Below are 57,671 nucleotides of genomic sequence, written 5' to 3'. Positions count from 1 at the left end.
CTTAAAAAACTCGTACTAGATTAAACCCAAAGAAAACATCTCCTTTACCCCAATCACCAGTTGTATTTCCTAAAAATCCAGCCTCGTGCATTCCTTGCGAATTGGTAAAATGCATCTGAAAAACGTGGCCACCAGTATCAATATCAACACCAACCGAAAGCGGGTTGTTATATATTGATGTTGAAACTCTGTTTAAATGTGCCGCATAATCCATATTTAAAGAAACACGTTTCGACAATTTATATCGACCACCAAAACCTAATGCAAACTGACTGTTATCTTGAAAATCATCTACAACAAAATTTTCATGAAAATAAGTTGGAGCAAATTCTAACGATAACTTCTCCGAAAATTTTCTTGAAACTAGTAACTGATTTACATAAACCATTCTGTTATTAAACTTCATTTTAGGATAAATGGATTCTTTTAGCAAATTATTAAATCCTAAACTATTGAAACCAACAATTGTAAACGGGAAACCATCTTGAACCTGTGATTTTAATAAATATTTTGCCGAAAAATCATACGCTTGTTCGCTTCTTCCAGCTGCTAAATTAAATTTATCTGAAATCCCATAAACAAACTTAATTTGTGTAACGGCATTATCTAACCCAAAAAAGCCATCTATTCCGTCTTTTACCGAAGCAAAACGATGGGCAATAACTAAATACAATTCTCCTTTTGAAGTTAGCTTTGTAGATTCGAGATTCACGATTTTCATTGCTTTAAATGCTGATATCACTTTCTGATTCGTTTCTGTTGAGTCTATTTGTGAAAGTAAATCGTCTTGCGCAAAAATTATCTGTGAAAAAGTAAGTAGTGTTAATAAAAGGAGGTATTTCATAAATATATTTCTTAATTTACAATAATTTTTTTCCAAGATTTGTCACTTGTATTTAATAATTCTAGTAAATAAACTCCTGGAGGTAAATCTTTAATACTAACCTCAACAACATTTAAATTATTTACCATAATTGTTTTTACAAAAGCACCAACTTGCGAATACACATTTATTTTGTCCAATCCTGTTTTAGTTTTTACCATAAAATTTCCATTTGAAGGATTTGGATAAATTTGGGTTGCATTTAGAGAAAATTCTTCGAGGCCTAAAGCAGTTCTAGTTAATATTCGTGAACCACGCTCACTAAAAGCGCCATGATAAGCTAAAGTTTCAGAAAGACCTTCATTGTAAATTATATTTATGTTTGAAGTATTATTCACAAAAGTAAAATCTCCCGAAGAAACTAAAGGTCTAGTGGCAACAACAGTCCTAGTGCCTCCTGAAGCATTGTCGCTAACAATTGTCCAACTTTGCCCTGCATCAGGTGATGGTTGTGATTGCATACCTGAGGGAGTAAAGTCCCTATCTGCTGTGTCGTTCCATATAAACATATCACTAACGGTTGACATTGTACTTCCGCCAAAACCAATTCCTAACCATGAAGTGTCTGAACCTGTTATTGTCATCGTAGCTATCGTAGGACTTGTATCTATTCGTAAAGTTCTTGTCCCAGTTAAAGTAACAACTCCTGTTGTAAACTGTGCTATCGAAATTGAAGTAAATCCAATTGTCATTCCTAAAATTAATAGTAATTTTTTTTTCATTTTAGTTTATTTTTAAAATATTAATAATCTCTTCATTGTTAGTAAATACAGCAAACTCAAAGGCAGTTTTCCCTTCCTTGTTTTTGTTTTGTATGACAGCTTTATATTTTAATAATAATTTAATTGCATCAATATTCTGAAATTGCGCTGCGTACATTAATGCGGTAGTTCCTTTATTATCTGTTAAATTTGGGTTTGCTCCTTTTTGTAATAATAATTCCGCAATTACATTATTGCCTTTCACTACACAAGCCATAAGTGGCGTTCCCATATCACTCGAAGTGTTAATAGTTTTACTGTTTTCTATTAAGAATTTTGCAACCGCCACATTTCCTTTATAACAAGCTAATATTAGTGGTGTAAAACCATTTTCATTTTTAGTATTTATTATATCTAAATCTTTATTTATTAATATTTTTAGACCCTCGACAGTTCCTGAACGTGCTATATTAAAAACATCATTTTGCGAGAACGAATTTGCCGAAAAAGCAATCAAAATCACAAATAATAAAATAAATTTCAAATAAAGCTTCATTTTACAAATAGTTTATATCAAATTTAACAATATTAATCCGGAATTTAATTTATTTTTATATAAATTTTAAGACAAAAATCAAATTAGTTAACTTAAATTTTAATTATTATGAATAAGCTTCTTTTTATAATAGCCGCGTTTGCAACATTGTCATCTTGTTCTAACGATAGCACGTCGGACATTACAATGCCTGTTCCTCCAGCAAATAATTCGACAACTATTAAATATAGTACTGATATTGCCCCAATCATAAGCGCAAATTGTTTAGGTTGCCACTCCTCTCCTCCAGTAAATGGTGCACCAATGCAACTTACTACTTATAATGATGTAAAAAACGCAATCCTTACAAGAGGTTTAATAGACAGAATCTCTAGAGCTCAAGGAACACCTGGAATGATGCCAAACGGCGGAACAAGATTACCACAAGAAACTATCGACAGAATAATCAAATGGCAAACTGATGGATTTGTAAACTAATGAAAAAAATATTTTCCATATTCGTTCTTATCTTAATGAGCCACTTCGCAATTGCTCAAGATAAAATTTTAACAAAAACTGGTCAAATTACTTTTGAAGCTTCAGTCCCTTCGTTTGAAGAAGTAAAAGCAACTAACAAACTCTCCGCTTGTTTATTAAACACAAAAACAGGAGACATTGCGAGTGTGGCTATGATGAAAAGTTTTAAGTTTAAATCGGCTTTAATGCAAGAGCATTTTAACGAAAATTATATTGAAAGCGACAAATATCCAAAAGCCATTTTCAAAGGGAAAATTGAAAATTTTGATGTATCGAAACTAACAACTCAAAAGCAAGAATTTGTTATAAATGGCACAATTGAATTACACGGAAAATCTAAAAACATTTCGGTTGTGGCAAAGATTTCTAAAAAAGAAAACACAACCAATATCGTTTCCAATTTTACGTTGAATACCGATGATTTTGACATCGACTTACCTTTTATTATAAGTAATAAAGTATCCAAAAGAGTACAAGTAAGTTTAGATTATAATTTACTTTAGAATCATACTTCAGCTTGTTCAAACAAATTCAGTTTATCTATATGAATGACCGTTTTTGTTTTGTCAGTACTATGCTCGAACATTTGTAGAAACTTGACTCCATATACAATTTCTTTAAAAATATAGGAAGTTCTAATAGCAACTGTATTGCTAAACATTTCGTCGAAAGCTTTTACGAAAACTAAAATCTCACCTTTTTCATTAGTAAAATCTTCTTTGCTATATCCATACAATGGGCTTTCTTCTGTAATATGGTGCACTAATGTCCAGCTTAATGTTAAAGAATTTATTGTACTGTATTCTAAATCTAAAGGAAAAAATCGATTTACATTTACACCATTTTCTTCAATTCTCATTGCTAATGTTAGTTTTGCTTCAGCATCGGTCAAATTTGTATTTTTATAGGAAGCAACACGAATCATCAATGCTTTTCCACCTTGAAAAGGCGCAATTATAGCATTTTCTGAAAATTTTAAATGTGCTTTTGGTCTACTAAACCTTCCGTAGAACAAACCTGTAGCCAACGCAAATCCCAAAAGTCCTACTAGCGCTTCACTAGATGCAACGGCACTTGTTAAAAATCCTTCAGGGCTTATATGTCCATATCCTACTGTTGTAAATGTTTGTGCACTAAAAAAATAAACTTGCCCGAATTTTTCAATTTCAGAACTAGCAACAATCCCATTTAGATGTTCAACTCCAATAAAATAATAGATGGCCGCAAAAATAAAGTTGACCAAAATAAAAACTGAAAAAATTATTATTTGAAATTTCCATGCTGGCAAACGCAAAAGTGTGTGAAACCAACTTATTTGATCAAAAAAAGGCAATCCTCTTTTTTCTATATTCGCCGATCCGTCTTTAGCTAAAAACCGTCCACCGTAATTGGCAGCATTGGTTCCAAAACCAGTTTGATTGTCTGTTTTAAGATTTTTATTTGTTTTTTTAAATACTTTCATAAAGTAAATTTAAACCATTTTAATTCATAAAAAAAGTCCCAATCAAGGGACTTTTATATTATTTACTCAAATACATTTTTCGTCGAGAATACAATTCGTAAAACTGGTCGTCTTTTAAATCATCTATAAACAAAATGCTTTCTCCAGTACTTTTCATTTCTGGTCCAAGTGCTTTATTTACATTACTAAATTTACTAAAAGAGAAAACAGGTTGCTTAATCGCATAACCTTTTAATTGCGGATTGAAAGTAAAATCGGTTACTTTATTTTCTCCCAACATAACTTTGGTTGCATAATTTACATAAGGTTCCCCATATGCTTTTGCGATAAACGGAACCGTTCTAGATGCTCTCGGATTGGCTTCGATGATGTAAACTGTATCGTCTTTTATCGCAAATTGAATATTTATTAACCCAACAGTTCTAAGGGCTAAAGCAATTTTCTTCGTATGATCTTTTATTTGTTGCATGACAAATTCTCCCAAATTAAATGGTGGCAAAGTCGCATTAGAATCTCCAGAATGAATTCCGCAAGGTTCAATATGTTCCATGATTCCTATTATGTACACATTTTCTCCGTCGCAAATGGCATCAGCTTCAGCTTCGATAGCACCATCAAGATAATGGTCTAAAAGCAATTTATTTCCTGGAATATTTTTTAATAAATCGATAACGTGTTCTTCGAGCTCTTGTTTGTTGATGACAATTTTCATTCCTTGTCCTCCCAAAACATACGAAGGACGAACGAGTAATGGAAAATCTAAAACATCGGCTAAAGCACTTGCTTCATCTGCATTTTCGGCAATTCCGAATTGTGGAAATGGAATTTTAAGTTCTGTTAATAATTCTGAAAAACGTCCTCTGTCTTCAGCTAAATCTAAAGCATCAAACGAAGTTCCAAGAATTTTTATTCCGTATTTAGATAATTTTTCAGCAAGTTTCAAAGCTGTTTGTCCACCTAATTGTACAATAACACCTTCTGGTTTTTCATGACGGATAATATCATAAATATGCTCCCAAAAAACAGGTTCGAAATACAATTTATCGGCTGTATCAAAATCGGTCGAAACCGTTTCTGGATTACAGTTTATCATGATGGTTTCGTAACCACATTCTTTTGCTGCTAAAACTCCATGCACGCAAGAGTAATCGAACTCAATTCCTTGCCCAATTCTATTGGGTCCGGAACCTAAAACTACTACTTTCTTTTTGTTGGTTACAATACTTTCATTATGAACATATTTTTCGCCAGTTGCCGTTTCTATTTCAGCTTCAAAAGTCGAGTAATAATAAGGTGTTTGTGCTTTAAATTCAGCAGCACAAGTATCTACTAATTTGTAAACTCTATTGATATTTTGCTCTTCACGCAATTTATAAACCTGACTTTCTAAACAACCCATCATATGAGCAATTTGTCTGTCGGCAAATCCTTTTTGCTTAGATTCTAGCAATAAATCTCTAGGCAAAGTATCTATTTTGTATTTAGAAATTTCTTTTTCTAAACTGTATAATTCTTCATATTGTTTCAAGAACCACATATCTATTTTTGTGATTTCGTGAATGCGTGACAAAGGAATTCCCATTGCAATGGCATCATAAATCACAAAAACTCTGTCCCAACTTGCATGGGTTAGTTTATCAATAATTTGCTCGTAATTTTTGTATCCTTTTCCGTCTGCTCCTAAACCATTTCTTTTTATTTCTAATGATTGAGTTGCTTTATGTAATGCTTCTTGAAACGAACGACCAATTCCCATAACTTCTCCTACAGATTTCATTTGAAGTCCTAAAGTTCTGTCGGCTCCTTCAAATTTGTCGAAATTCCAACGAGGGATTTTTACAATAACATAATCTAAAGTGGGTTCGAATAAAGCTGAAGTAGATTTTGTAATTTGATTTTGAAGTTCATCTAAATGATAACCTAAAGCCAATTTTGATGCAATTTTCGCAATTGGATAACCCGTCGCTTTAGATGCTAATGCTGATGAACGAGAAACTCTAGGATTTATTTCGATAGCTACAATATCTTCTTTATCATCGGGCGAAACTGCAAATTGCACGTTACAACCTCCCGCAAAATTCCCGATGCTTCTCATCATTAAGATTGCCATATCACGCATTTTTTGAAATGTCGTGTCCGATAATGTCATCGCTGGCGCCACCGTGATAGAATCTCCTGTATGAATTCCCATTGGATCCATATTTTCGATAGTACAAATGATGACTACGTTGTCATTTTTGTCGCGAAGTAATTCTAATTCGTATTCTTTCCAACCCATTAATGCTTTATCGATAAGCACTTCGTGAATTGGTGACATTTCTAATCCGTAGGTTAGTTTTTCGTCGAAATCTTCTTTTTTATAAACAATTGCTGCTCCTGTTCCTCCTAATGTAAATGATGGACGAATTACTAACGGGAAACCAAATTCTTGTGCAATTTCTTTTCCTTTTAAGAATGAAGTTGCTGTTTTTGCTGGTGCTTGCGGAATGCCTATTTTATTTAAAAGATTTTTAAATTTTTCTCGGTCTTCGGTAATTTCGATAGCATTTACATCGACACCAATTAGTCTTACATTAAAATCTTTCCAAATTCCTTTTTCGTCAGCTTCTAAACAAAGGTTTAATGCTGTTTGTCCTCCCATTGTTGGCAAAACAGCATCAATTTGTGGATGTTCTTTCAGGATTTGAATAATCGATTTGGTCGTAAGTGGTAATAAATATACATGATCCGCCATGGTTGGATCGGTCATGATGGTTGCTGGATTGGAATTGATAAGGATTACTTCGATTCCTTCTTCACGAATAGAACGTGCTGATTGTGATCCTGCATAATCGAATTCGCAAGCTTGCCCGATTACGATTGGTCCTGAACCTATAATTAAAACCGATTTTATTGAATTGTCTTTTGGCATTGTGTAGTTGTAGTTAGTTGTGTGTTTTAGCCCCGATAGAAACGTAAATCCTTTTTATTTTTTCTTTAAAAATAAAAAGATTGAAGTGAATAGCGGGAAATAGCTTCAAAAATTTATTAATATTTATGAACAGATTTAAAAAAAAGCCGCTACTAATAAAAGTAACGGCTTTATATTGATTGTTAAATCATTATTTTTTGTGTCTTGGTTCACAAGAAACAGTCAATTTATGTCTTCCTTTAGCACGACGACGAGCTAAAACTTTTCTTCCATTTGCAGAAGCCATTCTGTCCATGAATCCGTGTTTGTTTCTTCTTTTTCTTTTCGATGGTTGGAACGTTCTTTTGCTCATTTTGTGTATCTTTAAATTCTTGTATAAATATCTTGTTGTAGGTTTCTTTCAAACCGAGTGCAAATATACAATGATTTTTTTTTCTTGCAAGTGGTTTTATAAAAATATTTTAATTCTTTTACTATATTTGCCATTCATTATAAAAACACTACTATGTTTCATAGAAATATTAAGCTTGTAATAGCGGCTCTGATTATATTTACTGGTATTTGGCAATTTACCGAAGGAAATATTGGAAACGGAATTTTCCTTATTTTATTGACTGCAATTCCTATTTTCTTATATTTTAAAAACGAATTTATTCTTTTGGCTTTCTTAAAATTGAGAAAACAAGATTTTGAAGGAGCAAAAAGTTGGTTGGATAAGATAAAAAACCCAGAAACGGCTTTAGTTCAAAAACAACAAGGTTATTTTAATTACCTACATGGTTTGATGCTTTCGCAGACAAATTTGATTCAAGCTGAAAAATATTTTAAGAAAGCAATTAGTTTGGGTTTGAGTATGGATCAGGATTTGGCTCTTGCAAAACTAAATTTAGCAGGAATTGCTTTGAGCAGAAGACGTAAAATTGAGGCTACTAATTTGCTTACTGAAGTTAAAAAATTAGACAAGCAAAATATGCTGAAAGACCAAATAAAAATGATGAAAGATCAGATGAAAAAAATCTAATTTTTATTAAACATACCTTAAACCACGCTACTTAGCGTGGTTTTTTTATGTTATTTATTAGTTATAACCTTCGGTAGGAATTTCGATTTTGTATGTCTTTTTTGTAGGATTGTCTAATTTTTTATCGCGTAGCCAAGGATTGTGGTATTTCAAAATTTTATAATTAATCCCTTGTGTTTTTGCAAACAAAGCCAAGTTAGAAATACTACTATCTATATCTATTTTTCGAGTAGGGAGACTACTGTATAATTCTTCTTTTTGAATATTAAAACCGTACGAAATTGGGTTTTTCATGATTTCTTTCAAAGCTAAAATTCTGAAAACATAACGTGAAGTTTCTTCAACCAGCAAAACATCATAATAGTCAGAAACCATCTGCGATTCTAATTGTTTCGAAACACCCGCCATTCCGCCATTATAAGATGCCGCAGCAAGTGTCCAAGAACCAAATTTTTCTTTGGCTATAAGCAAATATTTACAGGCTGCTTCGGTCGATTTTTCGAGATGATAACGCTCGTCGACAGTTTCCGAAACTTCCATACCTTTTTCTCGAGCTGTTTCTGGCATAAACTGCCATATTCCGCTGGCTCCAGCTTTTGAAACCGATGCCGTAATTAAGGAACTTTCGATAACCGCTAAATATTTAAAATCATCTGGAACACCATATTTTGCCAAAATTGGTTCGATAATAGGAAAAAATTTATTGGCTCTTTTCATTATCAATATGGTCGATGAATGCAGATTCTCATTTATCAAAATTTCTCTATCCAAACGTTCTTTAACATCATAAATATGCAATGGTGTTTTTTCGCCAGCAAAATCTATTTCTTTTGGAAAATTACTTATCCCAATATTTGAATTTCTATTGTATGTTGTCGCAAAAATTAAAAATCCGCTTGCAAGAATAATTGCAAAAACAATTACTATATTTTTTATTATTTTCATGTTTTGTATGTAAGACGTAAAAGTATTGATTAATGTTTTTATTTCAGAATTATATCCGGCAAATTCTCGTTAAACCACTTGTATCTGTTAATAATCATAATGTGCGTTCCCGCTTTTACATTAATAAAATTTTTAATGTTTTGAGCCGGAAAAACACTATCGTTATCTCCGTGAATGTGAATCACATTATCATCTTCAATTGTTCTTTCCCAACACACAACTTGCTCAATAGCCCAATCTAAATAGACTTTATCGTTCATAGTGAGATATTTTTTATACAATTTCACCCTTTCCTTTATCATTGTTCCAAAAGCGTATTTTGTAAGCGCTTCTACATTTGAAAGTAAACTTGTCGGAATTAGTTTGTATGCTTTAGTAGTTTTAGCAATTTTCATTCGGCTTGGCAATTCCTTATTAGATTTTACACTCGAAATAATAATTAATTTCCTAAGATCTAAGAATTGAGCCATTTCCTGAACCAAAATACCACCAAAAGAAACGCCAACTAAAACTACTTTGTCATGTTTTACAAATTTCGACATACGCTCGGCATAATTCTTTAGCAATTCTGTCTTTTCAGGCATTATCCAATCAAGCAGATGAATTTCGAAAACATCTTCAGGTAATTTTATTTTTTCAAATATGGAAGAACTCGCTGCCAAACCAGGCATAAAGTATATGTGAATTTTAGTCATTTTAACATTTATTTAGCAAAAACGGTTTATTTTTCCTATTTTTGTATAAAAATAATTCATTTTGATTGACTTGTAAGTATAGTCAATATTATTTTTTGAAAAAATATGGAAATTAAAGACAATACGTTTTCTCGACAGTTTGAAACCACATTAAATGGACATTTAATTTCAGTTGAATATTCTTTTCAAGAAAAAAAGATATTTCTCACTCGTTTGAATGTTCCTGAAAATTTTACCGACGAGGATTTTATTTCCGATTTATTAAAAAACATCATGGCAATTGCTATAGAACGAAAACTAAAAGTTGTTCCTATTTTGCCAAAAATTGTATTGTTTTTTAAGAAAAACCCCGTTTATAAAGAATTACTTCCTCCAGGAATTAGATTATAAATTATAACAGAAGCCGTCTCGTTAAAAATAACGAGATGGTTTTTTTTTTGCAAAAAATTATATCTTTACGATATGACTTCAGAAGAAACAAACCAAAAAATAATTCATTTTTTCGAAAATATCGAAAAATATTATGGTTGCAAAACCGAAATCACCGAAGGTTTGTACTCAAATTCAGAAGTAAATAATCCTGATTTTATAACATGGACTTTATCCGAGTTTGAACTCATTCGTTCTGCTTACCGGAATAATGGTGAGCGATTTATGTTTGAAGGCGAAAAAATGTACTTCGAGATTTCTGCTAAAAACATTATTAGTTTAGAAGAACCTGGTAGAAATAAGTTTGAGTTTTTAGAACAATACAGCGAAACGGTTTTTAGAATTACTAAAATTAGATTTCATTATAAGTATTGATTTTTTTAGCCACCGATTTTATTATCTTTGAAAGATAAATAAATACGTTTTTAATTATTTACAAATGATTATAGCCGTTTGTATGATAAACCTTTGTTTATGAGTTACAAGCAATACTACCTGAAAAACGCATAAATCTGAAATTAAAGAAAAATGAAAAAATATTTATTGAGTTTATTAGCAATTTTATCAATCCTTTTGATATTCTCTTGCAATGGAAGCAAGAATGAAAATAATAATTCCGAAGTACAAAATCCAGAAGCACTACAAGATGATATAAAACTAAAAAGCTTAACTAAACGTGGTGTAAATTTAATTGATGAACTTTATGCTGAATTAGTAGAAATAAATCCTGAATTGAAAAAACTAGAAACAGAACTAGAAACGTTTCAAGAAACTCCATCAGAAACTGAAAATATTTTTTTTAATTATAACGGAAAATCAAATCAGTATTATGGAAATGCAACAGGGTTTGCAAATCAAATTACTGATAGTATAAGTAAAAAAAGAATTATAGCTTTAATAAAAAAAAGTAATGAAAAATATGATTCTCAATCTAAAGAAATTGATGAACTTGTGAAGGAAATCTCTAATTCACAAAATTCAATACAAGACAATCATAATATTCTAAAAATAGTTTTAACAATTCCGTTAATAGAAAAATATCAAAAAGAAAATCTACCAAAAAAGGAAAAGTTTTTGAAAACAATCGTTAAACAGAAAGCAATAAATAAAAAAATAACAGAGAAAACACCAAAATATTAATAAGTACTGCCACTAACAGCGTTTTAGCACAATAGCTGCGTTTTCAATAAACCACATGTCTCTTTTCCGCTGAAAAATCTTATCTTAGCAAAAAAAATGTTCACGCAGCCGCTACTGCGCCAAGTCCCTGGACGTTAACCCCTTAAACCTCAACACTCAAAAATTCCATTCGTACGCTTCCGTCTTCGTCAATTTTTGTTAGATTTATTTCGTGTAGTGTGTTGATTAATTCAGGATTCCAAGGTGTTTTCACTTTTACATAATTTTCGGTAAATCCGTGAATGTAACCTTCTTTATTTTCACTTTCAAAAAGAACCGTTCTGTTTGTTCCCAATTGATTTTCATAAAAAGCACGACGTTTTTTTACCGAAAGTCCACGCAACATTTTACTACGTTTGTTTCTTACATTCATTGGCACAACGCCTTCCATGATTGCTGCTTCGGTATTATCTCTTTCAGAATAGGTAAAAACGTGCAAATAAGAAATATCCATCTCATTCAAGAAATTATATGTTTCTAGGAAATGCTCGTCGGTTTCACCAGGAAAACCAACAATTACATCGACACCAATACAAGCGTGAGGCATGACTTGGCGAATGTTTTCAACTCTATCAGTATAAACTTCTCGCTGGTAACGACGTTTCATTTTACCTAAAATTTCATTACTTCCTGATTGCAACGGAATATGAAAATGTGGTACAAAAGTTCGACTTTTTGAAACAAAATCGATAGTTTCGTTTTTCAATAAATTCGGTTCGATAGAGGATATTCTCAATCTTTCGATTCCTTCTACTTCATCTAATGCTTTTACTAAGTCTAGAAAAGTATGTTCGTGTTTTTTGTTTCCGAATTCTCCTTTTCCGTAATCTCCAATATTTACGCCCGTTAACACAATTTCTTTGATTCCTTGTTTAGAAATATCGGAAGCATTTTTCAATACATTTTCTAAAGCATCACTTCGTGAAATTCCGCGTGCCAATGGAATGGTACAATATGTACATTTGTAATCGCAACCATCTTGCACTTTCAGAAACGCACGAGTTCTGTCGCCAATCGAGTAACTTCCTACATAGAAATCGGCTTCTTCAATCTCGCAAGAATACACTTCGCCCATATCATTTTTGGACAAATCATTAATATAATCGGTGATTTTAAATTTTTCGGTAGCACCAAGAACTAAATCTACACCATCAACAGCGGCAAGTTCTTCAGGTTTTAGTTGAGCGTAACATCCAACAGCCGCAACGAATGCTTTATCGTTGAGTTTCATTGCTTTTTTTACAATTTGCTTGAATTGTTTGTCTGCATTTTCAGTTACTGAACAAGTATTGATGACATACATATCGGCAACTTCTTCAAAATCGACACGATCGAAACCTTCGTCTTGAAAATTTCTCGCAATGGTTGAAGTTTCTGAGAAATTTAATTTACAACCTAAAGTGTAGAATGCTACTTTTTTTCTATTTTCCATAAGATAGCTCAATTAATGAAATCGTTGTCAAAAAATTGAGAGTGCAAATTTACGTAGAATATTTTGATTTGAAAAAACAAAAAATAAACACAAATTTCAGGAATTTTCACGAATCAATTTGTGAAATTTGTATTTTATTACTCTTTTCTCCATTTTTTGGTTTCCTCAAAAACGTGTTCTAAAATCGCAGCGTCCTGTTCTGTGAAATCTACATGACGGCGTGACATGACTACTTTAGCAACTTCAAAAGCTTTTTTAGTAATATAAGTGGTAAATCCAGAGGCTCCGCCCCAAGAAAAACTTGGCACAAAATTGCGAGGAAAACCAGAACCGAAAATATTCGCGCTCACTCCTACTACAGTTCCTGTATTGAACATGGTGTTTATTCCGCATTTGCTATGATCGCCCATCATGAGTCCACAAAACTGTAATCCCGTTTTAGTAAATCCTTCGGTTTCATAACTCCACAGTTTTACTTCTTCGTAATTGTTTTTTAGGTTCGAATTGTTACTATCCGCCCCAATATTGCACCATTCGCCCAATACTGAATTTCCTAAAAATCCGTCATGACCTTTGTTAGAATAACCAAACAATACAGAATTATTTACTTCGCCACCAATACGAGAATGCGGTCCAACTGTGGTTGCTCCGTATACTTTAGTCGCTAATTTTACCTGTGCTTCTTCGCACAACGCAAATGGCCCACGAATTACGGAACCTTCCATAATTTCGGCATTTTTTCCAATGTAAATAGGTCCTGTAGCCGCATTTAAAGTTACAAATTCTAGCTTTGCTCCTTCTTCGATAAATATATTTTCGGGTGAAATTACATTAACACTTTTAGGAATTCGTTGCGATGTTCTTCCTTCGGTAATTAACTCAAAATCTTCACGAATCGCTGTGTCATTTTTTTGAAAAATATCCCACGTATGCTCGATAGTAAGACAATCATCGTTATACTCTATGATTTCGTAAGTATCAAAATCAACTTCTTCTTGACTGTCTTGTGTAAAAAAAGCGATGACTTCTTCACCTTTGAAAATTGCTTGATTAATTTCTAAATTACTCACCATTTCTGACAAAATATCATTTGGCAAAAAAGATGCGTTTATCATTATATTTTCTTCCAACTCGACCATTGGAAATTTTTCAGAAAGATATTCTTCTGTTAAAGTTGTGGTGGTCGAACCCAAATATTTTTCCCATTTTTCACGAATAGTTAAAATTCCGACACGAATATCGGCAACTGGTCGTGTAAAAGTGAATGGCAATAAAGCGTTGCGAACGGTTCCGTCAAAAAGTATATAATTCATTTTGTTGTTTATTCGGTTATTTGTTTATTCGGTTATTTGATAAAATATATCGAACAAACCTAAACTCAAAGTTACAAAGTTTTTTGAGAGATAAAAATAAAAAAACCTTCCGAATTGGAAGGTTTTCTTTGTATAATGGTAAACAAGTTATTATTTAACGTGTTTAGCGTATTTAGTTTTAAATTTATCGATACGTCCTGCAGTATCAATAAGTTTAGATTTACCTGTATAAAAAGGGTGAGAAGTTCTAGAAATCTCCATTTTAAATACTGGATATTCAACACCTTCGTGTGTGATTGTTTCTTTAGTTTCTACTGTAGATTTAGTGATAAAAACGTCCTCGTTAGACATGTCTTTAAATGCAACTAATCTGTAATTTTCTGGGTGAACTCCTTTTTTCATGGTACTCTTTTTATTAAATGGTTGTATTTATTTTGCTGCTTTTTTTCAAAAGGTATAAATAGAATACAACTTTTTGTTGATAATTTTTTATTTATTCAGGGTGCAAATGTACAACTAATTTTTATAAATCAAATAATTGTGTAACTTTTTTTCATTTTAAAGTAACTAATTGTATGTGTTGTATAATTCTTATATTTGTAAATTAATTTAAAAAAAACATCAAATGAATCCCATTATCAAGAAAAATGGTTTTATTCTAGGAATTATTTTAGGGATTATTAATATTTTAATAACTTGTTATTTATATTTCTCTACTAATCTACACACATTCACAGATTTAAGAATTGGAATGTTCAAAATAATCATTGGCGTTATCTTAGGAATAATTACAATTGTAATGGTTAAAATGAAAACAGGCGGCTTAATTACCTTTCGAGAAGCTTTTTCTGCTTATTTTACTACCATTCTTACTTCAAGTATAATGTCTTTTATTTTCTTTTTCCTTTTTTTCAGTTCCTTTGCAACCGATTTAAAAAAAGAGAGTATCAAAAAAGATATGATCGAATTTCAAGTTAAAACAATGAAGCAAAATGGCTCTACTGATTTAGAAATTGAAAATGTTAAAAAATCTTACGAGACCTTTAATCCATTTTCATTTATAGAAGGATTTAGTTCATCTATAAAATATTTACTAAGAGATTCAATAATTGGATTACTTGTGGCATTAATTTTTAGAAATAAAATATCTCATTTAGAATAATGAACCTATCTATCATAATCCCTTTACTGAACGAACAAGAATCGTTGCCAGAATTAACTTCTTGGATTGAAAAAGTCATGCTTGAAAATAATTTCTCTTATGAAGTTATTTTTATCGATGATGGCAGCACCGATGATTCTTGGGAAACTATAAACCAATTATCTAGTAAAAATTCTGCTATAAAAGGCATTCGTTTTTTAAGAAACTACGGGAAATCTCAAGCTTTACATGCAGGTTTTGCAAAAGCGCAAGGCGATGTTATTATCACTATGGATGCCGACTTGCAAGACAGTCCTGACGAAATTCCTGGATTGTATAATATGATTGTAAATGATAATTACGATTTGGCTTCAGGTTGGAAAAAGAAGCGTTACGACAATGCGGTTACCAAAAATTTGCCTTCAAAATTATTTAATGCTGCAGCAAGAAAAACTTCCGGAGTACAACTAAATGATTTCAATTGCGGATTGAAAGCCTATAAAAATATTGTTATAAAAAACATAGAAGTTTCGGGCGAAATGCACCGTTACATTCCTGTTTTAGCAAAAAATGCAGGTTTTGGTAAAATTGGCGAAAAAGTTGTGATTCACCAAGCTAGAAAATATGGCGAATCTAAATTTGGAATGAGTCGTTTTGTAAATGGTTTTCTGGATTTGATTACGATTTGGTTTTTGTCTAAATTTGGAAAAAGACCAATGCATCTTTTTGGTGCTTTGGGAACGATTATGTTTCTAATAGGATTTTTGTCAACAGGTTATATTGGAGTTATGAAACTCATAAAACTATTTTATTTAGAACAAGAAGCCATATTAGTAACTAACAATCCTTGGTTTTATATAGCATTAACAACAATGGTTATTGGAACTCAATTATTTCTAGCAGGTTTTCTTGGGGAAATTATTTTGAGAACAAAAAATAACGAAGAAAGATATAAGATTTCGAAAGAGATAAATTTATAAAAATTAGGTTTAAAATATACGGCTACTAGCCCCGATTGCAGTGAAAATCCTTTTGTCTCGTTTTTTGGAACGAGATAAAAGATTGAAACGAAAAGCGGGAATAGCTCCTAAAAAATAGAAAAATGCACATACCTCAAAACATATTAGACGCAGTAAATATTTGGCTTACGCCAACATTTGACAATAAAACGCAAGAGACAATTAAAGAAATGATGACTTCTTCTCCTAAAGAATTAGAAGATAGTTTTTATAAAAATCTCGAATTTGGGACAGGCGGAATGCGTGGCGTTATGGGTGTTGGAACCAATAGAATAAACGAATATACGTTAGGAAAAAATACGCAAGGTTTGTCGGATTATTTACACAAATCGTTCCCGAACCAAGAAATAAAAGTAGCTATTGCTTACGATTGTCGCCATAATAGCGACACGTTGGCGAAGGTTGTTGCCAATGTTTTTTCGGCAAATGGGATTAAAGTTTTCTTATTTTCGGACATGCGACCTACGCCTGAATTGTCTTTTGCTGTAAAACATTTGGGTTGCAAAGCCGGAATTGTGCTCACAGCTTCTCATAATCCGCCAGAATATAACGGTTACAAAGTGTATTGGGAAGACGGCGGACAGCTTGTTCCGCCACAGGATAACGAAATTATTCAGGTGATTGATGCTTTGAATTATGATCAAATAAAATTTGAAGCCAACGAAAATTTAATCGAATACATTGATTTGAAAGTTGATCAAGCTTTTATCAATTCGACTATAGAAAACGCCAGCTTTAACACATCGGCAACAGCCAAAGAAAACTTAAAAATTGTTTTTACATCGTTACACGGAACTTCGATAAAATTGATTCCAGATGTTTTAGAAAAAGCAGGATACAAAAATGTACAAATTGTTCCCGAACAAGCTATTCCAGACGGAAATTTCCCGACTGTAAAATCGCCAAATCCTGAAGAACCAGAAGCTCTAACAATGGCAATGGCACTCGCAGAAAAAACAAATGCCGATATTGTGGTAGGAACCGATCCAGATTCAGACAGATTAGGCGTTGCCGTGAGGAATACCAAAGGTGAAATGATTTTGCTTAACGGAAACCAAACCATGGTTGTAATGACTAATTTCCTGTTAGAACAATGGAAAAAACAAAATAAAATTACTGGAAATGAATTTATAGGTTCGACGATAGTTTCTACGCCAATGATGCTAGAATTAGCTTCTGCTTACGGTGTTGAATGTAAAGTTGGACTGACTGGTTTTAAATGGATTGCCAAGTTTATTAAAGATTTTCCTAATCAGAAATTTATTGGTGGTGGTGAAGAAAGTTTTGGATTTATGGTTGGTGATGCCGTTCGTGACAAAGATGCTGTGGCAGCTACACTTTTAGTTTGCGAAATTGCAGCTCAAGCCAAAGAAAAAGGAAGTTCGTTATATGAAGAATTGCTTCAAATGTATGTCGATTTTGGTTTTTATAAAGAACATTTAATTTCTATTACCAAAAAAGGAATAGAAGGTTCGAACGAAATTAAACAAATGATGGTTGATTTACGTGAGAATCCTTTGAAGGAAATAAACGGCGAACGTGTTGTATTTATTGAAGATTATCAAAATTCGACCGCAAAAAATTTATTTACCGATGAAATAGAAATATTAAACATTCCAAAATCGAATGTATTAATTTACTACCTTGAAGACGGAAGCAAAATTTGTGCAAGACCAAGCGGAACCGAACCTAAAATTAAATTTTATTTTAGCGTAAATTGCGCCATACAAAACGCTTCAGAAGTTACCGAAGCGGAAAATCATTTGGATAACAAAATAAAAAATATCATTGTTTCAATGAACCTTAATTAATGGAAAACATAAAAAAAATAATTCCTTTTGTAAAACCTTACAAAAAACATGTTGTTTGGAATATCTTCTATAATATTCTTTACGCTTTGTTTAGTACACTTTCATTTATTGCCTTAATGCCCATGATGCAGGTGCTTTTTGAAACTACAAAAGCAGTAAATAAAAAACCTGTTTGGACTGATATTTGGAATATAACTTCTTACGGAAAAGAATATTTATACTATAGCATTACTCTTTTAGACAAAAAAGACGCTTTAATTTTAGTAATTATTCTAATTATTTTTACTTTTTTCTTTAAGAATATTTTTAATTATTTAGCTTCTTATCACATGATGCATTTGCAAAATAATGTATTGAAAGATATGAGAATTCAGCTTTTTGAAAAAATTATTTCACTGCCTATTGGCTTTTATTCAGAACAACGCAAAGGAGATGTAATGTCTAGAATGTTAGGCGATGTAGGCCAATTTCAAAATACTTTTTTTGTAGTTTTAGAGCTTATCGTTAGAGAACCACTAACTATATTATTCACGATTATTGCAATGTTTAACATTAGTGTGAAGTTGACATTGTTTGTTTTTGTCTTCATCCCAATTTCAGGATTTATTATATCAAGATTAGGAAAAAACTTAAAAAGCAAATCTAATAAAGCACAAGCGGAATCAGGTTTTTTCATATCCATTCTTGAAGAAACTTTAGGAGGAATGAAAGTGGTAAAAAGCTATAATGCCGAGAATATATTTGCCAAAAAATTTAAAGATTCGATAATGAGGATGATAAAATTATCTTACAGTATTGGAAATAAAAATAATTTAGCATCACCATTAAGCGAATTTTTAGGAATCGTAACTATTGCCATTTTATTATGGTATGGTGGTAAAATGGTTTTAGTAGATCACACTTTAGAAGGCGCAGTTTTCATAGTTTATATGGCATTAGCCTACAACATATTAACTCCTGCAAAAGCGATTTCGAAAGCTTCTTATTCTGTTAAAGCTGGTATGGCGGCGGCAGAAAGAGTTTTGGTGATTTTAGAACACGAAAACCCAATCACATCGAAAGAAAATGCCATTGATAAAAACACTTTTGAAGACAAAATTGAAATCAAAAATATCAACTTCCGTTATGAGGAAGAAAATGTTTTAAAGAACTTTACAATTACAGTTCCAAAAGGAAAAACAATTGCTTTGGTCGGACAATCTGGTTCAGGAAAAAGTACGATTGCCAATTTGTTAACGCGTTTTTACGATGTAAATGAAGGCACAATTACTATTGATGGTATTGATATAAAAGACATGAAACTCGAATCAGTTCGCGGTTTGATGGGATTGGTTACACAGGATTCAATCCTTTTTAACGATACTATAAAAAACAATATTCTATTAGGTAAGGAAAATGCTGCTGATGAAGAAGTTTTAGAAGCATTAAAAATTGCAAATGCTTATGAATTTGTAATGAATTTGCCAAACGGAATGGAAACCAATATTGGCGATGCCGGAAACAAACTTTCTGGCGGACAAAAACAACGTTTGTCAATTGCTCGTGCGGTATTAAAAAATCCTCCAATTATGATTCTCGACGAAGCTACTTCAGCTTTGGATACAGAAAGTGAAAAGTTTGTACAAATTGCACTAGAAAACATGATGCAAAACAGAACGTCGATTGTGATTGCACACAGATTATCTACTATTCAAAAAGCGGATAATATTATTGTTATGAAAAAAGGAGAAATTGTAGAACAAGGAACACATACAGAGCTTTTAGCACTAAACGGAACTTATTCTAACTTGGTAACCATGCAAAGTTTTGAATAGATATTTAGATTGTTAGACTTCTTAGATTTTAAAAAATATGATTCGAAAACTATGAACATATATACAATTGAAAAAGTTTACCACGAATTACACAAATTAACACGGATTTTATTAGTAAATAAAATCCGTGTTAATTTGTGTAATTCGTGGTTAAAAAATATGAGTTTCAAGTAAAATATTTTATAACAAAAATGTACATAAACCACAACAATATTAATCTTCCAGAAAATCCAGATACTATTGTTTGGAAATACTTAGACTTGTCTAAATTTTTGGATTTATTATTGTCGAAAAAAATGTTTATGTCTCGTTCGGATAAATTCGAAGACCAATACGAAGGCACATTTAGCGAACCTACTTTTGAAGAAATTAAAAAAATTGCAGCCAGTAATCCTGAGTTTTTAGATTATTACAAATCACATCGTGAGAAAGTTGCTATAAGCAGTTGGCACACGAACGAATATGAGAGTTTTGCTATGTGGCAAATTTTTACCAAAAACCAAGAAGGTTTGGCCATACAATCGACAATTGGGAGATTAAAAGAAGCTTTACAGCCCGAAAAACATACAAAACAATATATAGGAGAAGTAAATTATATTGATTACAAAAAAGAATACATTCCGTTTGATGATAATTTTTTTCCTTTCTTATTCAAACGAAAAAGTTTTCAGTACGAACGTGAAGTTAGAATTATTACCGATGTTACGGAACAAAATATTTCGATAAACGACGGACTGAAAATTAATGTAGATATTAATGCATTAATCGAAAAAATATACATTCATCCTAAATCTGAAAACTGGTACAAAAAATTAGTAATCGAATTAGTAACTCAATTGGGTTTCGATTTTGAAATTGAAAAATCAGATTTAGAAAGTGATATTTTGATTTAGTCTATTGGTGAATATTCTTCAACTTTCCAATCCTTGTTTTGCAAGTTTACAAAATGATAATGCACTTTGTCTGTCTTATCGAAGCCACCATTTTTGTTTATATCTTCGATAGTTCTAAAATACAAACGGCTGTTAGATTCAATCAAATTCCAATCTATAAGTTCCTGAAAATCGGCAGCAATTTTAGTAAATCTGCTTCCGCTAATATCACTTAAATAAATAGTTTTTATATCGTTCGAATTTATTTTTCCATCTTTATTGGTATCCATATCAGCTAATGTGTAAACCAACACTTGTTGTTTTGCTTTGTCTGAAACTGTTTTTAAGTAAGTTACTGTTTCTATAAGAACTGGTTTTTCTGTTAATAAATGTAGCGAATCGGAACCTATTTTCTGAAATTTAAAATTGCTTATGTAACCAGTTATTTCGTATTCATTATAATTAGAAACCTTAAAACTTTCTTCTTTATCATAAGATGATGATGCTGAACCTGAATTAACTTTAGATATTCCATCGGTCATACTATATTCTCCCATCGGATGAATTAAAAAAGGAGTTCCTTCCATATGAATGGGTAAATCGGCAATTTTTATTTGTGTCGAATCCTTTTTTACGGGTGCAACAACAGCTTTTGCATCTTCATAAATCACCTTTGGTTTTTTAGATTCTTCTTTGCAACTTACTAATAGGATTAGTATTGGGAAAATATATATTGAGAGCTTTTTCATGTTTAAAAATTTATATCAAATATAAGGATTTTTTAAATTACAACTTTACATTCAGTTTCAAACTAAACACACGAGTTGTCAAATAATTAGGCACACCGTATTGCGATTTTGTATATACATCACGAACCCAAGTATTTGTGATGGTATTTTGGTTATTAAACATATTGAAAATCTCTAATCCGAGTGATAAATCTTTAAACTTTTTTAACCAATGTCCATCTTCTTTGGCTCTAGCCCTGTCTGTAAATACATACGAAAAACCCAAATCGGCACGACGATAATCACGCAAACGCAACTGGTAATCGTACGGATCAGCATACGATGGCGAACCACCTGGCAAACCTGTATTATAGACTAAATTCAAATACATTTTGAATGTTGGAATGTTAGGCACATAATCCTGAAAAAGGATTCCAAACTTCAATCGTTGGTCTGTTGGTCTTGCAATATAACCACGATTGTCAATGTTTTCTTCGGTTTTTAAATATCCAAAACTCAACCAAGATTCAGTTCCGGGAACAAACTCGCCATTTAATCGCAAATCTAATCCTTGTGCATAAGCTTTGGCATTATTATCGGCTTCATATCTTATTCGCACATTATCTAACGTGTATGAATTTACATTGGTTAGTGATTTATAATATGCTTCGGTAACTAGTTTAAAAGGTCTATTCCACATCTTAAAACTATAATCGTTTCCTAACACAATATGTACCGATTGTTGGGCTTTTACATTAGGAACAACCTGACCATCAGCATTTCGTAATTCTCTATAAAATGGTGGTTGGTGATACAATCCGCCCGAAATTCTGAATAACATATCCTTATCCCAATCAGGTTTTATAGCAAATTGTGCTCTCGGACTAAAGGTTATTTGACTTTTACCAGAAATATTTTCGTCGCTTACTTGCCACTGGTGAGCACGAACACCAATATTGGTAAAAACATCGTGAGCTCCCCATTTTACACGTCGGTTCCATTGTCCGTAACCCGAAAATCTAGAGATATTTACATAATTTGTGGCTCTTGCATTATGATAAGGCACGAGCGGTCCGTAATAAGGACTATATGGTTGCTCATTTCTTGGCATTACGATAGGTGGATTTATAGAAAATCCAGCCGAATCTATCACTTCCCACTCTATTAATCGATCACGAATACTTTCACGAGTATATTTAATTCCCCATTCTATTTGATCTTCATTTTTTTTATGAAAACCTTTTACTTCGGTATTTACGATTAGAGCATCTAAATCGTTTCGAGCATGAGTAAGTTGTGAACCGATAGCTTGTGAAAAATTGACATCTCCAAAAGTATCCGAACCTAAATTAGAATCTACTTCTCCCAAACGGTATTCGGCCAAAATATCGAAATATTCTTGTTCGGTAGTGTGGTAAGCTGATGTTATTAATTTTAAATTAAAATTTTCATTTACTGTATAAGTAGTTTTGAAAGCACCAAAAAGTGTATTATACCTATCTTTTTCTTGACCTTCATACTCTACTAAAAGCGCAATAGGATCACTAATTGTTCCAAAGTTTGTTTGACGTGATAACGGAATATAATCGTATTTATTTTGAGCGACATTTCCTAAAAAGCTAAATTGCCATTTTGTATTGGGTGTAAATGTGATGTAGGATTGCACATCTAAAAAACGTGGTTTAAAATTGGTTTCTGTTTCTTGGCTTTTAACCAAAAGTGCATTGTCACGGTATCTAACACCTGTTATCGTTGTCCATTTTTGGTTTTTTGAAGCCGTTTCTACAGCCATACTTCCGCCAAGGAAACTAGCTTCGAGCGAGGCGCCAAATTTTTTAGGTGTTCGATACGTAATATCTAAAACCGACGATAATTTATCGCCATATTTTGCTTGAAAACCTCCAGCAGAAAAATCGATATTCTGAACCAAATCAGTATTGGTAAAACTCAAACCTTCTTGTTGTCCTGAACGAATTAAAAACGGACGATATACTTCGACTTCGTTTACATAAACTAGATTTTCGTCGTAATTTCCGCCACGAACGGCGTATTGTGTACTCAATTCATTGTTAGAATAAACACCAGGTAATGTTTTCAGAATATTTTCGACACCAGCATTTGCGCCAGGAATTAATCGAACGGCTCTGGGTGAAATTGTGGTAATACCTTCTACCCTTTTTCGACTATTATTTGTAATAATAACCTCCCCCATTTGTTCGACATTATTATTTAAAATAATATTAAACTCGTAGTCTTCATTGGGTTTTAATTCTAATGAAACTACAGCTGCTTTTAGCGATATGTGCGAAAACTTTAAATTAGATTTTACGTTGCACGGAATGGTCAAACTGTAAAAACCATTGGCATTTGTAGTGGTTTTATTTTCTTGAAAAGTAACATTGACACCTTCGATAGGTTGGTTATATTCGTCAAGAACAATACCTTTTACTCTTGCTGTTTGCGCAAAAGAAAATAGGGTAAATATGAATAAGAGTAGTGTGAATTTAGTCCTCAAAATTATTTATTTTGTTTTATTAAAATTGGATTCAAAAGTAGTAGAATTTCCCAAATTATCTTTCACAATAATTTTAAATTTATTATTTCCATTTATATATAGATTATCCGATAAACTATGTGTGAGTCTATTTAATTTATTTTCGTATTCCATAAGAATCCATTTTCCGTTTAGATAGGCATTGTATGATGCAATTCCTGACAAATCATCAGAAATTGAAATTTTTAATGTTTGCTGTTTGTCTAAATTTGAGCCATCAGTAAAATTTGGTTTGTAAATAAGTGGTGCAATTGTATCTTTAGCTAAAAAGAATTTTCCTAGCTTTTTTGTTTTAATAGTAAATAAACTATCGTTTTTTGATGTCATATTGTATTCTGTTCTCGTGCCATTTAAATTAGCAATAAACATTTTTTCTCTTTCAATAACAGGAATTTTTGTAGCATCGAAAGTGATTGTCATATACTCATTTACCGCAACAAAATTATCGTGAAGGAAAAGTTCATTATTTTTTACATCAAATTTTAAATAAAAATCTTCATAAAAAGTGTTTTCTGGAATAAACACTGAAACTCCATCTTTTGCATAACTATTCTCATTACGTGCTTTAAGGAAATAAGGCGTTTCTATAGCTTTACTGGCAAATATCGATGGCAAATATTCATAAGAAATAGGGATATTTATAATGGTTTCATTTCCATGAAAATCTTGTAAAACGATTTTGTAGTTCATAGTAAAATTTGAAGAAACGTCTACGATTCCATTATTTTTAGTACTCTTCACAATATTATTTGAATACAGATAACCTACAAAAAGTTTCTGAAAACGCTGATTTTGAGATTTATATCTCGGGTAATCTATAAAATCATTAATATGTTTTGTTTCATCAAACGAAAAAGAATCGAACTCATAACTATAGTAAGGCATTCCGTTTAGACAAGCATTTAGTTTGTAAATTCCATTTTTTCCATAATTATTTTCTGAAATATCGTAGGCATTTATCCCAAATCCTATTTTGCCTCTTGCAATAATTTTACTAGCTAAATGAGTGCCGTCTTTTTGTAAAGAAAGACTAATGACTATTGGATTCGGAGAACCATTCACCTGAGATGCATCAGATAACGGATAAACCAAAAGCTCTGAAATTTGTGGTGCTTTTGTATCAATAAAACTGGAATCATAGCCAAAAAACAAAGGATTTATTATATATTCGGTTTTTGTATCTCTAATTTCAAAATGTAAATGTGGTCCCCCAGAACTTCCTGTATTTCCCGAATATCCTATTAAATCTCCTTTCTTGACAGAAATTTCATTTGGTTTGAGGAAAATTTCTATTTCATAGCTTTCTTTCGAATAATGTTCGGCATTCAAGATATTTTGAATTCTAGGCGCAGTTTTTTGTAAATGACCATAAACCGTAGTATATCCGTTGGGATGGTCTATATATATTGATTTTCCGTAACCTCCAGTAGAAATTTTAATACGAGAAATAAAACCATCAGCAGTAGCATAAATTGGGAAACCTTCTTTTTTTTGGGTTCTAAAATCGATTCCAGAATGAAAATGATTGGGTCTTAATTCTCCAAAAGAACCAGCAATGGCTATAGGGATATCTAAAGGTGATCTGAAATAATCTTTTGGATATTTATCTTGAGCAAAAACAACATTAAAAACAAATAAAAAAACAATAAGAATTCTCATAAAAAAACATTTGTGCTAATATAACAAAATAGTTTTATAAAAATTGTGCTTAAACATATTGATAACACTAACATTATAAAGGATTTATAAATTAAAACTAAGAAATATTATTTTTTTTATAAAAGTTATTGCGATAATTGATTAGGAATAGTAACTTTGTGAAGTTATGTAATGAATTTTTATTGCAATGAGTGAGATTGGAGAAATTGTTGATTCTCTTGAAATTAGGTTTCAAAAGTTTTTAAAAAGAATGGAAGATTTGCAAGAGGTAAATCGAATTTTGTCAATGAAACTGGAAGAATCTGAGCGATTTATTTCAAATCAAAACCAAGAAATTAAAGCTATAAAAGCTAATTTTGACTCGATAAAAATTACAAATTCATTACTTGGTAGTGACGAATACAAAAGAGATACAAAGCTTAAAATAAATTCATTAATTAGAGAAATAGATTATTGTATTGCGCAACTTTCTGATTAGAAAGCATAATGAGTGAAAAACTAAAAATAAAAATATCGATTGCAGACAGAGTTTACCCACTAACGGTAGATATAAGTCAGGAAGAAGGGCTAAGAAGTGCTTCTAAAAAGATTGATGCTATGATAAAGCAGTTCGAACAAAATTATGAAGTACGGGACAAACAAGACGTTTTGGCCATGTGTGCCTTACAATTTGCTTCTCAAGTAGAACAAAAACAAATTGACAAGTCGACAATAGAGGAAACTACTATGCTAAAACTTGGAAAATTAAATGAATTATTAGGCGAATATCTAGATAAATAATACGTTCTTAACATACACTAAAATACTACCTACATTAGTACCTATTTGATAAACTCAACACTAACAAATTAAAATGAGCAAATCATCGTAACTATAGCAAGCCAATTTAGTTTGGAAGCTTGAACAACGAGTTAGCTCAAAACTTGTCATTCCGAGTTTATGCAATACCTTCTGATGTAGGTTTTTTTATATATAAACTTAAACAAATATGGACATTTTAACAATAATAATTTCAGCAATTGCTGGAATAGGCGGTGGATTCGGAATCTCAAAATTTATAGAAAAAAAGAACGTTTCTAACTTAGTAAAAAACGCTAAAAAAGAAGCTTCTTCTATTTTAAAAGACGCAAATCTTGAAGGAGAAAACATAAAAAAAGATAAAATTCTTCAAGCTAAAGAAAAATTTATCGAACTAAAATCTGAACACGAGCAAGTTATCTTAACTCGTGATCGTAAAGTTGCCGAAGTAGAAAAAAGAGTTCGTGATAAAGAATCTCAAATTTCTGGAGAATTGTCGAAAGCAAAGAAAATAAACGACGATTTTGAAGCAAAAACTAACGAATACAATTCAAAAATCGAAATACTTGAAAAAAAGCAAGTTGAAGTAGAAAAAATGCACAAAAGTCAGTTGCAACAACTGGAAGTAATTTCTGGTTTATCTACTGAAGAAGCAAAAAATCAATTAATTGAAGGTTTAAAAGGCGAAGCAAAAACGCAAGCTATGGCTCACATTCAAGAAACTATTGAAGAAGCCAAACTTACAGCGCAACAAGAAGCCAAAAAAATAATCATCAACACCATACAACGTGTAGGAACTGAAGAAGCAGTAGAAAATTGCGTTTCAGTCTTTAACATCGAATCTGATGATGTAAAAGGTAGAATTATTGGTCGTGAAGGTCGTAACATTCGCGCTATTGAAGCAGCGACTGGTGTCGAAATCATTGTAGATGACACGCCTGAAGCCATTATCCTTTCTTGTTTTGACCCAGTTCGTAGAGAAATTGCCCGTTTGGCATTACATAAATTAGTAACTGACGGTCGTATTCACCCAGCTCGTATCGAAGAAGTTGTGGCAAAAACCACAAAACAAATTGATGATGAGATTATCGAAGTAGGAAAACGTACAGTAATCGATTTAGGAATTCACGGTTTGCATCCAGAATTGATAAAAGTAGTAGGACGTATGAAATATCGTTCTTCTTACGGGCAAAATTTATTACAACACTCACGCGAAGTTTCTAAACTTTGTGGAATCATGGCAGCTGAATTAGGATTGAATGTAAAACTGGCTAAAAGAGCTGGATTACTTCATGACATTGGGAAAGTTCCAGACACAGAAAGCGATTTACCACACGCCCTTTTAGGAATGCAATGGGCCGAGAAGTACGGAGAAAAAGAAGAAGTTTGCAACGCTATTGGAGCACATCACGATGAGATAGAAATGAAATCTTTACTATCTCCAATCGTTCAGGTTTGTGATGCTATTTCTGGCGCAAGACCAGGCGCCCGTCGTCAAGTTTTAGATTCATACATACAACGTCTAAAAGACTTAGAAGAAGTTGCTTATGGGTTTACTGGTGTAAAAAGTGCTTATGCTATCCAAGCGGGTCGTGAACTACGTGTTATTGTAGAAAGCGAAAAAGTAAGCGACGATAATGCCGCTAATTTATCATTTGAAATCTCACAAAAAATTCAAACAGAAATGACTTATCCAGGTCAGGTAAAAGTTACCGTTATTAGAGAAACTAGAGCGGTAAATATTGCTAAGTAAATATTTTTTTAGATAAAATTAAAAAATGCCATTCAAATTTTGAGTGGCATTTTTTAATAATTTAGGTTTCATTTTTTTTGAAGCGTTAGCTAAGGAGTGTTTTTGAAATACAACATATCTATTTTATAACGTTTTTTTTACTTCTTTGGCTTTGGCGGATTGTTTCCTCTACTCCCTCCTGAAGGATTTCCTGTTTTGCTTGGCCATTGTGGATTCGGTTTTTGTGCTGGTTTTGGATTACTCATTTTGTTTGATTTATTATTTTTCACCTACTCTTTTTGCTTTTCAGCTACCGCATTTTATTTTTTAATCTTGTTCTATTGTAATACCTAATTTTTGTAATTCTGTTACTATCCAATGTATTGCTTTATCATCAGAAACAACCCCGCTAAAAACTTCTTCAATGTAAATATCTCCTTTATTAGTTGCTTTAGATGGACACCCATAGCCATATGTGAAATCTGACCATCCTTCAATTTCTGCAACGGAAAACATTACTCTTCTTAACATTGCTGGATGTGCTAGACAAAATGCTAATTCAATTCTATTTAATGGTTGGTTTGCCTTTTTAATGACAACATCTATTTCAAACCAACCTCTTTCTTTATTGTTTCCGTCACGATTTGAAGCGAATTTTGAACTTGTTTCATTGCAAATTACCTCTGCTCTATATCCAGCATATTCAATAGCGTCAATTAATGCGCAAACCATAGCTCCTCTTTGGATTATTGTTTCTGGGCTTATGGCAGCTGAAAATGAAATTGAACATACTATTGTAATTATTTTACCTTTTTGATTGTTCTCATCGTACTCTTTTGCAACGAAACATTCTGGATCATTTGAAAGATAATTTCCAATATCAATATAATTCCCTGCTACTGCATAGATAGGTTTATGCCTTACTATTTTGCTAGTAATTAACTCATTTACTTTAGCTTGAAATTTATCTATTTCAACTAATCCTTTTTGCCAACCCATTAATGCTAATCTTTTGGATTCATTCCAATCTAGACCACCACTCCAGTAATTAGGAGAGTCCCTTGACCCTCTATTATTTGCTTTGCTTTCTCTAAAAGAAAACTCCCAGAATTCGTGCAAGTCTTCGAATATTAAATGTTTGTTCATTTTACAAATTATTTTTTATTTGTTGTACTGTTGCCAAGTCTAATCCTTTCCACAACACATTTTTCTCTACTTCTTTTCTATCTATTCCAACTTCTAATAAAGTTGCTCCATAAAATGAAGCTCTTGGGCTAATAACAAAACGTATTCCTAATTTCTTTGCTGATTTTCTTACTTTCTGAACATAGTTTACCCAGTCATCGTTATTAGCTAATTCTCTTTCTAAATCTTCATCGATGTTCCAATCAAAAAACACAAAACGGTCTAAAGATGCTGCATCTAACTGGTTTCTTCCAATATATTCTCTATCCGCACCTGAACCATAAGTATTTGCCGCAGCAATGCAATAAAAATCTTTATGACGCTCTATTTTTTTATCTGGAAAATCCATAAAATCATTAGCTAAAGCTGCATTAAAAGCTAAAATAGCTTGCGGATAACTCGCATCTATTTCATCAAACAAAAACAATCCACCACTTTCATACGCTTTTCTAAATTCTGTAGAAACAATATTTCCTTGTGCATTAATAAATCCTGTTAGTTTGAATTCGCTTGCAATAGCTCCTGTGAAATAAAAAGGAATATCTAAAGCTTTGGCAATATTTTTTGCCGCCGTTGTTTTCCCTGAACCCGCTGAACCTACTAAATATACATTGACTTTGGCTTGCACGTATTTCAATAAATTTTCAAATTGAATATGTTGTGTACCTAAATCAATAGATTTGTTTCCTTTTTTTACAACAATATCAATCGTCTTTTTATTCTTCTTTGCATCAATTTCTTCTTTAAGTTTCTTTAATTCTGCTTTAAGATTTCCTTCGGCACTTCCAATACGTCTATTTAAAGCAATTAATTTATCATTAACTAATTGGTTGCTGTTTTTGAAATTGTTTTCTTGTTGAACAAAATCGATTTTTAGTCTTTCTTTAATATCTGCATAGATTTTTTTTTCGACGTCTTTTTCGATAACAACAATGTTATTTTTAATCAATTCGATAATGTAATCTTCTAAAGAAGTTTTGCCAAAAGTAGTATTGTTTTGACGATTGTTTTTGGTTGATTTAGCTTGTATCATTTTTGTTTTTAGATTTTGATACAGTAAATCTCAATAGAAAGTTAGAGCAAAAATAATGTAGGATAATATTACCTTATTGTTAGTAACAAAAGGCTTTAAAAAAGTAACAAGAGCGGTTTATTTTTTTATTTGTTTTACCAAATATTGGTAATTCTCTGAAACTTGAAGGTTTTTGGATTCTAATTTACCTTGTTCGGTAAAAACTTCAACTTCAATTGATTCCGTTTTTTTATGGTAGGCTTTAATGTGATTTGAGTTTACACGAAATGATTTGTGAATGGTAATGAAATTTGATTTCAAAAGTCCTTTTTCTTCCATTTTAGAAAACGAGAAATCAATTAGGGTTTCCGATTTTCTATTGGTAAAGTGAATTTGCTTGTTATTTGAGTCCGAACCATTTGCTTTATCCGCAGAAAAATAAACAATACTATCTATTGCGATTTTATTTCTTTTTGAGGACTTGAAATCTAAATAAATAAAATTTTCTTTCTTAAAAAAAGCTACTTCTTTTAAAAACCGTTTGGTTGTTTTTATAAACTCTTCTTCAGTAAAAGGTTTCGTAATGTGATCAACACACAAATCATAATCTCTTTTTAACTTTTCAATGTCTTTTATATATTCTGCCGAGTTGCTACTTACAAACAAAACTGGTAACTTGAGTTTAAAAGCCACTTCCATACCCGTCATATAGGAATCTCCAAGATTAAGGTCAAGAAATAAAATTTCTGGCTGTGTATTTACTACATCTTTCAGGAAAACCTCCGCTTTTGTACAAGCAGAAACGATAGTTGCTAAACCAGTAGATTCTAAAATATTCTGATTTATGAGTAATTGTTCCTTGTTATCGTCTAGTAAACCGACTTTTGGTATTAACATTAAGAGGAGTTCTAAATTAAAAAATTTAATGTTCAGATAATTATATAAAAAAAGTCCAAAACACAGTTTTGAACTTTTTTTTTGTAGCGAAAACGGGAGTTGAACCCGTGACCTCAGGGTTATGAATCCTGCGCTCTAACCGACTGAGCTATCTCGCCATTTTGTTTCGGTTTACATCTCTCAATGCGGGTGCAAATATAACACTATATTTAAAGAGTGCAAATATTTTTTAAGAAAAATATTATTATTAAAATAATTTTTTTTTCAAACCATAATTATATATATTACACCAAAATTACAAACAATGGAAAGCAAAATACGATACGAATTAGAATTCCCCATAAACTCATCTCCACAGTTATTATATCAATATATTTCAACTCCTTCAGGGCTACAAGAATGGTTTGCAGATAATGTAAACTCTCGTGGCGAATTTTACACTTTTATTTGGAATGATTCCGAAGAAAAAGCAAGATTATATTCTAAAAAAACAGGCGAAAAAATCAAGTTCAAATGGATGGACGACGATAATAAAGACACTGAATATTATTTTGAATTAAGAATTCTTGTCGACGAAATCACTAAAGATGTTTCTCTTATGGTAGTCGATTATGCTGAGGCAGATGATGTTGAAGAATCGAAACTATTATGGGAAAATCAGGTTTCAGATTTAAAACATGTTATAGGATCTGTATAGTTTCTAAAAAATATTAAACTTATATTTGCCCTGAATTTTTCAGGGCTTTTTTTATGCAAAATAATCGTGCTTTTTTATATGGTGATGCAGTTTTTGAAACTGTCAAAATTTTAGACAACAAAATTCTATTTTTAGAAGACCATTATTTCCGGTTAATGTCTTCGATGCGAATTCTAAGAATGGAAATTCCTATGAATTTTACTATGGAATTCTTTGAAAACGAATTACTATCGAAAGCGAAAACAGAAAATATCGAAGCATCAGCAAGAGCTAGAATTACTGTTTACAGAAAAGATGGCGGTTATTATTTACCCGAAAATAATAATGTAGCTTATGAGATTGCGGTTTCAAAAATTGAAAAACCGTTATATACAATTCAAAAATCTAATTATGAAGTCGATTTATACAAAGATTTTTATATCTCGAAACAGCTCATTTCTACACTAAAAACGACCAATAAATTAATAAACATTACAGGAAGTATTTATGCAAACGAAAATGGCTTAGACAATTGTATTTTAATTAATGAAGCTAAAAATGTGATTGAAGCATTAAACGGAAATATTTTTATGCTAAAAGATGGTGTTTTATCTACGCCACCCATATCTGAAGGTTGCTTGAACGGAATCATGCGAAAACAAATTTTGGCTTTAGCAAAAACACTCGAAAATATTGAAGTAATAGAAGCTGTAATTTCCCCTTTCGATTTGCAAAAAGCAGATGAATTGTTTATAACCAATGTTATTACAGGAATTCAGCCAATAACAAAATATCGAAAAAAAGAATTTCAATCGAATATTGTCAACCAACTTCTTATAAAATTAAATACAAAAATTAGATTGGATTAATTAAACATAGGGTTTTCGGGTGCATTAGACCATATTAAGTAGTCACCACCTTGTTCCATTATTTTTTCACGCCAAAAATCGGTCGATGATTTCCCTATAATCTTGTTATGAAGTTCGTTTTCAGAAATAATCCAAGAATTAGATTCTAATTCCTCTTGTAATTGTTCTGCATCCCAACCAGAATACCCCAGAAAAAAACGAATATTATTTCTGGTAATTTTTCCTTGGTTTATTAAATCCCGAGTCGAATCGAAACAACCTCCCCAATAAATGCCTTCGGCAATTTCGATGCTATTTGGTATTAATTGTGGTATGTTGTGTATAAAATATAAGTTGTCTTGCTCGATAGGTCCTCCGTTATACACTTTGAATGTCGCCGATATTTCAGGAATTAAATCTCTGATGGTGTAACCTAGAGGTTTGTTTAAAATAAATCCGACCGAACCCTCTTCATTATGATCTGCCAATAAAACTACAGATCTATTGAAAGATAAATCCCCTGTTATAGCAGGCTCTGCTACTAACAAATTTCCTTTTTTTGGTTTTACAGCTATCATAATGTTAGATTTTTATTTAAATTTAACAAAAAATATGTTTATAAACCAAATATAATCGTTAAAAAACATAAAAAAAGCCACGCAATGCGTGGCTTTAATATTCGGTAATAAAATATTATTTATTTACTGATCCTTCTAATTCAGCACCTGCTTTAAATTTCACTACGTTTTTAGCAGCAATTTTAATAGTTTTCCCTGTTTGTGGGTTTCTTCCGTCTCTTGCAGCTCTGTTAGATACTGACCAAGATCCAAATCCAACTAGAGAAACTCTTCCACCTTTTTGCAAAGTTCCTTCAACATTACCTAAGAATGATTCTAAAGCTAATTTAGCAGCAGCTTTTGTAATTCCAGCAGAAGCTGACATTGCATCGATTAAATCTGATTTGTTCATAATAATTGTATTAATTGATTGGTTAATAATTTATAACTTATACATACAAATTTAATAGGATTTCCTATTCTCACAACAGTTAAGCTGTTTTTTTGTTTATTTTGTTAATAACTTTGCTTTTTTGTTGACAAATAGCTCTTTACAAACCTAAAATACCATTGCTAACTCCGAAAACGTAACTCCATTTAGTAATTCATGAGCCAACATTTTCTTTTTTCCGGGGAATTGAAGCGATAAAACATGTATAAAACCGCCAAGAACTGCGATTTTCATTTCTTTTTTGGTCGTAATCACACTTCCTATTGCATAATCGTGCAACAGGACTTCTTGTTTTGTATCGTATATTTTGATGCTAAATTCGTGTTCTCCGTCTTTAAAATTACACCAAGCCGAAGGATACGGACTCAAACCACGAATTAGATTATAAACTTCTGTTACGTTTTTCGTGAAATCTATTTTGCAATTATCACGATCTAGTTTATAGGCAGTTTTTATATCTGAAGTATCCTCCTGAATTGTAGTTTTTACATTTCCTTCAGCAATTTTATCTAAAGTTTCTAGAACTGCATCGCAACCCAAAACCATCAATTTATCATGCAATTCGCCAACGTTTTCAGATTCGGAAATTTCTAATTCCTTACTCAAAATCATAGCGCCAGTATCTATCTTATCATCTATAAAAAAAGTGGTAACTCCTGTTTTTGTTTCACCATTTATAATAGCCCAATTTATAGGCGCTGCACCACGGTAATTTGGCAAAAGTGAAGCATGTAAATTAAATGTTCCTAATTCTGGCATCGCCCAAACTACTTTTGGCAACATTCTAAAAGCAACAACTATATGAAGATTTGCGTTTAATGATTTTAATTCTTCTAAAAAAGCTTCGTCTTTTAAATTCGTTGGTTGCAATAAAGTCAGCTTGTTTTCTAAAGCATATTCTTTAACTGCCGAATATTTTATCTTCTGCCCTCTTCCTGCTGGTTTGTCGGCAGCAGTGATTACACCTACTATTTCGTGTTGATTTTGTTTTACAATGGCGTCGAGAATTCCTACTGCAAATTCTGGTGTTCCCATAAAAACGATTCGTAATGCTTTCATCTGTATTTTTCTGTTTTTTTTTATTGGAAGATGGAACGCCTACCATAATTCTTTCGTTTCCATAATAATTGTCGTGGGCGTTTCATTTTATTATATATTGATTTTTTGTATTGATGCCAATCATGTCGTGTTCCAACAATTGCTTCAACACTTTTAATATTTCAGATTCTTCTATATGTAATGTTTCGATTAATGCTCTCGAATTCATTGGATTTTCAGTCAATAATTGAACGATCTTATTTCTAATTTCTTCAGAATTATATGACTTTGTATTTTTATTTGAACAATAGGAACAAACGCCACAATCATTAGCAATCGTTTCTCCAAAATATTGTAAAAGCATTTTGCTCTTGCAAGTATCTTTGTTAGAAACATAGTTTACAACCGATTGCAATTGATTTTTCTTGACTAAATTTTGTTTTTCTAAATGCTTCGAAATTCTATTGATGGTTCTGTCATCTTCACGAACTTCGAGAAATGTTATTTTCGATTCGTTCTTTTGTGAAAAATAATCGATAATTTCCATTTTTTGCAACTTCTCTAGCAAAATTAATACTTTCGCCTCGGTTGAATTCGATTTTTTTGCAATAAAATCGGTATTGATATTCGTTTGCAAATCATAAATTCCCGGATAAGTTCTTAAAATTGTCGAAACAATAGGTTCATCGTCAGGATTTAAACTAGAATATCTGATTACCTCTTTAGATTCTATTAAAAACTGAACTTGTGCTTTCTCTGAAAATTCTTGCGAAAGCGAAATAATACTTTGCCTGTTCAGAAACTGAAGTGCGTTATACGTTTTTAGAATTGGTAACTTATAATAACTACAAAATTGATTCAAATTGAATGAAAATTCTTCGTTAATTCCCTCTCCGTAAGCGATTCGAAAATAATTACATAGTTTTATAAAAACATCTTTTAGGAAAATAGTATCAGGCAAAACAGCTATAAACTGGCTTTCGGCCATAATAATATCCGAAGGAGAACTTATTAAAATAGCAAAAGCTTTTTCTCCGTTTCGTCCAGCTCTTCCAGCTTCTTGGTAGTAACTTTCTAGATTTTCAGGTAAATTAATGTGTATAACCGTTTTTACATTGGGTTTGTCTATTCCCATTCCGAAAGCACTCGTGGCAATCATGACCGTTTTCTCGTCACGCATCCAAGAATTCATATTATTTTCTTTCTCTTTTACAGATAAACCTGCGTGGTAAAAAGTGGTTTTATGACCTAAAACTTCTAAATGAGAAGCATATTCGTGGCAATTTTTCCTGTTTCGTACATATATAATAGCCGATTCTGGATTTTTTTGTAAAATCTGATTCAGTTTGTATATTTTGTCTTCGGCAGGAATAATAAAATAGCCCAAATTATTTCGGGCAAACGATTGTTGGAAAACTTTTGGATTTTCTAATCCTAATAATGCAATAATATCGTCCTTAACTTGTGGTGTTGCCGATGCCGTAAGTGCCACAAACGGAATTTTAGGAAAATTAGATTTTAGATTTTTAATCTTTAAATAAGAAGGTCTAAAATCATGTCCCCATTGCGATACACAATGCGCTTCGTCGATAGCAATAAGTGAAATTGGCAAAGCCTTTATTCTGTCAAGAACCCAATCTTGTTCTAATCTTTCAGGAGATAAATACAGAAATTTGTAATTACCAAACTGACAATTGTCTAGTAAATTTATTAACTCATCAGCCTTTATAGCACCTGTTAACGCAATGGCTTTTATGTCACGAGATTGTAAATTGTTTACTTGGTCTTTCATTAAGGCAACCAAAGGCGAAATTACCAAACACAAACCATCGTTAACCATTGCTGGAACTTGAAAACACAACGATTTTCCTCCGCCAGTTGGCAGAAGTCCGAAAGTATCATTTCCTTCAAGAACCGATTGGATTATTGTATCCTGAATTGGTCGAAAAGTATCATGATGCCAATATTTTTGAAGAATTTGTAATGCTCTTTGCATTTAAAGTTTAGATTTGCTTCGCCAGTTCGCTCTTTCAGGCTCGGGTTAGAGTTTGGAATTTAGATTTATTAAAATCTAAATTTGCTCTAAGATAAAAAGAATTCTATTATCTACACTATCTTTTGGAACTTCAATAAGATTATAACCGTATTTTTCGTAGGTTTCTACAAGGTGATTGTAAATAAGTTTTGCTTGTTCGTAATTCTCATAACGTTCATTATCAGCAATATAAATATCTTCCCAAGGCGGTAAAATAAATATTTTAGTATAAGTATTGTTGCGACAAGCAGTGTCAAAAAAAGCAGGATAACTATCGCCTATATAATGCATATAAGCCAAAACATCTGGAATTCCTCGGTCAAGAAAGACAACATCGTGAGGTTCGTTTTGTGCGTTTACAAATTGTTTTTTTCTTCCTTCAAGTAATAATTCGCTAAAAAGCAAAGGATTTTCTAGAAACAATTGCTCGATTCCTTCTTTTTTTGCTTCAAGAATAACTTCACGCGAAATTTCGGGATAACAGCAATAACCCTTTGCCAGCAAACCATCTATGATTGTGGTTTTGCCAGTTCCTGGTCCGCCTATGATTACAACGATTTCTTTTTGCACTTTTTTAGAAATAAGGGGCAAAAGTACTTAAAGTTATTGGGATTTGAAAAGTTTTTTATTGAAAATAATTAATCACAAAATATAAGGAATCATAACAAGGGAAACAAAATTAAAATTGCTTTTTGTATATTTGAATTAGTAATAAAACAAGTTAAGCTTAAGATATTTGGACGCTAATTATAATAACGCATCATGAAAAAAGAGCTATCAGCAGAACAACATTTGACACTAATTGAAGTATTAAAAGACCGTTTTGAAAAAAACCAAAATCGCCATAATGACGTTGAATGGAATAAAGTGCAAGCAAAACTGGAAGCTAATAAACAGAAAATGTGGTCACTTAACGAAATGGAAAGAACTGGTGGCGAACCAGATGTTGTGAGTTTTGATAAAAAAACTGATGAATATATTTTTTATGATTGTTCGACCGAAAGTCCTAAAGGTCGCAGAAGTTTTTGTTACGACCGCCAAGCACTAGAATCAAGGAAAGAACATAAGCCCGAAAATAATGTTATTGATGTAGCTACTGCTATGGAAATTGAACTTCTGACCGAAGAACAATATCGAGCGTTGCAACAATTTGGAAATTTCGATACGAAAACATCGAGCTGGATAGAAACACCTCCTGAAATCAGGAAACTTGGTGGCGCTATCTTTGCGGATTTTCGCTACGAAAATGTTTTTGTGTATCATAATGGTGCTGATTCTTATTATGCTGCCAGAGGGTTTCGCGGGTCGTTAAGAATTTAGTTTTAATCGTTTTTTTTGTAAATTTTTAGACCTGTCAGGTTTTTGAAACCTGACAGGTCTAGCGTTTCCAAATAAGTAATCCAAAATCCCAACTAGCCCTGATGCTGGAATTGTTGGAGCTCTTCTCCTTTTCGGAGAAAGCGACTTCCAGCAGCAGGAATTGCGATGGCAAAAATACCCGAACGATTCGCTTCAAAAAAACCTACTTTTTAAATCGTAATTCCTAAATCTAAAATTGTATATTTGCTATTATTTTAAGTTGAAGAATGGATAAGAAAGTTGAGGAATTCTACGAACGATTGAAGGTAGAATTAGATAATAGTAATACTTGGCCTGCGGAATATTTGTTTAAATTTATTGTTCCTACGGTTGATGATAATGTGGCACGTGTTGAAAACGCTTTTAATTGTTTGGGCGCAGTGATAAAAACTACAAAGTCTAAAACGGGAAAATTTACCAGCATATCTGTTGATGTGACTATGAAAGATGCTCAAGAAATAATTGACAAATACCAAGAAGTAGGTACTATAAAAGGTATCGTTTCCCTATAAATATGAATACAAAATATACAAAAGAAATTGCTGGTGATGTGGTGCAGTATTTAGAATATAATTCGGAAAGAAAACCGCTTATTATTCCTGAATATGGTAGGTATTTACATGTTTTAATAGACCAAGCAACGGCTATCGAAGACAGAACAGAACGCAACAAAGCGGCTAAATATATCATATCGGTAATGGGGAATTTGAATCCGCATTTACGTGATGTTTTAGATTTTCAGCACAAGTTATGGGATCAAATATTTATCATGTCTGATTTTAAATTAGATGTCGATTCTCCGTATCCTATTCCGTCGCGTGAGGTTTTAAAAATGCGTCCTGACCCGTTAAAGTATCCTCAAAATTTTCCTAAATATCGTTTCTACGGAAACAATATTAAGTACATGATTGATGTGGCAAACAAATGGGAAGAAGGCGAACTAAAAAACGCTTTGTGCAAAGTGATTGCTACGCACATGAAGAAATCTTATTTGAGTTGGAACAAAGACACGGTAACTGACGAAGTGATTTTCGAACATTTATTAGAACTGTCTGACGGAAAAATAAACTTGACTCAAAGCACAGAAGAGTTATTAAACTCGAACGATTTGATGCGAACTAACAAACGCATGTCGAACAAAATTCAGACAAATAGCACTAATGGTAAACCAAAAATTGTAAAAAATGGCAAACCAAAACCTTTTGTAAAAAAAAATAACAATCCAAAATAAAAAGGTACTAAGGCACTAAGATGCAAAGGCACAAAGTAAAAACAGGTGCTTTTTTTTAAACCTTAGAACCTCAGTTCCTATGAAACTTAGAACCTTATAAAAAATGGGCACATTCAAAATAGAAGGCGGTATCCGACTAAAAGGAGAAATCACACCACAAGGAGCAAAAAACGAAGCATTACAAGTTTTATGTCCAGCATTATTAACTTCTGAAAAAGTTAGAATAACTAATGTTCCAGATATTATTGATGTAAACAAACTCATTGTTTTACTTGGAAACTTAGGTGTAAAAATTCAAAAAAATGGCCCTGGAGATTATACTTTTCAGGCTGACGAAGTAAATATTGATTATTTAAAAACCGAAGCTTTCAAAAAAGAAGGTGGTTCACTTCGTGGTTCTATCATGATTGTTGGTCCGCTTTTAGCAAGATTTGGTTGTGGCTATATTCCTAAACCAGGTGGAGACAAAATAGGAAGAAGAAGACTAGACACACACTTTGAAGGTTTTATAAATCTTGGCGCAAAATTTAGATACGAAAGAGAAGACCATTTTTATGGTGTAGAATGTGAAGGTAAACTAAAAGGTGCTTATATGTTACTCGACGAAGCATCGGTAACAGGAACTGCAAATATTGTAATGGCAGCAGTTCTTGCCGAAGGAATAACCACAATATACAATGCTGCTTGCGAACCATACTTACAACAATTGTGTAAGATGTTAAACTCAATGGGCGCAAAAATTTCTGGTGTTGGTTCGAACTTATTAACTATTGAAGGAGTAGATTCTCTTGGTGGTTGTGAGCACAGAATTTTACCAGATATGATCGAAATTGGTTCTTGGATTGGTCTTGCAGCTATGACAAGAAGCGAAATTACGATTAAAAATGTGTCTTGGGACAACTTGGGAATTATCCCAAATACTTTTAGAAAATTAGGAATTACTTTAGAAAAAAGAGGCGATGATATTTATATTCCTACTCACGAAAATTATGAAATAAAAACCGATATCGACGGTTCTATTCTTACCATTGCCGATGCGCCTTGGCCAGGATTAACTCCCGATTTATTGAGCATTATTCTTGTAGTTGCAACACAGGCAAAAGGAGATGTTCTGATACACCAAAAAATGTTCGAAAGTCGTTTGTTTTTTGTAGACAAACTAATAGATATGGGTGCAAAAATTATGCTTTGCGATCCGCACAGAGCCGTAATTATGGGGCATAATTTTGAATCACAACTCAAAGCAACCACAATGTCTTCGCCAGATATTAGAGCAGGAATATCTTTACTAATTGCTGCGCTTACTGCAAAAGGAACAAGTATAATCCAGAATATTGAACAAATAGATCGTGGATACGAAAGAATTGACGAACGTTTAAGAGCTATTGGTGCAAAAATTGTAAGAGAATAAATGAATTTAAATCAAGTTACAATTTCAGTTAAAAATGTAGAAAAATCTATTGAATTTTACCAGAAATTGGGTTTAAATCTCATTGTAAAATCTTTGCCAGACTATGCAAGATTTGAATGTATCGATGGTGGTGATGCTACTTTTTCCTTACATAGAAATGAAGAAGCTAATAACGGAACTTGGATTTATTTTGAAGTTGACAATGTTGATATTAAAATAAATGAACTTCTAGAAAATGATTTTATCATAGATGAACTTCCAGAAGATAAACCATGGTTATGGCGAGAAGCAAGATTGAAAGATTTAGACAATAATATCATTATAATTTATAACGCTGGGGAAAATAGAAAAAGCCCACCATGGCGTATATAACACTAACAAATCCCATTGCGTTTGCTTTGGGATTTACTTTTTAAATATGGAAACCTACATTATAATTTTACTTTGTGTTGCATCATTTTTTGCTGGATTTGTAGATGCAGTAGTTGGTGGCGGCGGATTAATTCAAACACCAATTGCATTAATATTATTACCTAATTTCCCTATTGCGTCAATAACAGGTTCGCTAAAAATCCCTGGAATTAGTGGCACGAGCGTTGCTGCTTTTCACTACTTGAAAAATGTAACCATGAATTGGAAATTATTAGTCATCATGGCTCTATTTTCTTGCGGATTTGCCTTTTTAGGATCCGAGTTATTAACGATGGTAAGTAATGATTTTATGAAACCTTTGTTGTTTGGAATTCTAATTTTATTAGCCATTTATACTTTTATAAAAAAAGATTTTGGGCAACATCAAATCAAAGAATTGACAGAAACTAAGATGATATTTTTGGGTATTATTATCAGTTCTTTTATTGGTTTTTATGACGGATTTATTGGTCCCGGAACGGGAAGTTTTCTTGTCGTAGCATTTATTACCATTCTTGGTTTCGATTTTTTGCACGCTTCTGCCAATGCAAAAATGGTGAATGTTGCTTCTAATATTGGCTCGATTACTTTATTTATTCTGAAAGGAAAAATCATTTGGCTCATTGCAATTCCTATGGCTTTTTGCAATGCTTTTGGTGGTTGGTTGGGTGCAAAAACAGCTTTAAAAAAAGGAAATGGTTTTATCCGAATTTTCTTTTTAATCGTAGTAATTGGAACTTTGATTCGTTTTGGATACGATGTGTTTTTTAAACACTAGTTATTGGTATTTAATCCAAAACATTCAAAAATTTCAATCCAAAAATAACACCATCGGTTTGAAAACCATTCTGATAGGAACGAACATAATCTAATCTGAAAATTTTAAATTTACCGAAACCTAAATTATCTAATCCTGCAGAAAACTCATGATAAGGTGTTCTGTTAGGAACTGAAAGATTATGATAACCCAAAATCAAATTCGATTTCAACTTATTTAATAACGGTATTTTATTAATGATAAATCCTTTGTCATCATATTCTGAATGAGTTTCAAAAAAAGCATTATTGGTACTATTTGTATAATAAGGCATCAAGTTAAAAACATTCAAATAGTTGTCCGATTGCCCAATTCTAGTCTGGTTTCCTGCAAAATGTTTGTAATCTACAAAGGAAATATTATCTGCACCGAAGAATTTTCCAGCAGTCACATTTAAACCCAAATGTCCTTTGTTTCCTAATGCAAAATCTTGCGTGATTTTTGCTCCTAAATAATCGAAATTATATACTTTTTGGCTTCCGCCGAATCCTTTTTCGTAAGTAACATACAATGCTGGATATTTATCATTTGGAATATTAAATTTTCCATCAGGACGTGTCCAATATTCTTGACCAAAGTTTATTTTTCCAGTTATTTTTCCTTTTATCAAATTGTGTTTTGCAATAGCTGGAGTCAAATTATCAGAAGGCAATAACGGATTATTTGAAGTGTACAAATCGTCATTTTTGACTGCTGTATAATCTGTATTGTTAAACAATGGTTTTCTTTCGGAATAATCGAAATTGGTATAAACCGAAAAACCGTTTACAACTTCTTGACTATAACTTAACTTAACAAAATTTTTATCAAATAATTTCATGTAATTATCCTTAAAAAACAAAGTACTAACAGTGTTTACAATATCTGAAATTGGTTTTTTATCGTTAAACTGAGTTGCTTCGCTTCCTGCAGAAACAGCTAACAAAGCATTGTTATGATTGTTGAATTTTTTAGAAAAATTGGCTATCGCTCTTAATTTAGTTTCGGCAAAACCATAATTAAATTTTGTCTCGAAATTCATGTAAGTTCTATCTTCTGTCTTTCGTTTCGTATAAGACAATCCTGCCGATAAAGTATAACCCTGAACGGTGTTAAATCTCAATGAAGTTAGTGGTCCGCTATAATTTATAGTTGTATTTCTGTACGAGTTTTTATAAATATAACCCGATAAAATTTGTTGTAATTTAAACTTATTTTCTTTCTTATCTATCGAATCCAGATATGTTTTCGATTTTCTTAAGGTTTGAATACTGTCTTTCTTAACATAATCAGTACTTTCTTCTACTGTTAAAGGAATTGGTCGAATGGTATTCCAGAAACTGTCTTCTTTTTTGTTCGAATCTTTTTCGAAAGTAAGTACTTCGCGAGTAAATGTTTTTTTGTCAAATTTTGGTTCGAATTCAAAATTACTGTATACATAAGTGAAACGACCAGATACATTAATTCCTAACATTCCAGCCATAAAATCGATGCTTTGTGTGTTTTTTGTCCAAATATTATCCGTTTTATTATAACTAAAACTTTGTTTTAGAATTAGATTATCAAGCGCAGGAGTTTGCATTCGGTAACCTTTCACATCAACGTCAACCGCATAAATTGCCCACGAATCTTCTACAATATATATATAACCTTCTACAACGGGTTCGGTGTCACGGCGTGCAATTACTTTTATTTTGTTTACTTGTTGCTTGTCTTCGTTATAAAAACTGCCTTCTATTTTAAATTTATAATAATTGAAAGCATTATCGCTAAGTGGCGAAATTACATTAACTTCGAAAGGCAAATAATTTTCATAAAAATCGAAATCGACACCAGCCGCATTGTTGAAACTAAAACCATTGTCTTTTCCGCTAACTTTTGATGCGATTATAGTTTCTTTCATCTTGTCTGGTTTCTGAAAATTTAATCTCGAAACTGTTTCCGATAAATATAAAATTCCAGTTCGGGTAGAATCTAAAGCTCCATCAAAATCACCAATCTCTTGTCCTAAAATTTTCTTGGGAGCATCTTTTATTCTCATGAGTCCGCGAGAGTAAAAATCGGCATTGTATTTTGCAGTTTTTTCAGCGTTTATTTTTTTTGCAGCGATGGCATTGCGTATAATTTGATTGGCTGGATTATCCTGATTGTTTATAACAACTTCCTTTAAAGCAAAATTTTCTTCAACCATTTTGACATTCAATTCATAAGGAAAAGCATCAATGGTGATGGGAATTTTTTTGGTTTTGAAACCTAAATATTGAAAAACAACTACATATTTTCCTGTTTTTTTTATATTCAATTCATAAAAACCTTTTTCGTTTGTCGAAGTATTGTTATAAGAATTTTCGATAAAAATAGTGACTGACGGAAGTGATCCGTTTTTGTCATCAGTTACCAATCCTTTTATTTGGGCGTTAGAAATAAATGAAAATAACAAAACGACGAACAAAATATTTTTTTTCATAATGCTTTTTTATTAGCTGATGCAAACTTAAAGCATCTTAGGAAAGTAAGAAATTAATTAACAAAGTTTTATTTATTACACAGAGATTCACAGAGAAAATAGAGTTTCACCGAGGTTAAATTCTAAATCTTTTAAGCCTCTTTTAAGCCACAGATTAAAAAGATTCTCACAGATTTTTTTATTTGCTACAAGAAAAATCTGTGAGAATCTTTTTAATCTGTGGCAAAAAAAATTTAGTTAAGCAAAACCTTTAGAACTCCATTCTCTCTGTGAATCTCTGTGTAATAACTACAAAAACGATTGCAAAGCCAAATCATAACTTTTCAGTCCAAAACCAATAATTACGCCCTTTGCGTTTGGCGAAATATAAGATTGATGGCGAAAAGTTTCACGAGAAAAGGTATTCGAAATATGCACTTCAACCACCGGTGCTGTTATTGCTTTAATGCAATCGCCAATTCCTATCGAAGTATGCGTATAAGCACCCGCGTTTAGAATTATTCCGTCATAACTGAAACCAACTTCTTGTAATTTATTAATAATTTCTCCTTCTATATTACTTTGATAATAGCTTAATTGGACAGAAGAGAATGTAGCTTTTAATTTTTCAAAATACGCTTCAAAATCTTGATTCCCGTATATTTCTGGCTCTCGTTTTCCTAAAAGATTAAGATTTGGTCCGTTTATGATAATAATTTTCATTGTTTGGTTTTTGTTGTTTTGTAAAAGTAATTATTTCGGCTTTATATTAAAATTAAAGTCAGTTTAAATTATGGTTTTAAAAGTAAAAGACAAATCAGCAACCTATTGGTAAAAAGTCTTTAGTTTCTGATATCAAGTGGTTTTTTTACAAAAAAACCACGAGTAATAATCATTAAAGCCTCCCTGTTTTATGATAATTTATGGGTGTTTTCACGATTAACTAATTAACAATAAACATCTTGCAAATTGTTAATAACTATTTTTAAAGCCCTATATTTCTCATATTTAAAAATGAGTATTTTTAACTAATTAATTTTAAAACAAAAAAAACAATGAAAAAAGTATTACTTACAGCTATTGCTGTGTTTGGTTTTACCGTTGCTAATGCACAATCGAACAAACAAGGAACTATGCATGTTAATGTATTAGGAGGATTTTTATCAGGTACAGCAACTCAACAAGATGATGCAGCTGGTTCACTGAAGTACAAAAGTACTGCTACTGGAGCTCAATTTGGAGCTAATTTTCAGTATGGTATTGCAGAAAGTTTTAGTGCTGGTATTGGTTTAGAACTTGGTACATCAGTATTAACTCCAAAATCAATTAATATTTATGATGAGGATTATGATTTTGGATCAAACTATAACACAACTGTATCTACTTTCAAAGTAAATTTATCAGGAAGATATTACTTCGTAAACAAAGATAATTTCAACGTTTTTGCTGGACCATCTATTGGTTATACAACTGCTAAAGACAAAACTGCTGTTTTAGGTGTTACAATTTCTGATGACAAAACTAAATATGCAGGTTTAAACTATGGTGTTAATGTTGGTGGTAACTATTATTTCTCTGACGTTGTAGGTGTTATCTTAAATGTAGGTTACGAAGGAAGTAGCTTAACATCTAAATACACTTATACTGATTATAACGATGATGATGTTCTTGTTTCTTATACTGACAAAGGAAAAGCTACTATTGGTGGAATCAAAGTTATGGCAGGTCTTGCTTTAAAATTCTAATCTAAATTCTAGATTAAAATAAAAGAATACTGGAAATCCCGTTTCGTTTTACTACGAGACGGGATTTTTTTATATCTAACAACAAATTGACACTAATATAATCTACTGACTATTAGCAATGTACGAATAAATATCCTAAATTTTGTAAATTTACTTGTTTTTTCAAATAAAATACTACTACATTTGCACCCGAATTTAAAAATTTAAATAAAATGAAAAAAGTATTATTAACTGCTGTTGCAGTATTTGCATTTGGTTTTGCTAATGCACAAGAAGGTACAACTACTAGTGAGTACAAACCAACTAAAGGAACTGTAACTACTGAGGTATCTTTAACTGGTGGTTTAAACGCTGCTAATTTTAACTTAAACGATGGTGGAGTAAAATTCAGATACTTCCTTAAAGATGATTTAGGTTTACGTTTAGGTTTAGGAATTCACAATGACAAAAATGAAGATGTTATTGGTGTAACTCCAGGTATGTCAACTGAAACTGAAAAAAATTCTAATTTATCTTTAAAATTAGGAGCTGAAAAGCATTTTGCTGGTTCTGAAAGACTTTCTACTTATGCTGGTGCTGATTTAGTAATTGCTTTTGGTAAAGAAACTTTTGATGACGTACAAGAAAACGGAGATTATGATAAATTTGAACAAAAAAATGGTGGTTTTGGTGTAAATGTTTTCACAGGTGCTGATTACTATATCACTAAAAAAGTATTTTTAGGAGTTGAAGCTGGTTTAAACTTTATGACAAACAAACTTAAAGATGCTAGTAACACTAATAAAACAGGTGCTGTAGTTACTACTGTTAGTACTCCAGGTGAAAAAGGTTCAAACCTTGACACAAATGTATTTGGTGGTGTTAGAATCGGTTTCCAATTCTAATCTAATCTAGATTAAAATATATAAAACCACGCTAATAGCGTGGTTTTTTTTTATTGTATAGTTTTTGGTTTTTACATTTTAAAACCTATTCCTACTTGGAAAACCATATTTTTAGAATCGCTGTCTTTGATGACTTCATTTAAACTTTGGGTAAATCTTCCAAAAAGAAAGGCACCTCCGTTAAAATTTAATGAAACGCCACCAGCAATTGCGGTATCAAAGTCATTCACTTCATTTTCTAGAGAAGAATTATTACCGCTTTCTATTTTTTCAGAAACTTTAAAACCAAATTGTGGTCCAGCTTCAAGGCTAATAATTTTACCCAGATGTAATTTTGCTAAAATAGGAACGTTTACATAATCAAACTGATAAGTTACTTTGTAGCTTGACCCAAGGAATGGTTGCACTGTTTTTTCGAAACCTTGTCGTGAATAAACCACTTCGGGTTGCAATGATAAAATTTTTGATACAAGCGGAATTTCCCCTAAAAACCCAATATGAAAACTGGTTCTCGGATCTGGCCCTTCCTCAAATTTCCCTTTTGATACTGTGGAAAAGTTTAATCCTCCTTTGATTCCCAAACCAGACGAAGATTCTGTATTTGTGGCTTCCTGAGCAGAAACAATATTCACAAAAGTGAATAAAAATACGGCTAATGCAAATTTTTTAGTTACTTTCATATCTTTATGTTTTTATTGTACTGTAACGCAAAAACGTAAGAAAAAGTATCTAATTGATGAAAAATAATTGGCACACGTATATCAAAAACTTTCAATCCTATCTAAAAATAGAAAGAGGATTGTCTAAAAATTCTATCGATAATTATGTGCTTGATATCGAAAAATTGGTTAATTATTTATCCGATAATACTATTGATGTTTCTCCAATAAAAATTGACGACGAAACGATTCAGCAATTTATTTATGAGATTTCTAAAAGCGTCAATCCACGTTCGCAAGCCAGAACCATTTCGGGATTAAAAAGCTTTTTTAATTACCTCATTTTCGAAGATTATCGTCCTGACAATCCGCTAGAACTTATAGAAACACCTCGATTGGGAAGAAAACTTCCCGACACTTTGAATATTGAAGATATAGATAGATTAATTGCTGTAATAAATTTATCAACCAATGAAGGCGAACGAAATCGCGCCATGTTAGAAACTTTATATGCTTGCGGTTTGCGCGTTTCGGAATTGGTTTCCCTTAAAATTTCCGATTTATTTTTCGACGAAGGATTTATAAAAATAACTGGTAAAGGAAACAAACAACGATTTGTTCCTATAAGTGAACATACCCAAAGATACATTGAAATTTATAAAAATTTCAATAGAAATTCGCTTCCTATACAAAAAGGTCACGAAGATACTTTATTCTTAAACAGAAGAGGAAGACAATTGACTAGAGCCATGATTTTTACCATTATAAAAAACCTAGCTCTCGAAATTGGTTTGAATAAAATAATAAGTCCTCATACTTTTCGACATTCGTTTGCTACACATTTATTAGAAAATGGTGCCGATTTGCGATCTATTCAGCTGATGTTAGGACACGAGTCGATAACCACTACTGAAATTTACATGCATGTAGATAGAAAACATTTAAGTCAAGTTATGCAAACTTTTCATCCTAGAAGTAAATGATTTTTTTATCGCAGATTCGCAGATTTTTAATGTAATCTGCCAATCTGCGGTATTTTTATTATTGAAGCATCTTTTTCAAATTCTCAAAATCTACTTTTTGTTGTTCTCCAGAAACTAAATTCTTTACAGAAAACTGATTGTTTTTCATCTCGTCATCACCAACAATTATGGCTAAATGAATACCACGTTTTTCTGCATACTGAAACTGTTTGGCAATTTTGACATTGTCAGGATACAATTCGACCTTAACTCCTACTTTTCTTAATTCAGTAATAGCTTTCATAGAATATTTGGTTTCTTCCTGACCAAAATTTAAGAAAATAGCTTTAGAAGTTGTCGTCACCGTTTCTGGAAACAGACCTAATTCTTCGATAACTAAATAAATTCTATCTAATCCGAAAGAAATTCCAACGCCACTCATATTTTTAAGCCCAAAAATACCTGTTAAATCATCGTAACGACCACCACCACCTATCGATCCCATCGAAACAGCCTTTGGCGGAGCTACTTCGAAAATAGCACCAGTATAATAATTTAATCCTCGAGCAAGCGTTACGTCTAAATCTAAAATAGCTGAAGTTAGCCCTAAATCGGTTACATTATCGCAAATAAATTGCAATTCTTCAACGCCTTTCATTCCTTCGATTGAATCAGCAAGTAAAACAGATAATTTTGTTATTTTTTCAGAAATAGAACCTGTAAAATTGAATAAAGGCTGCACTTTTTCAATTGCAGTTTCAGAAATCCCTTTTTCGATCATTTCTTTTTTCACTCCGTCCTCTCCTATTTTATCTAGTTTGTCGAGTGCAACTGTAAAATCTATTAATTTGTCCGATGCGCCAATCACTTCGGCAATTCCTGACAATATTTTTCGGTTGTTAATTTTGATGGTTACACCATTTAAACCCAAATCAGTAAAAACGGAATCATACAATTGTACCAATTCTACTTCTTGCCATAATGAGGTTGAACCAACAACATCGGCATCACACTGATAAAACTCTCTAAAACGTCCTTTTTGCGGACGGTCGGCACGCCAAACAGGTTGTATTTGGTAACGTTTGAAAGGGAATTCGATATCATTCTGATGTTGTACAACATAACGTGCAAAAGGAACAGTTAAGTCGTAACGAAGTGCTTTTTCGGAGATATTGTTAGTAAATTTGTTCAATTCTACTAATTCATTTACAGAAATAGTTTCGGCAGAATTAGTTTGAAGTGAGTTTATCGATTCGGGTAATTCGATTTTATTTTTATTAAAAAAGAAATTTCCAGAATTCAATATTTTAAAAATTAAACGGTCGCCTTCTTCTCCGTATTTCCCCATTAAGGTTTCGGAGTTTTCAAATGATGGCGTTTCGATAGGTTGGAAACCAAATTTCTCGAAATGAGTTCTCATTTTCTGAATAATATATTGGCGTTTTGCTACTTCTACTGGCGAAAAATCACGGGTTCCTTTTGGTATGCTTGGTTTCATTTAATTTTAGATTTCAGAATTCAGATTTTAGAATTCAGATTATCGCAAGAAAATCTAAAATATAAAACCTAAAGTCACAAATTGAACCGCAAATATCTTGTTTTTTGGCCTATTTATAAAATTTTAAATAGAAACTTGTAACAAAATCTGTAATTTCGTGTCAAATAAGTACTATGCTAGGATTATTTAGAGAAAATGTAAAAATTGCGCTGGGTTCTATAAGAACGCAATTGCTTCGTACCATCTTAACGGTGCTTATTATTGCTATTGGAATTACGGCTTTGGTAGCGATTCTGACGCTGGTTTCTGCTTTTGAAAACACATTATCTAAAGATTTTGCTTCGATGGGTTCTAATACTTTTTTTATAAATCAGTATGAAAATTCAACCCGAAGAAATGGTGGCGAAAGAGAAAAAATAAATCCTACCATTACTTATACCGATGCCAAAGCATTTAAAGAAATTTTTAATTATCCGTTTACCCATACTTCTGTTTCATTTACAGCGACTTCGACAGCCGAAGTAAAATTTGAAACTGAGAAAACCGATCCTGAAGCTTCTGTTCTCGGTGTCGATGAATATTTTATGCCAAATTCTGGACTAAAAATCGTAAAAGGTCGAAATTTCACCCGTTTTGATATCGAAAACAATTCGTATGTCTGTGTTTTAGGTTCTGATTTTGAAAAAAAATTATTGAAAGATATCAATCCGATTGATAAGACGATTTCTATTCGTGGCGCAAAATTTAAAGTTATTGGTATTTTAGAAGAAAAAGGCTCCACTTTTGGCAATAGTCAAGATATGCGGGTTATGATTCCTATACAAGTGGCGCGAACTTTGTTTACCGCTCCCAACATAAATTATACGACCAGCGTGATGGTCGAAAAAAAGGAATTATTAAGCAATGCAGTTGATAATGCAATGATTGCCATGCGAAAAGTAAGAAAATTGAGTCCTATTGAAGATGCTAATTTTTCGGTTTCTCGCAGTGATGATTTGATAAATAAAATACTTGGTATCACGCAATATTTAGGTTTATCAGCATGGTTTATTGGGATTATTACCATTTTTGGTTCTTCGATTGCGCTCATGAATATAATGCTGGTTTCGGTAACCGAAAGGACACGTGAAATTGGTGTTAGAAAAGCATTGGGAGCTAAAAAAAGTACAATTGCGATCCAGTTTTTTATGGAAACTTTAGTAATTGGTCAATTGGGTGGCTTGTTGGGAATTATTTTAGGAATTCTAATAGGTTATGGGATTGCAGTTTTAATCGAATTTGAGTTTGTAATTCCTTGGCTAGCCATTATTGCGGCATTTGTTGTAAGCTTTATTGTGGCTATAGTTTCGGGGTCTTATCCCGCTGTAAAAGCCGCAAAACTAGATCCTATTGAAGCATTGCGTTACGAGTAGATTTTGATTTTTTAAATTGCTAAAACACGTAGTTTGTCATTCTGAGGAACGAAGAATCCCACATAATGAGTTAATGAGATTCTTAGTTCCTCAGAATGACAATTGTACTTATAATTTATTATAGATTTTGCTTTGGACTTTATGACTTTAAGACACATCGAATCATTCGGTCATTTCCGTAAATATCTTTTTTAAGTTCGATGTTTTCAAAATTATATTTTTCTAACAATTCGACCATTTCTTTACCCAAATATTGATTGATTTCGAAATACAATTGTCCGTTTTTTGAAAGATTTTTCGTGGCTAATTCTGTTATTTTTCGATAAAAAAGTAACGCATCATTATCTTCGACAAAAAGTGCCAAATGCGGTTCGTACTCCAACACATTTTTATGAATTTCTTGTTTTTCTAAATTCCGAACATACGGCGGATTGGAAACTATAATGTCAAATTGTTGGTTTAAATCTTCTGTTTCGAGAATATTTTTTTCAATAAAAGTAACTTTTACCTCGTTTAATTCTGCATTTTTTTTGGCTGTTACCAAAGCTTTTTCTGAAACATCAATCGCAAAAACTGAAGCATTTGGAAGATTTTTTGCCAACGTAATCGCAATGCAACCAGAACCTGTTCCTATATCTAAAATCTTTAAATCTTTAAATTTTTTAATCTTTAAATCTTCGATAATCCATTCGACCAATTCTTCCGTTTCTGGACGAGGAATTAGCGTATTTTCATTAACATAAAAAGGCAAGCCAAAAAACTCGGTTTCACCTAATATATATTGTATCGGTTTTTGTTCTTTAAGTTGCGACAAAACGGTTTCCCATTGCAATAACTGAATCGTATCTAACTCTAAATTGGGATTCAGAACCAAATCGACACGTTTTAGCTCATGAAAAGCTTCTAAAATGATATAAAAAAAACTTTCAATTTCTTTTTCATCAAAAATTGAAGTTAGCTCTTCTGTAAATTGTGTTCTGTAGTTTTTTATTAGCATTTTTTGAATTATCATTATTCATTAGCATTTGTCAACTGTTTTATCATCCAAACCGGACAAGAAGTGTGGCCCGTATTTCCCATAGGCTCGCAAAGATATTCGAAACCAACTTTTTTGTACAGTTTTTGCGCAGCTTCCATATACGGCATGGTTTCTAAATAGCATTTTTCGTAGCCAAAATCTTTAGCAACTTCAAGACATTTTTCCATTAATTGAGAACCAACTCCCAATCCTCGAGCTTCTGGCAAGAAATACATTTTTTGTAGTTCGCAAATGCTTTCTGCTTCGTTTTCTAATGGCGCAATTCCAGCTCCACCAATGACAATTTCGTTGTTTTCGACAATAAAATATTTTGCTTTCGGATTTTGATACGTTTCAAACATAAAATCCAATTGCGGATCAGCATAAGCAGTTCCTACTTTTGGCGCGCCCAATTCCATTAAAACATCACGAACGATTTTTGCAATTGCTTGATTGTCTTTTTGTTGAATCTCTCTAATAATTATCATAAAACTAAACTCTTAAACTTCTAAACTTCTAAACTAAAAGTTTTATTTTTGTGATGTGAAGATACATGAATTTTACATAAAACGTTGCATCGAATTAGCCAAAAATGGTTTACCATCGGCAATGCCAAATCCTTCGGTTGGTGCTGTAATTGTTTTTGAAAATAAAATTATTGGAGAAGGTTACACGGCTGCTTATGGCGGAAATCATGCCGAAGTAAATGCTATTTTATCTGTAAAAAACAAAGAATTATTAGCAAAATCGACGATTTATGTCAGTTTAGAACCTTGTAGTCATTTTGGAAAAACACCTCCTTGTTGTGATTTGATTATCAAAAATAAAATCCCAAATGTGGTTATCGGAACGGTAGATTCTAACAGTAAAGTATCAGGACAAGGAATAAAAAAACTGATAGAGGCTGGTGCCAATGTAACTGTAGGAATTCTTGAAGCGGAATGTCGAGAATCCAACAAACGTTTTTTTACTTTTCACGAAAAAAAACGCCCTTATATTATACTAAAATGGGCAGAAACTGAAGACGGATTTATTGCTCCACCATCAAAAAACGAACAAAAACCAGTTTGGATTACCAATATTCATTCCCGACAATTAGCACACAAATGGCGAAGTGAAGAAGCAGCAATACTTGTGGGAACCCAAACAGTTATTGATGACAACCCGAAATTAGATGTTCGTGATTGGACTGGAAAAAATCCGATACGAATAGTTTTAGATAAAAATAATAGAATTTCAAAAGAAAGTTATATATTTGATATTAGTCAAAAAACGTTTGTAATTTCTGACAAGACAATTGATTATTCTGAAAATGTAGCTTTGCAGATTGCGACGTTTTTATTTGATAATAATTTACAGTCCGTAATTATAGAAGGTGGAAAACAAACCTTGCAAACTTTTATAGATGCAAATTTGTGGGACGAAGCAAGAATTTTTAGAGGAAAAGAGATGTTTTCTGGTGGTACAAAAGCCCCCGTAATTACTGGAAAAATAGTGGCGAAAAGCAAAATAGACAATGACGAACTATTAATCTATTTAAACTATGATTAACACTATTATTTTCGATTTTGGCGATGTATTTATCAATCTTGATAGAGATGCTTCGCTTAATGCATTAAAAAAATTAGGTTTACATTCTTGGAACGATGAGCTCGAAAATTTAAATCAAGAGTTCGAACGAGGAAAACTAACAGAAGTTCAGTTTATTATTGGGCTAAAAAAATTAATTCCAAACGCTTCTATCGATGATTTAAGAGATGCTTGGAATGCTGTGCTTTTAGATTTCCCTCTGAAAAGATTAGAGTTTTTGCAAGGATTATCAATGATGAATTATAAGTTATTTTTACTAAGTAATACTGACGAGATTCATATCCAAAAATTCGAGCACATGCTTGGCGCAACGTTTATAAGAGAGTTTTACCAATGTTTCGAAAAAGTGTATTTTTCTTTCGAAATTGGAGTACGAAAACCAGATCCTCAAGCTTTCGATTATATTATCAAAAAACATGCTTTGTCAACAAAACACACATTGTTCATTGATGATAAAAAAGAAAATACAGATATTGCTGCCTCTTTAGGCATGCAAGTTTGGAATATTGTTCCAGGAGAAGAAGACATTACCCAACTTTTCGATAAGAAATTTATTCTTAAATAGTTTTTTTTTTTGGAAATTCAAGACACTTATTTTACTATTAATCAACCATCAACTGAAGTTTTATTTAAAGAAAAAAACAGCAAGTTTTTTGGCTATGCATTTCCAATAAATTCTGAAGAAGAAGTAAAAACACACATCGAAAGTCTTAAAAAACAACATTTTTCGGCTCGACATTGGTGTTATGCTTATCAGATTGGCACCGATAAAATTCAATATCGCGCTAATGATGATGGCGAACCCAATAATAGTGCAGGAATGCCAATTTACGGACAAATTCAATCTTTCAATGTTACTAACATCTTGGTGGTTGTAGTTCGGTATTTTGGTGGTGTAAAATTAGGCGTTGGCGGACTTATAACGGCCTACAAAACTGCCGCACAAATGGCGCTCGAAGAATCTGAGATTATCGAAAAAACTATTGATATTCATTTTTTAGTTCATTTCGATTATAAGAATATGAATAAAGTGATGCGAGTTATCAAAGAAAAAAATATTACAATCGTTGCCCAAAAAATGGAAGAATCTTGCGAAATAGAAATTTCTACCCGAAAAAAAAATGCCAAAAGTATATTTGACATTTTCGATGGGATTTTTGAGGTTGGTATAAAAGAAGTTTAGTTAATTTAAATCTCCTTCAATTTCTCATTTACATAATCTGGAGGTAAAGTTGGCCGTCCTGTTTTCATGTCTACAAATACCAAAACTGAGTTACCAGTTGTTAACAACTCATCCTTCTCATTATAAATTTCATAATCAAATTCTATCTTAACAGAAGTCTGACTTTTAAAGATTGTTTTTACCGTTAGTTCATCATCGTAACGTGCTGGTTTTTTGTAATTCATGGTTAGCGAAACCACTGGGAGCATAATTCCATTTTCTTCCATCCATTTATAAGAAATCCCTAGGTTTCTAAGCCATTCCACGCGTCCCATTTCGAAATATTGCGCATAATTTCCGTGATATACTACACCCATTTGGTCAGTTTCGGCATAACGAACACGGACTTTAAATTGATATTCTTTCATCTTTTTATTTAATATTTTTAATAATTGTTTAACGTTTAGAAAATACTCTTACGACATTTTTTTTATAAAATCAATAGCACAAAAATTTTTTTTTAACGATTTTATGAATCATATTTGCTATCCCGAATTAATCAAAAAAACTACTTGTTTTTTTTGTAAAAATAACCTTATAATTTTAAAGCGTAAGCATGCAAACTATGAATAAAACTGCTGAATCAGTCTGGGACAACTGTCTATCTTTTATCAAAGATAACATTCAGGAGCAAGCCTATAAAACATGGTTTGAACCTATTAAATCTGTCGAATTAACTGATAACGCGTTATATATTCAAGTACCTAGTAAATTCTTTTACGAATGGCTAGAAGAACATTACGTAAAATTACTTAAAGTAGCACTTACTAAAGAGCTTGGCAAAAATGCAAAGTTACTTTATAAAATTAAAATGGAAAACACTTATGGTAACAAACTTCCATTTACGGAACAATTACCAAGTGCACACCGTTCTCCTGTAAGAACACAAGAAATTGATGTTCCAGTGCAACAAAAAAATCCAGAATTAAGAAATCCTTTTATTATTCCCGGAATTCGCAATCTAAAAATCGAATCACAACTAAATGCAAATTATAGTTTCGATAACTTTTTAGAAGGTGATTCTAATAGGTTGGCTCGCTCTGCAGGAATGGCTGTTGCCAACAAACCTGGTGGAACGTCATTTAACCCATTACTTATTTTTGGTGGTGTAGGTTTAGGAAAAACGCATTTGGCTCACGCCATTGGTGTCGAGATAAAAGACAAATATCCAGATAAAACCGTGTTGTATATTTCTGCCGAAATATTTACACAACAATATATAGACTCTGTTAAGAAAAATACAAGAAACGACTTTATACATTTTTATCAACTCATTGATGTTTTAATTATTGATGATGTGCAATTTCTTTCTGGGAAAACAGGAACACAAGATGTGTTTTTTCACATTTTCAACTATTTGCATCAAAACGGGAAACAAGTAATTCTTACTTCAGACAAAGCACCTGTTGACATGCAAGATATCGAACAACGTTTGTTATCTCGTTTCAAATGGGGATTGTCAGCAGAAATACACCAACCAGATTACGAAACAAGAATATCTATCTTAAAGAATATTTTGTATCGTGATGGTGTCGAAATTCCTGAAGAAATCATCGAATATGTAGCACGCAACATAAAAAGTAATGTTCGTGAGCTTGAAGGCGCTATAATTTCACTTATTGCACAATCTTCTTTCAACAAAAAAGAAGTAACTTTAGAATTAGCCAAACAAGTAGTCGAGAAATTTGTTAAGAATGTAAAACGTGAAGTATCTATAGATTATATTCAGAAAGTAGTTTCCGATTATTTTCAATTAGATTTAGAAATTTTGCAATCTAAAACAAGAAAACGTCACGTGGTACAAGCAAGACAATTGGCTATGTTTTTTGCAAAAAGATATACCAAAGCTTCTTTAGCCAATATTGGTTCTCAAATTGGAGACCGTGATCACGCTACGGTTTTACATGCTTGCAAAACAGTTGACAATTTAGTTTCTACCGACAAACAATTCAAAAAATTTGTTGACGATATCAACAAAAAATTATCGCTTTAAGACATGACTACAAAGGTATTGATGGTTTGTTTGGGAAACATTTGTCGTTCTCCACTTGCCGAAGGTATTTTACGATCTAAACTTTCATCAGATTTTATTGTAGATTCTGCTGGAACTGGACATTGGCATATAGGAAATCCGCCCGATGCAAGATCTATAAAAAT

At 32.1% G+C, this 57,671-nt stretch carries 61 protein-coding genes and 1 tRNA gene (2 of these 62 running past the window's edge); 32 read left to right on the top strand and 30 right to left on the bottom strand.

All coding sequences use genetic code 11. From position 1 onward, the window contains the following. Window positions 1–5, top strand: the end of a protein-coding gene (locus tag BM053_RS10275; RefSeq protein WP_091477098.1) for an acyl-CoA thioesterase. 544 nt of this gene lie to the left of the window's left edge; the window shows 5 of its 549 coding nt (coding positions 545–549); the start codon falls outside the window, past its left edge; the stop codon is at window positions 3–5. On the opposite strand, the gene BM053_RS10270 is transcribed toward BM053_RS10275, so the two are convergent. Genes BM053_RS10270 through BM053_RS10260 form a run of 3 tightly spaced genes read right to left on the bottom strand, consistent with a single transcriptional unit; the run spans window position 2 to window position 2,140 of the window. Beyond that, the gene (locus BM053_RS10270) at window positions 2–844 is read right to left on the bottom strand and encodes a DUF5777 family beta-barrel protein (RefSeq protein WP_091477262.1); all 843 of its coding nucleotides are present in this window, start codon (window positions 842–844) and stop codon (window positions 2–4) included. The genes BM053_RS10275 and BM053_RS10270 overlap by 4 nt on opposite strands. A gap of 11 nt (window positions 845–855) precedes the next feature. Beyond that, window positions 856–1,605 carry a T9SS type A sorting domain-containing protein gene (locus BM053_RS10265; protein ID WP_091477096.1) on the bottom strand — a complete coding sequence of 250 codons (750 nt, stop codon included), beginning with the start codon at window positions 1,603–1,605 and terminating at the stop codon, window positions 856–858. A 1-nt stretch (window position 1,606) separates the two neighbouring features. Further along, window positions 1,607–2,140, bottom strand: a complete 534-nt coding sequence (locus BM053_RS10260) for an ankyrin repeat domain-containing protein (protein ID WP_244148521.1) — start codon at window positions 2,138–2,140, stop codon at window positions 1,607–1,609. A 108-nt stretch (window positions 2,141–2,248) separates the two neighbouring features. Here BM053_RS10260 and BM053_RS10255 point away from each other — a divergent pair, with 108 nt between their 5' ends. After that, window positions 2,249–2,617 carry a hypothetical protein gene (locus BM053_RS10255; protein WP_143076478.1) on the top strand — a complete coding sequence of 123 codons (369 nt, stop codon included), beginning with the start codon at window positions 2,249–2,251 and terminating at the stop codon, window positions 2,615–2,617. Next, the gene (locus BM053_RS10250; protein ID WP_091477092.1) at window positions 2,617–3,159 is read left to right on the top strand and encodes a YceI family protein; all 543 of its coding nucleotides are present in this window, start codon (window positions 2,617–2,619) and stop codon (window positions 3,157–3,159) included. Before BM053_RS10255 ends, BM053_RS10250 begins: the two co-directional genes overlap by 1 nt. 2 nt (window positions 3,160–3,161) lie before the next feature. Here the strand turns inward: BM053_RS10250 and BM053_RS10245 are convergent, their stop codons facing one another. The 3 genes from BM053_RS10245 to rpmH all read right to left on the bottom strand — a co-directional run bounded on the left by BM053_RS10245 (window position 3,162) and on the right by rpmH (window position 7,381). Continuing rightward, window positions 3,162–4,118, bottom strand: coding sequence for an ion channel (locus tag BM053_RS10245; RefSeq protein ID WP_091477090.1), 957 nt, complete (start codon window positions 4,116–4,118; stop codon window positions 3,162–3,164). A 58-nt stretch (window positions 4,119–4,176) separates the two neighbouring features. After that, a complete protein-coding gene (carB, locus tag BM053_RS10240) occupies window positions 4,177–7,029 on the bottom strand; it encodes a carbamoyl-phosphate synthase large subunit (RefSeq protein WP_091477088.1) in 2,853 nt (950 codons plus the stop codon). A 190-nt stretch (window positions 7,030–7,219) separates the two neighbouring features. Further along, window positions 7,220–7,381 (bottom strand): 50S ribosomal protein L34, encoded by a 162-nt coding sequence (rpmH, locus tag BM053_RS10235; RefSeq protein ID WP_007136275.1) that lies wholly within the window; start codon window positions 7,379–7,381, stop codon window positions 7,220–7,222. Window positions 7,382–7,534: 153 nt separating this feature from the next. Between rpmH and BM053_RS10230 the strand changes: the two genes are divergently transcribed. Then, the gene (locus BM053_RS10230) at window positions 7,535–8,050 is read left to right on the top strand and encodes a hypothetical protein (protein WP_091477086.1); all 516 of its coding nucleotides are present in this window, start codon (window positions 7,535–7,537) and stop codon (window positions 8,048–8,050) included. A gap of 57 nt (window positions 8,051–8,107) precedes the next feature. Here BM053_RS10230 and BM053_RS10225 read toward each other — a convergent pair whose 3' ends face one another. Both BM053_RS10225 and BM053_RS10220 read right to left on the bottom strand, forming a co-directional pair. Then, complete coding sequence (locus BM053_RS10225; protein WP_091477084.1) at window positions 8,108–8,995, bottom strand: lytic transglycosylase domain-containing protein; 888 nt, start codon at window positions 8,993–8,995, stop codon at window positions 8,108–8,110. Between the two features lie 38 nt (window positions 8,996–9,033). Beyond that, on the bottom strand, window positions 9,034–9,690 hold the full coding sequence (locus tag BM053_RS10220; RefSeq protein WP_091477082.1) for a lipase family protein: 657 nt from the start codon (window positions 9,688–9,690) through the stop codon (window positions 9,034–9,036). Window positions 9,691–9,795: 105 nt separating this feature from the next. Between BM053_RS10220 and BM053_RS10215 the strand changes: the two genes are divergently transcribed. The 3 genes from BM053_RS10215 to BM053_RS10205 all read left to right on the top strand — a co-directional run bounded on the left by BM053_RS10215 (window position 9,796) and on the right by BM053_RS10205 (window position 11,259). Further along, complete coding sequence (locus BM053_RS10215) at window positions 9,796–10,080, top strand: GNAT family N-acetyltransferase (protein WP_091477080.1); 285 nt, start codon at window positions 9,796–9,798, stop codon at window positions 10,078–10,080. 72 nt (window positions 10,081–10,152) lie between these two features. Then, on the top strand, window positions 10,153–10,494 hold the full coding sequence (locus BM053_RS10210) for a hypothetical protein (RefSeq protein WP_091477078.1): 342 nt from the start codon (window positions 10,153–10,155) through the stop codon (window positions 10,492–10,494). Window positions 10,495–10,647: 153 nt separating this feature from the next. Continuing rightward, window positions 10,648–11,259 (top strand): hypothetical protein, encoded by a 612-nt coding sequence (locus BM053_RS10205; protein WP_091477076.1) that lies wholly within the window; start codon window positions 10,648–10,650, stop codon window positions 11,257–11,259. A gap of 142 nt (window positions 11,260–11,401) precedes the next feature. Here the strand turns inward: BM053_RS10205 and mtaB are convergent, their stop codons facing one another. The 3 genes from mtaB to BM053_RS10190 all read right to left on the bottom strand — a co-directional run bounded on the left by mtaB (window position 11,402) and on the right by BM053_RS10190 (window position 14,445). Further along, on the bottom strand, window positions 11,402–12,730 hold the full coding sequence (gene mtaB, locus BM053_RS10200) for a tRNA (N(6)-L-threonylcarbamoyladenosine(37)-C(2))-methylthiotransferase MtaB (RefSeq protein ID WP_091477075.1): 1,329 nt from the start codon (window positions 12,728–12,730) through the stop codon (window positions 11,402–11,404). Between the two features lie 137 nt (window positions 12,731–12,867). Continuing rightward, window positions 12,868–14,043, bottom strand: a complete 1,176-nt coding sequence (locus tag BM053_RS10195) for a GlmU family protein (protein WP_091477073.1) — start codon at window positions 14,041–14,043, stop codon at window positions 12,868–12,870. Window positions 14,044–14,193: 150 nt separating this feature from the next. Then, on the bottom strand, window positions 14,194–14,445 hold the full coding sequence (locus BM053_RS10190; protein WP_091477071.1) for a type B 50S ribosomal protein L31: 252 nt from the start codon (window positions 14,443–14,445) through the stop codon (window positions 14,194–14,196). 223 nt (window positions 14,446–14,668) lie between these two features. Here BM053_RS10190 and BM053_RS10185 point away from each other — a divergent pair, with 223 nt between their 5' ends. The 5 genes from BM053_RS10185 to BM053_RS10165 all read left to right on the top strand — a co-directional run bounded on the left by BM053_RS10185 (window position 14,669) and on the right by BM053_RS10165 (window position 20,721). Then, window positions 14,669–15,205, top strand: coding sequence for a DUF4199 family protein (locus tag BM053_RS10185; RefSeq protein ID WP_091477069.1), 537 nt, complete (start codon window positions 14,669–14,671; stop codon window positions 15,203–15,205). Further along, window positions 15,205–16,164, top strand: a complete 960-nt coding sequence (locus tag BM053_RS10180) for a glycosyltransferase family 2 protein (protein ID WP_091477068.1) — start codon at window positions 15,205–15,207, stop codon at window positions 16,162–16,164. The genes BM053_RS10185 and BM053_RS10180 overlap by 1 nt, the downstream gene beginning before the upstream one ends. Window positions 16,165–16,286: 122 nt before the next feature. Continuing rightward, on the top strand, window positions 16,287–18,014 hold the full coding sequence (locus tag BM053_RS10175) for a phospho-sugar mutase (protein WP_091477067.1): 1,728 nt from the start codon (window positions 16,287–16,289) through the stop codon (window positions 18,012–18,014). Next, window positions 18,014–19,828 carry an ABC transporter ATP-binding protein gene (locus BM053_RS10170; RefSeq protein WP_091477065.1) on the top strand — a complete coding sequence of 605 codons (1,815 nt, stop codon included), beginning with the start codon at window positions 18,014–18,016 and terminating at the stop codon, window positions 19,826–19,828. Before BM053_RS10175 ends, BM053_RS10170 begins: the two co-directional genes overlap by 1 nt. A gap of 191 nt (window positions 19,829–20,019) precedes the next feature. Next, a complete protein-coding gene (locus tag BM053_RS10165) occupies window positions 20,020–20,721 on the top strand; it encodes a hypothetical protein (RefSeq protein ID WP_091477258.1) in 702 nt (233 codons plus the stop codon). Here BM053_RS10165 and BM053_RS10160 read toward each other — a convergent pair. From BM053_RS10160 to BM053_RS10150, 3 genes are read right to left on the bottom strand one after another with little or no spacing between them, the layout of a single operon-like run. Then, window positions 20,718–21,449, bottom strand: a complete 732-nt coding sequence (locus tag BM053_RS10160) for a hypothetical protein (protein ID WP_091477063.1) — start codon at window positions 21,447–21,449, stop codon at window positions 20,718–20,720. The genes BM053_RS10165 and BM053_RS10160 overlap by 4 nt on opposite strands. Window positions 21,450–21,486: 37 nt before the next feature. Then, entirely contained in the window at window positions 21,487–23,943 is a 2,457-nt protein-coding gene (locus BM053_RS10155) for a TonB-dependent receptor (protein WP_091477061.1), read from the bottom strand. Between the two features lie 6 nt (window positions 23,944–23,949). After that, on the bottom strand, window positions 23,950–25,641 hold the full coding sequence (locus BM053_RS10150; RefSeq protein WP_091477060.1) for a M23 family metallopeptidase: 1,692 nt from the start codon (window positions 25,639–25,641) through the stop codon (window positions 23,950–23,952). Window positions 25,642–25,828: 187 nt separating this feature from the next. Between BM053_RS10150 and BM053_RS10145 the strand changes: the two genes are divergently transcribed. The 3 genes from BM053_RS10145 (at window position 25,829) to rny (ending at window position 28,192) form a co-directional block, all read left to right on the top strand. After that, window positions 25,829–26,119 (top strand): hypothetical protein, encoded by a 291-nt coding sequence (locus tag BM053_RS10145; RefSeq protein WP_091477058.1) that lies wholly within the window; start codon window positions 25,829–25,831, stop codon window positions 26,117–26,119. Between the two features lie 8 nt (window positions 26,120–26,127). Continuing rightward, entirely contained in the window at window positions 26,128–26,421 is a 294-nt protein-coding gene (locus BM053_RS10140; RefSeq protein WP_091477056.1) for a cell division protein ZapA, read from the top strand. A gap of 208 nt (window positions 26,422–26,629) precedes the next feature. Beyond that, window positions 26,630–28,192: a ribonuclease Y gene (gene rny / locus BM053_RS10135; protein WP_091477054.1), complete on the top strand. Its 1,563-nt coding sequence runs from the start codon at window positions 26,630–26,632 to the stop codon at window positions 28,190–28,192. A gap of 306 nt (window positions 28,193–28,498) precedes the next feature. Here the strand turns inward: rny and BM053_RS10130 are convergent, their stop codons facing one another. The 4 genes from BM053_RS10130 to BM053_RS10115 all read right to left on the bottom strand — a co-directional run bounded on the left by BM053_RS10130 (window position 28,499) and on the right by BM053_RS10115 (window position 31,423). Further along, entirely contained in the window at window positions 28,499–29,317 is an 819-nt protein-coding gene (locus tag BM053_RS10130) for a DUF7192 family protein (protein ID WP_091477052.1), read from the bottom strand. A 1-nt stretch (window position 29,318) separates the two neighbouring features. Further along, on the bottom strand, window positions 29,319–30,389 hold the full coding sequence (locus tag BM053_RS10125; protein ID WP_167357339.1) for an AAA family ATPase: 1,071 nt from the start codon (window positions 30,387–30,389) through the stop codon (window positions 29,319–29,321). A 117-nt stretch (window positions 30,390–30,506) separates the two neighbouring features. Continuing rightward, a complete protein-coding gene (locus tag BM053_RS10120) occupies window positions 30,507–31,265 on the bottom strand; it encodes a LytR/AlgR family response regulator transcription factor (RefSeq protein WP_091477050.1) in 759 nt (252 codons plus the stop codon). 84 nt (window positions 31,266–31,349) lie between these two features. Next, window positions 31,350–31,423, bottom strand: a tRNA-Met gene (locus tag BM053_RS10115). A gap of 146 nt (window positions 31,424–31,569) precedes the next feature. Here BM053_RS10115 and BM053_RS10110 point away from each other — a divergent pair. After that, window positions 31,570–31,962, top strand: a complete 393-nt coding sequence (locus BM053_RS10110) for an START-like domain-containing protein (RefSeq protein ID WP_091477048.1) — start codon at window positions 31,570–31,572, stop codon at window positions 31,960–31,962. A 53-nt stretch (window positions 31,963–32,015) separates the two neighbouring features. Further along, window positions 32,016–32,810 carry an aminotransferase class IV gene (locus BM053_RS10105; RefSeq protein WP_091477046.1) on the top strand — a complete coding sequence of 265 codons (795 nt, stop codon included), beginning with the start codon at window positions 32,016–32,018 and terminating at the stop codon, window positions 32,808–32,810. Here BM053_RS10105 and BM053_RS10100 read toward each other — a convergent pair. The 5 genes from BM053_RS10100 to BM053_RS10080 form a co-directional block, all read right to left on the bottom strand. Then, the gene (locus BM053_RS10100; RefSeq protein WP_091477043.1) at window positions 32,807–33,367 is read right to left on the bottom strand and encodes a YqgE/AlgH family protein; all 561 of its coding nucleotides are present in this window, start codon (window positions 33,365–33,367) and stop codon (window positions 32,807–32,809) included. The two genes, BM053_RS10105 and BM053_RS10100, sit on opposite strands and share 4 nt — an antisense overlap. Before the next feature lie 115 nt (window positions 33,368–33,482). Then, window positions 33,483–33,758 (bottom strand): HU family DNA-binding protein, encoded by a 276-nt coding sequence (locus BM053_RS10095; RefSeq protein ID WP_091477041.1) that lies wholly within the window; start codon window positions 33,756–33,758, stop codon window positions 33,483–33,485. Between the two features lie 147 nt (window positions 33,759–33,905). After that, window positions 33,906–34,856, bottom strand: coding sequence for a methionyl-tRNA formyltransferase (gene fmt, locus BM053_RS10090; RefSeq protein WP_091477039.1), 951 nt, complete (start codon window positions 34,854–34,856; stop codon window positions 33,906–33,908). Window positions 34,857–34,938: 82 nt separating this feature from the next. After that, window positions 34,939–36,831, bottom strand: a complete 1,893-nt coding sequence (locus tag BM053_RS10085) for a RecQ family ATP-dependent DNA helicase (protein WP_091477038.1) — start codon at window positions 36,829–36,831, stop codon at window positions 34,939–34,941. Window positions 36,832–36,906: 75 nt separating this feature from the next. Beyond that, the gene (locus BM053_RS10080; RefSeq protein ID WP_091477035.1) at window positions 36,907–37,440 is read right to left on the bottom strand and encodes an AAA family ATPase; all 534 of its coding nucleotides are present in this window, start codon (window positions 37,438–37,440) and stop codon (window positions 36,907–36,909) included. A 192-nt stretch (window positions 37,441–37,632) separates the two neighbouring features. Between BM053_RS10080 and BM053_RS10075 the strand changes: the two genes are divergently transcribed. From BM053_RS10075 to BM053_RS10050, 6 genes are all read left to right on the top strand, one after another. Continuing rightward, entirely contained in the window at window positions 37,633–38,190 is a 558-nt protein-coding gene (locus tag BM053_RS10075) for a DUF4256 domain-containing protein (RefSeq protein ID WP_091477032.1), read from the top strand. A 266-nt stretch (window positions 38,191–38,456) separates the two neighbouring features. Next, window positions 38,457–38,741, top strand: a complete 285-nt coding sequence (locus BM053_RS10070) for a DUF493 family protein (protein WP_091477030.1) — start codon at window positions 38,457–38,459, stop codon at window positions 38,739–38,741. Window positions 38,742–38,743: 2 nt separating this feature from the next. Beyond that, window positions 38,744–39,460: a DUF4290 domain-containing protein gene (locus BM053_RS10065; RefSeq protein WP_091477028.1), complete on the top strand. Its 717-nt coding sequence runs from the start codon at window positions 38,744–38,746 to the stop codon at window positions 39,458–39,460. A 103-nt stretch (window positions 39,461–39,563) separates the two neighbouring features. Next, window positions 39,564–40,871, top strand: coding sequence for a UDP-N-acetylglucosamine 1-carboxyvinyltransferase (gene murA, locus BM053_RS10060; protein WP_091477027.1), 1,308 nt, complete (start codon window positions 39,564–39,566; stop codon window positions 40,869–40,871). Continuing rightward, a complete protein-coding gene (locus BM053_RS10055) occupies window positions 40,872–41,243 on the top strand; it encodes a VOC family protein (protein ID WP_091477020.1) in 372 nt (123 codons plus the stop codon). Window positions 41,244–41,289: 46 nt separating this feature from the next. Next, window positions 41,290–42,060 carry a sulfite exporter TauE/SafE family protein gene (locus BM053_RS10050; RefSeq protein WP_091477018.1) on the top strand — a complete coding sequence of 257 codons (771 nt, stop codon included), beginning with the start codon at window positions 41,290–41,292 and terminating at the stop codon, window positions 42,058–42,060. Window positions 42,061–42,070: 10 nt separating this feature from the next. Here BM053_RS10050 and BM053_RS10045 read toward each other — a convergent pair whose 3' ends face one another. Together BM053_RS10045 and aroQ are read right to left on the bottom strand one after the other, a co-directional pair. Next, window positions 42,071–44,545, bottom strand: a complete 2,475-nt coding sequence (locus BM053_RS10045; protein WP_091477017.1) for a DUF5686 and carboxypeptidase regulatory-like domain-containing protein — start codon at window positions 44,543–44,545, stop codon at window positions 42,071–42,073. Window positions 44,546–44,833: 288 nt separating this feature from the next. Continuing rightward, window positions 44,834–45,247 carry a type II 3-dehydroquinate dehydratase gene (gene aroQ / locus BM053_RS10040; protein ID WP_091477015.1) on the bottom strand — a complete coding sequence of 138 codons (414 nt, stop codon included), beginning with the start codon at window positions 45,245–45,247 and terminating at the stop codon, window positions 44,834–44,836. 332 nt (window positions 45,248–45,579) lie between these two features. On the opposite strand from aroQ, the gene BM053_RS10035 reads away from it, so the two are divergent. Further along, the gene (locus tag BM053_RS10035; RefSeq protein WP_091477014.1) at window positions 45,580–46,269 is read left to right on the top strand and encodes an outer membrane protein; all 690 of its coding nucleotides are present in this window, start codon (window positions 45,580–45,582) and stop codon (window positions 46,267–46,269) included. Window positions 46,270–46,481: 212 nt separating this feature from the next. Beyond that, the gene (locus BM053_RS10030; protein ID WP_091477012.1) at window positions 46,482–47,153 is read left to right on the top strand and encodes an outer membrane beta-barrel protein; all 672 of its coding nucleotides are present in this window, start codon (window positions 46,482–46,484) and stop codon (window positions 47,151–47,153) included. 71 nt (window positions 47,154–47,224) lie between these two features. Here BM053_RS10030 and BM053_RS10025 read toward each other — a convergent pair whose 3' ends face one another. Next, window positions 47,225–47,833, bottom strand: coding sequence for a porin family protein (locus tag BM053_RS10025; RefSeq protein WP_091477010.1), 609 nt, complete (start codon window positions 47,831–47,833; stop codon window positions 47,225–47,227). A gap of 56 nt (window positions 47,834–47,889) precedes the next feature. On the opposite strand from BM053_RS10025, the gene xerD reads away from it, so the two are divergent. Then, window positions 47,890–48,795 carry a site-specific tyrosine recombinase XerD gene (gene xerD, locus BM053_RS10020; protein ID WP_091477009.1) on the top strand — a complete coding sequence of 302 codons (906 nt, stop codon included), beginning with the start codon at window positions 47,890–47,892 and terminating at the stop codon, window positions 48,793–48,795. Window positions 48,796–48,853: 58 nt separating this feature from the next. Here the strand turns inward: xerD and hisS are convergent, their stop codons facing one another. Beyond that, a complete protein-coding gene (gene hisS, locus BM053_RS10015) occupies window positions 48,854–50,272 on the bottom strand; it encodes a histidine--tRNA ligase (RefSeq protein WP_091477007.1) in 1,419 nt (472 codons plus the stop codon). A gap of 173 nt (window positions 50,273–50,445) precedes the next feature. On the opposite strand from hisS, the gene BM053_RS10010 reads away from it, so the two are divergent. Beyond that, entirely contained in the window at window positions 50,446–51,684 is a 1,239-nt protein-coding gene (locus tag BM053_RS10010; protein WP_091477004.1) for an ABC transporter permease, read from the top strand. Window positions 51,685–51,823: 139 nt separating this feature from the next. On the opposite strand, the gene prmC is transcribed toward BM053_RS10010, so the two are convergent. Together prmC and BM053_RS10000 are read right to left on the bottom strand one after the other, a co-directional pair. Continuing rightward, entirely contained in the window at window positions 51,824–52,681 is an 858-nt protein-coding gene (gene prmC, locus BM053_RS10005; RefSeq protein ID WP_091477253.1) for a peptide chain release factor N(5)-glutamine methyltransferase, read from the bottom strand. 14 nt (window positions 52,682–52,695) lie between these two features. Next, complete coding sequence (locus tag BM053_RS10000) at window positions 52,696–53,190, bottom strand: GNAT family N-acetyltransferase (protein ID WP_091477002.1); 495 nt, start codon at window positions 53,188–53,190, stop codon at window positions 52,696–52,698. 55 nt (window positions 53,191–53,245) lie between these two features. On the opposite strand from BM053_RS10000, the gene ribD reads away from it, so the two are divergent. From ribD to BM053_RS09985, 3 genes are read left to right on the top strand one after another with little or no spacing between them, the layout of a single operon-like run. Beyond that, window positions 53,246–54,253, top strand: coding sequence for a bifunctional diaminohydroxyphosphoribosylaminopyrimidine deaminase/5-amino-6-(5-phosphoribosylamino)uracil reductase RibD (ribD, locus tag BM053_RS09995; RefSeq protein ID WP_091477000.1), 1,008 nt, complete (start codon window positions 53,246–53,248; stop codon window positions 54,251–54,253). Then, on the top strand, window positions 54,246–54,857 hold the full coding sequence (locus tag BM053_RS09990) for an HAD family hydrolase (RefSeq protein WP_091476998.1): 612 nt from the start codon (window positions 54,246–54,248) through the stop codon (window positions 54,855–54,857). The genes ribD and BM053_RS09990 overlap by 8 nt, the downstream gene beginning before the upstream one ends. A gap of 9 nt (window positions 54,858–54,866) precedes the next feature. Then, entirely contained in the window at window positions 54,867–55,475 is a 609-nt protein-coding gene (locus BM053_RS09985; protein WP_091476996.1) for an IMPACT family protein, read from the top strand. Window positions 55,476–55,480: 5 nt separating this feature from the next. Here BM053_RS09985 and BM053_RS09980 read toward each other — a convergent pair whose 3' ends face one another. Next, window positions 55,481–55,882 (bottom strand): acyl-CoA thioesterase, encoded by a 402-nt coding sequence (locus BM053_RS09980; RefSeq protein WP_091476994.1) that lies wholly within the window; start codon window positions 55,880–55,882, stop codon window positions 55,481–55,483. 197 nt (window positions 55,883–56,079) lie between these two features. On the opposite strand from BM053_RS09980, the gene dnaA reads away from it, so the two are divergent. Then, a complete protein-coding gene (gene dnaA / locus BM053_RS09975; protein ID WP_167357338.1) occupies window positions 56,080–57,507 on the top strand; it encodes a chromosomal replication initiator protein DnaA in 1,428 nt (475 codons plus the stop codon). A 3-nt stretch (window positions 57,508–57,510) separates the two neighbouring features. Beyond that, window positions 57,511–57,671, top strand: partial view of a low molecular weight protein-tyrosine-phosphatase gene (locus BM053_RS09970; RefSeq protein WP_167357337.1) — the 5' portion only. It continues 298 nt past the right edge of the window; 161 of the gene's 459 nt are visible here — the first part of the coding sequence; it begins with the start codon at window positions 57,511–57,513; the stop codon falls past the right edge of the window.

It is taken from the genome of Flavobacterium swingsii, from assembly GCF_900111965.1.
In the GTDB taxonomy this organism is placed as follows: domain Bacteria; phylum Bacteroidota; class Bacteroidia; order Flavobacteriales; family Flavobacteriaceae; genus Flavobacterium; species Flavobacterium swingsii.
This window is presented reverse-complemented; position numbering and strand designations above follow the sequence as displayed.

Coding starts and splice junctions, on each gene's coding strand:
- BM053_RS10000 (WP_091477002.1), bottom strand. CDS start 53,190: ATGATAATTATTAGAGAGATTCAACAAAAAGACAATCAAGCAATTGCA.
- BM053_RS10175 (WP_091477067.1), top strand. CDS start 16,287: ATGCACATACCTCAAAACATATTAGACGCAGTAAATATTTGGCTTACG.
- BM053_RS10085 (WP_091477038.1), bottom strand. CDS start 36,831: ATGCAAAGAGCATTACAAATTCTTCAAAAATATTGGCATCATGATACT.
- BM053_RS09990 (WP_091476998.1), top strand. CDS start 54,246: ATGATTAACACTATTATTTTCGATTTTGGCGATGTATTTATCAATCTT.
- BM053_RS10185 (WP_091477069.1), top strand. CDS start 14,669: ATGAATCCCATTATCAAGAAAAATGGTTTTATTCTAGGAATTATTTTA.
- BM053_RS10180 (WP_091477068.1), top strand. CDS start 15,205: ATGAACCTATCTATCATAATCCCTTTACTGAACGAACAAGAATCGTTG.
- BM053_RS10230 (WP_091477086.1), top strand. CDS start 7,535: ATGTTTCATAGAAATATTAAGCTTGTAATAGCGGCTCTGATTATATTT.
- BM053_RS10270 (WP_091477262.1), bottom strand. CDS start 844: ATGAAATACCTCCTTTTATTAACACTACTTACTTTTTCACAGATAATT.
- carB (WP_091477088.1), bottom strand. CDS start 7,029: ATGCCAAAAGACAATTCAATAAAATCGGTTTTAATTATAGGTTCAGGA.
- BM053_RS10195 (WP_091477073.1), bottom strand. CDS start 14,043: ATGAATTATATACTTTTTGACGGAACCGTTCGCAACGCTTTATTGCCA.
- BM053_RS10170 (WP_091477065.1), top strand. CDS start 18,014: ATGGAAAACATAAAAAAAATAATTCCTTTTGTAAAACCTTACAAAAAA.
- BM053_RS10210 (WP_091477078.1), top strand. CDS start 10,153: ATGACTTCAGAAGAAACAAACCAAAAAATAATTCATTTTTTCGAAAAT.
- BM053_RS10260 (WP_244148521.1), bottom strand. CDS start 2,140: ATGAAGCTTTATTTGAAATTTATTTTATTATTTGTGATTTTGATTGCT.
- BM053_RS10220 (WP_091477082.1), bottom strand. CDS start 9,690: ATGACTAAAATTCACATATACTTTATGCCTGGTTTGGCAGCGAGTTCT.
- BM053_RS10125 (WP_167357339.1), bottom strand. CDS start 30,389: ATGATACAAGCTAAATCAACCAAAAACAATCGTCAAAACAATACTACT.
- BM053_RS10265 (WP_091477096.1), bottom strand. CDS start 1,605: ATGAAAAAAAAATTACTATTAATTTTAGGAATGACAATTGGATTTACT.
- xerD (WP_091477009.1), top strand. CDS start 47,890: ATGAAAAATAATTGGCACACGTATATCAAAAACTTTCAATCCTATCTA.
- BM053_RS10050 (WP_091477018.1), top strand. CDS start 41,290: ATGGAAACCTACATTATAATTTTACTTTGTGTTGCATCATTTTTTGCT.
- BM053_RS10110 (WP_091477048.1), top strand. CDS start 31,570: ATGGAAAGCAAAATACGATACGAATTAGAATTCCCCATAAACTCATCT.
- BM053_RS10105 (WP_091477046.1), top strand. CDS start 32,016: ATGCAAAATAATCGTGCTTTTTTATATGGTGATGCAGTTTTTGAAACT.
- dnaA (WP_167357338.1), top strand. CDS start 56,080: ATGAATAAAACTGCTGAATCAGTCTGGGACAACTGTCTATCTTTTATC.
- BM053_RS10030 (WP_091477012.1), top strand. CDS start 46,482: ATGAAAAAAGTATTATTAACTGCTGTTGCAGTATTTGCATTTGGTTTT.
- BM053_RS10205 (WP_091477076.1), top strand. CDS start 10,648: ATGAAAAAATATTTATTGAGTTTATTAGCAATTTTATCAATCCTTTTG.
- murA (WP_091477027.1), top strand. CDS start 39,564: ATGGGCACATTCAAAATAGAAGGCGGTATCCGACTAAAAGGAGAAATC.
- BM053_RS10035 (WP_091477014.1), top strand. CDS start 45,580: ATGAAAAAAGTATTACTTACAGCTATTGCTGTGTTTGGTTTTACCGTT.
- rny (WP_091477054.1), top strand. CDS start 26,630: ATGGACATTTTAACAATAATAATTTCAGCAATTGCTGGAATAGGCGGT.
- mtaB (WP_091477075.1), bottom strand. CDS start 12,730: ATGGAAAATAGAAAAAAAGTAGCATTCTACACTTTAGGTTGTAAATTA.
- BM053_RS10075 (WP_091477032.1), top strand. CDS start 37,633: ATGAAAAAAGAGCTATCAGCAGAACAACATTTGACACTAATTGAAGTA.
- BM053_RS10145 (WP_091477058.1), top strand. CDS start 25,829: ATGAGTGAGATTGGAGAAATTGTTGATTCTCTTGAAATTAGGTTTCAA.
- aroQ (WP_091477015.1), bottom strand. CDS start 45,247: ATGAAAATTATTATCATAAACGGACCAAATCTTAATCTTTTAGGAAAA.
- BM053_RS10095 (WP_091477041.1), bottom strand. CDS start 33,758: ATGAACAAATCAGATTTAATCGATGCAATGTCAGCTTCTGCTGGAATT.
- BM053_RS10100 (WP_091477043.1), bottom strand. CDS start 33,367: ATGATAGCTGTAAAACCAAAAAAAGGAAATTTGTTAGTAGCAGAGCCT.
- BM053_RS10045 (WP_091477017.1), bottom strand. CDS start 44,545: ATGAAAAAAAATATTTTGTTCGTCGTTTTGTTATTTTCATTTATTTCT.
- BM053_RS10065 (WP_091477028.1), top strand. CDS start 38,744: ATGAATACAAAATATACAAAAGAAATTGCTGGTGATGTGGTGCAGTAT.
- BM053_RS10160 (WP_091477063.1), bottom strand. CDS start 21,449: ATGAAAAAGCTCTCAATATATATTTTCCCAATACTAATCCTATTAGTA.
- BM053_RS09980 (WP_091476994.1), bottom strand. CDS start 55,882: ATGAAAGAATATCAATTTAAAGTCCGTGTTCGTTATGCCGAAACTGAC.
- BM053_RS10165 (WP_091477258.1), top strand. CDS start 20,020: ATGTACATAAACCACAACAATATTAATCTTCCAGAAAATCCAGATACT.
- fmt (WP_091477039.1), bottom strand. CDS start 34,856: ATGAAAGCATTACGAATCGTTTTTATGGGAACACCAGAATTTGCAGTA.
- rpmH (WP_007136275.1), bottom strand. CDS start 7,381: ATGAGCAAAAGAACGTTCCAACCATCGAAAAGAAAAAGAAGAAACAAA.
- BM053_RS10190 (WP_091477071.1), bottom strand. CDS start 14,445: ATGAAAAAAGGAGTTCACCCAGAAAATTACAGATTAGTTGCATTTAAA.
- hisS (WP_091477007.1), bottom strand. CDS start 50,272: ATGAAACCAAGCATACCAAAAGGAACCCGTGATTTTTCGCCAGTAGAA.
- BM053_RS10255 (WP_143076478.1), top strand. CDS start 2,249: ATGAATAAGCTTCTTTTTATAATAGCCGCGTTTGCAACATTGTCATCT.
- BM053_RS10150 (WP_091477060.1), bottom strand. CDS start 25,641: ATGAGAATTCTTATTGTTTTTTTATTTGTTTTTAATGTTGTTTTTGCT.
- BM053_RS10250 (WP_091477092.1), top strand. CDS start 2,617: ATGAAAAAAATATTTTCCATATTCGTTCTTATCTTAATGAGCCACTTC.
- BM053_RS10130 (WP_091477052.1), bottom strand. CDS start 29,317: ATGAACAAACATTTAATATTCGAAGACTTGCACGAATTCTGGGAGTTT.
- BM053_RS10245 (WP_091477090.1), bottom strand. CDS start 4,118: ATGAAAGTATTTAAAAAAACAAATAAAAATCTTAAAACAGACAATCAA.
- BM053_RS10055 (WP_091477020.1), top strand. CDS start 40,872: ATGAATTTAAATCAAGTTACAATTTCAGTTAAAAATGTAGAAAAATCT.
- BM053_RS10025 (WP_091477010.1), bottom strand. CDS start 47,833: ATGAAAGTAACTAAAAAATTTGCATTAGCCGTATTTTTATTCACTTTT.
- BM053_RS10215 (WP_091477080.1), top strand. CDS start 9,796: ATGGAAATTAAAGACAATACGTTTTCTCGACAGTTTGAAACCACATTA.
- BM053_RS10225 (WP_091477084.1), bottom strand. CDS start 8,995: ATGAAAATAATAAAAAATATAGTAATTGTTTTTGCAATTATTCTTGCA.
- BM053_RS10120 (WP_091477050.1), bottom strand. CDS start 31,265: ATGTTAATACCAAAAGTCGGTTTACTAGACGATAACAAGGAACAATTA.
- prmC (WP_091477253.1), bottom strand. CDS start 52,681: ATGCTAATAAAAAACTACAGAACACAATTTACAGAAGAGCTAACTTCA.
- BM053_RS10010 (WP_091477004.1), top strand. CDS start 50,446: ATGCTAGGATTATTTAGAGAAAATGTAAAAATTGCGCTGGGTTCTATA.
- BM053_RS10070 (WP_091477030.1), top strand. CDS start 38,457: ATGGATAAGAAAGTTGAGGAATTCTACGAACGATTGAAGGTAGAATTA.
- BM053_RS10140 (WP_091477056.1), top strand. CDS start 26,128: ATGAGTGAAAAACTAAAAATAAAAATATCGATTGCAGACAGAGTTTAC.